The organism is Mesorhizobium sp. WSM4830 (genome assembly GCF_055811495.1).
On the sequence record NZ_JBVVQI010000011.1, the window covers coordinates 22914 to 80584 of the forward strand.

50 protein-coding genes and 1 pseudogene are annotated in these 57671 nt (G+C 62.8%); 22 read left to right on the top strand and 29 right to left on the bottom strand.

What is annotated here, in order from left to right; translation table 11 throughout:
- Nucleotides 1-1664 (bottom strand): ATP-dependent helicase HrpB (gene hrpB / locus AC0L2Y_RS15850; protein ID WP_473557568.1); only part of this gene is annotated, 1664 nt, incomplete at its 3' end.
- Nucleotides 1665-1740: 76 nt separating this feature from the next.
- Entirely contained in the window at nt 1741-2631 is an 891-nt protein-coding gene (locus AC0L2Y_RS15855; protein WP_352487988.1) for a DMT family transporter, read from the bottom strand.
- Nucleotides 2632-2658: 27 nt separating this feature from the next.
- On the opposite strand from AC0L2Y_RS15855, the gene AC0L2Y_RS15860 reads away from it, so the two are divergent.
- The 14 genes from AC0L2Y_RS15860 (at nt 2659) to dhaK (ending at nt 15368) form a co-directional block, all read left to right on the top strand.
- Nucleotides 2659-3348, top strand: a complete 690-nt coding sequence (locus AC0L2Y_RS15860) for a PIG-L deacetylase family protein (protein WP_473557570.1) — start codon at nt 2659-2661, stop codon at nt 3346-3348.
- Nucleotides 3349-3560: 212 nt separating this feature from the next.
- The gene (locus AC0L2Y_RS15865) at nt 3561-4892 is read left to right on the top strand and encodes an ABC transporter substrate-binding protein (protein ID WP_473557573.1); all 1332 of its coding nucleotides are present in this window, start codon (nt 3561-3563) and stop codon (nt 4890-4892) included.
- A 112-nt stretch (nt 4893-5004) separates the two neighbouring features.
- Complete coding sequence (locus AC0L2Y_RS15870; protein WP_473557839.1) at nt 5005-5952, top strand: carbohydrate ABC transporter permease; 948 nt, start codon at nt 5005-5007, stop codon at nt 5950-5952.
- Complete coding sequence (locus tag AC0L2Y_RS15875) at nt 5949-6899, top strand: carbohydrate ABC transporter permease (protein ID WP_023717959.1); 951 nt, start codon at nt 5949-5951, stop codon at nt 6897-6899. The genes AC0L2Y_RS15870 and AC0L2Y_RS15875 overlap by 4 nt, the downstream gene beginning before the upstream one ends.
- Nucleotides 6896-7096 (top strand): hypothetical protein, encoded by a 201-nt coding sequence (locus AC0L2Y_RS15880; RefSeq protein ID WP_352487984.1) that lies wholly within the window; start codon nt 6896-6898, stop codon nt 7094-7096. The genes AC0L2Y_RS15875 and AC0L2Y_RS15880 overlap by 4 nt, the downstream gene beginning before the upstream one ends.
- A 3-nt stretch (nt 7097-7099) precedes the next feature.
- Nucleotides 7100-8212, top strand: coding sequence for an ABC transporter ATP-binding protein (locus AC0L2Y_RS15885; protein ID WP_473557575.1), 1113 nt, complete (start codon nt 7100-7102; stop codon nt 8210-8212).
- Nucleotides 8205-9218, top strand: coding sequence for an ABC transporter ATP-binding protein (locus tag AC0L2Y_RS15890; protein ID WP_473557577.1), 1014 nt, complete (start codon nt 8205-8207; stop codon nt 9216-9218). Before AC0L2Y_RS15885 ends, AC0L2Y_RS15890 begins: the two co-directional genes overlap by 8 nt.
- A gap of 67 nt (nt 9219-9285) precedes the next feature.
- On the top strand, nt 9286-10929 hold the full coding sequence (locus tag AC0L2Y_RS15895; RefSeq protein ID WP_352487981.1) for a dihydroxyacetone kinase subunit DhaK: 1644 nt from the start codon (nt 9286-9288) through the stop codon (nt 10927-10929).
- An 81-nt stretch (nt 10930-11010) separates the two neighbouring features.
- Complete coding sequence (gene dhaL, locus AC0L2Y_RS15900; protein ID WP_352487980.1) at nt 11011-11613, top strand: dihydroxyacetone kinase subunit DhaL; 603 nt, start codon at nt 11011-11013, stop codon at nt 11611-11613.
- Nucleotides 11610-11999: a dihydroxyacetone kinase phosphoryl donor subunit DhaM gene (gene dhaM / locus AC0L2Y_RS15905; RefSeq protein ID WP_292659370.1), complete on the top strand. Its 390-nt coding sequence runs from the start codon at nt 11610-11612 to the stop codon at nt 11997-11999. The genes dhaL and dhaM overlap by 4 nt, the downstream gene beginning before the upstream one ends.
- Nucleotides 12000-12021: 22 nt before the next feature.
- A complete protein-coding gene (locus AC0L2Y_RS15910) occupies nt 12022-12324 on the top strand; it encodes an HPr family phosphocarrier protein (protein ID WP_473557580.1) in 303 nt (100 codons plus the stop codon).
- A complete protein-coding gene (gene ptsP, locus AC0L2Y_RS15915) occupies nt 12308-13924 on the top strand; it encodes a phosphoenolpyruvate--protein phosphotransferase (RefSeq protein WP_473557582.1) in 1617 nt (538 codons plus the stop codon). Before AC0L2Y_RS15910 ends, ptsP begins: the two co-directional genes overlap by 17 nt.
- Before the next feature lie 8 nt (nt 13925-13932).
- Complete coding sequence (locus AC0L2Y_RS15920) at nt 13933-14355, top strand: hypothetical protein (protein ID WP_473557585.1); 423 nt, start codon at nt 13933-13935, stop codon at nt 14353-14355.
- A 26-nt stretch (nt 14356-14381) separates the two neighbouring features.
- Nucleotides 14382-15368 (top strand): dihydroxyacetone kinase subunit DhaK, encoded by a 987-nt coding sequence (gene dhaK, locus AC0L2Y_RS15925; RefSeq protein WP_473557587.1) that lies wholly within the window; start codon nt 14382-14384, stop codon nt 15366-15368.
- Between the two features lie 276 nt (nt 15369-15644).
- Here the strand turns inward: dhaK and AC0L2Y_RS15930 are convergent, their stop codons facing one another.
- Nucleotides 15645-16442 carry a DUF2259 domain-containing protein gene (locus tag AC0L2Y_RS15930; protein WP_473557590.1) on the bottom strand — a complete coding sequence of 266 codons (798 nt, stop codon included), beginning with the start codon at nt 16440-16442 and terminating at the stop codon, nt 15645-15647.
- A gap of 171 nt (nt 16443-16613) precedes the next feature.
- Here AC0L2Y_RS15930 and AC0L2Y_RS15935 point away from each other — a divergent pair, with 171 nt between their 5' ends.
- The gene (locus AC0L2Y_RS15935; protein WP_473557592.1) at nt 16614-18521 is read left to right on the top strand and encodes a propionyl-CoA synthetase; all 1908 of its coding nucleotides are present in this window, start codon (nt 16614-16616) and stop codon (nt 18519-18521) included.
- Between the two features lie 191 nt (nt 18522-18712).
- Nucleotides 18713-19414: a metallophosphoesterase family protein gene (locus AC0L2Y_RS15940; RefSeq protein ID WP_473557594.1), complete on the top strand. Its 702-nt coding sequence runs from the start codon at nt 18713-18715 to the stop codon at nt 19412-19414.
- 15 nt (nt 19415-19429) lie between these two features.
- Here the strand turns inward: AC0L2Y_RS15940 and AC0L2Y_RS15945 are convergent, their stop codons facing one another.
- From AC0L2Y_RS15945 to AC0L2Y_RS15970, 6 genes are all read right to left on the bottom strand, one after another.
- Entirely contained in the window at nt 19430-21850 is a 2421-nt protein-coding gene (locus AC0L2Y_RS15945; protein WP_473557597.1) for a polysaccharide biosynthesis tyrosine autokinase, read from the bottom strand.
- A 149-nt stretch (nt 21851-21999) separates the two neighbouring features.
- Complete coding sequence (locus tag AC0L2Y_RS15950; protein WP_023676320.1) at nt 22000-22896, bottom strand: UTP--glucose-1-phosphate uridylyltransferase; 897 nt, start codon at nt 22894-22896, stop codon at nt 22000-22002.
- 79 nt (nt 22897-22975) lie between these two features.
- On the bottom strand, nt 22976-23926 hold the full coding sequence (locus AC0L2Y_RS15955; RefSeq protein ID WP_473557600.1) for a glycosyltransferase family 2 protein: 951 nt from the start codon (nt 23924-23926) through the stop codon (nt 22976-22978).
- Complete coding sequence (locus AC0L2Y_RS15960) at nt 23916-24866, bottom strand: glycosyltransferase family 2 protein (protein ID WP_473557603.1); 951 nt, start codon at nt 24864-24866, stop codon at nt 23916-23918. The genes AC0L2Y_RS15955 and AC0L2Y_RS15960 overlap by 11 nt, the downstream gene beginning before the upstream one ends.
- The gene (locus tag AC0L2Y_RS15965) at nt 24866-25858 is read right to left on the bottom strand and encodes a glycosyltransferase family 2 protein (RefSeq protein ID WP_473557605.1); all 993 of its coding nucleotides are present in this window, start codon (nt 25856-25858) and stop codon (nt 24866-24868) included. Before AC0L2Y_RS15965 ends, AC0L2Y_RS15960 begins: the two co-directional genes overlap by 1 nt.
- A gap of 11 nt (nt 25859-25869) precedes the next feature.
- Nucleotides 25870-27042 (bottom strand): glycosyltransferase family protein, encoded by a 1173-nt coding sequence (locus AC0L2Y_RS15970; RefSeq protein WP_473557608.1) that lies wholly within the window; start codon nt 27040-27042, stop codon nt 25870-25872.
- 303 nt (nt 27043-27345) lie between these two features.
- On the opposite strand from AC0L2Y_RS15970, the pseudogene AC0L2Y_RS15975 reads away from it, so the two are divergent.
- Nucleotides 27346-28395, top strand: a pseudogene (locus AC0L2Y_RS15975) (polysaccharide pyruvyl transferase family protein); the annotation flags it as partial.
- Nucleotides 28396-28617: 222 nt separating this feature from the next.
- Here AC0L2Y_RS15975 and AC0L2Y_RS15980 read toward each other — a convergent pair.
- From AC0L2Y_RS15980 to AC0L2Y_RS16010, 7 genes are all read right to left on the bottom strand, one after another.
- Nucleotides 28618-30081 (bottom strand): lipopolysaccharide biosynthesis protein, encoded by a 1464-nt coding sequence (locus AC0L2Y_RS15980; protein WP_473557610.1) that lies wholly within the window; start codon nt 30079-30081, stop codon nt 28618-28620.
- Nucleotides 30078-31316: a glycosyltransferase gene (locus AC0L2Y_RS15985; RefSeq protein ID WP_473557613.1), complete on the bottom strand. Its 1239-nt coding sequence runs from the start codon at nt 31314-31316 to the stop codon at nt 30078-30080. Before AC0L2Y_RS15985 ends, AC0L2Y_RS15980 begins: the two co-directional genes overlap by 4 nt.
- 112 nt (nt 31317-31428) lie before the next feature.
- A complete protein-coding gene (locus AC0L2Y_RS15990) occupies nt 31429-32508 on the bottom strand; it encodes a glycosyltransferase (protein WP_352487965.1) in 1080 nt (359 codons plus the stop codon).
- A gap of 31 nt (nt 32509-32539) precedes the next feature.
- Entirely contained in the window at nt 32540-33871 is a 1332-nt protein-coding gene (locus AC0L2Y_RS15995) for a UDP-glucose dehydrogenase family protein (RefSeq protein ID WP_473557615.1), read from the bottom strand.
- An 85-nt stretch (nt 33872-33956) separates the two neighbouring features.
- Nucleotides 33957-34823, bottom strand: a complete 867-nt coding sequence (gene exoK, locus AC0L2Y_RS16000; protein ID WP_473557617.1) for an endo-1,3-1,4-beta-glycanase ExoK — start codon at nt 34821-34823, stop codon at nt 33957-33959.
- A 132-nt stretch (nt 34824-34955) separates the two neighbouring features.
- A complete protein-coding gene (locus AC0L2Y_RS16005; RefSeq protein WP_473557620.1) occupies nt 34956-35357 on the bottom strand; it encodes a hypothetical protein in 402 nt (133 codons plus the stop codon).
- A 269-nt stretch (nt 35358-35626) separates the two neighbouring features.
- Nucleotides 35627-36649 (bottom strand): glycosyltransferase family 2 protein, encoded by a 1023-nt coding sequence (locus AC0L2Y_RS16010; RefSeq protein WP_473557622.1) that lies wholly within the window; start codon nt 36647-36649, stop codon nt 35627-35629.
- Between AC0L2Y_RS16010 and AC0L2Y_RS16015 the strand changes: the two genes are divergently transcribed.
- Entirely contained in the window at nt 36634-37131 is a 498-nt protein-coding gene (locus tag AC0L2Y_RS16015) for a hypothetical protein (RefSeq protein ID WP_473557624.1), read from the top strand. The two genes, AC0L2Y_RS16010 and AC0L2Y_RS16015, sit on opposite strands and share 16 nt — an antisense overlap.
- On the opposite strand, the gene AC0L2Y_RS16020 is transcribed toward AC0L2Y_RS16015, so the two are convergent.
- Nucleotides 37106-37435: an exopolysaccharide production repressor exox gene (locus tag AC0L2Y_RS16020; RefSeq protein ID WP_352565230.1), complete on the bottom strand. Its 330-nt coding sequence runs from the start codon at nt 37433-37435 to the stop codon at nt 37106-37108. The genes AC0L2Y_RS16015 and AC0L2Y_RS16020 overlap by 26 nt on opposite strands.
- A gap of 548 nt (nt 37436-37983) precedes the next feature.
- On the opposite strand from AC0L2Y_RS16020, the gene AC0L2Y_RS16025 reads away from it, so the two are divergent.
- Together AC0L2Y_RS16025 and AC0L2Y_RS16030 are read left to right on the top strand one after the other, a co-directional pair.
- Nucleotides 37984-38661: a sugar transferase gene (locus tag AC0L2Y_RS16025; protein ID WP_352487956.1), complete on the top strand. Its 678-nt coding sequence runs from the start codon at nt 37984-37986 to the stop codon at nt 38659-38661.
- Nucleotides 38662-38868: 207 nt separating this feature from the next.
- Nucleotides 38869-40080, top strand: coding sequence for a polysaccharide biosynthesis/export family protein (locus AC0L2Y_RS16030; protein ID WP_292659420.1), 1212 nt, complete (start codon nt 38869-38871; stop codon nt 40078-40080).
- 124 nt (nt 40081-40204) lie between these two features.
- Here the strand turns inward: AC0L2Y_RS16030 and AC0L2Y_RS16035 are convergent, their stop codons facing one another.
- Nucleotides 40205-41476, bottom strand: a complete 1272-nt coding sequence (locus AC0L2Y_RS16035) for an O-antigen ligase family protein (protein ID WP_473557627.1) — start codon at nt 41474-41476, stop codon at nt 40205-40207.
- Nucleotides 41477-41806: 330 nt separating this feature from the next.
- Here AC0L2Y_RS16035 and AC0L2Y_RS16040 point away from each other — a divergent pair, with 330 nt between their 5' ends.
- On the top strand, nt 41807-42559 hold the full coding sequence (locus AC0L2Y_RS16040; RefSeq protein ID WP_473557630.1) for an SDR family NAD(P)-dependent oxidoreductase: 753 nt from the start codon (nt 41807-41809) through the stop codon (nt 42557-42559).
- A 40-nt stretch (nt 42560-42599) separates the two neighbouring features.
- On the opposite strand, the gene AC0L2Y_RS16045 is transcribed toward AC0L2Y_RS16040, so the two are convergent.
- Complete coding sequence (locus AC0L2Y_RS16045) at nt 42600-43181, bottom strand: DUF1349 domain-containing protein (protein ID WP_473557632.1); 582 nt, start codon at nt 43179-43181, stop codon at nt 42600-42602.
- A gap of 38 nt (nt 43182-43219) precedes the next feature.
- Entirely contained in the window at nt 43220-44656 is a 1437-nt protein-coding gene (locus AC0L2Y_RS16050; protein WP_473557841.1) for an aldehyde dehydrogenase family protein, read from the bottom strand.
- 175 nt (nt 44657-44831) lie between these two features.
- Between AC0L2Y_RS16050 and AC0L2Y_RS16055 the strand changes: the two genes are divergently transcribed.
- Nucleotides 44832-45863, top strand: coding sequence for a hydroxyacid dehydrogenase (locus tag AC0L2Y_RS16055; RefSeq protein ID WP_473557633.1), 1032 nt, complete (start codon nt 44832-44834; stop codon nt 45861-45863).
- 26 nt (nt 45864-45889) lie between these two features.
- Here AC0L2Y_RS16055 and AC0L2Y_RS16060 read toward each other — a convergent pair whose 3' ends face one another.
- The 9 genes from AC0L2Y_RS16060 to AC0L2Y_RS16100 form a co-directional block, all read right to left on the bottom strand.
- Nucleotides 45890-46375 (bottom strand): hypothetical protein, encoded by a 486-nt coding sequence (locus AC0L2Y_RS16060; RefSeq protein WP_473557636.1) that lies wholly within the window; start codon nt 46373-46375, stop codon nt 45890-45892.
- Between the two features lie 103 nt (nt 46376-46478).
- Nucleotides 46479-49397 carry a nitrate reductase gene (locus AC0L2Y_RS16065; protein WP_473557638.1) on the bottom strand — a complete coding sequence of 973 codons (2919 nt, stop codon included), beginning with the start codon at nt 49395-49397 and terminating at the stop codon, nt 46479-46481.
- 3 nt (nt 49398-49400) lie between these two features.
- Entirely contained in the window at nt 49401-49730 is a 330-nt protein-coding gene (nirD, locus tag AC0L2Y_RS16070) for a nitrite reductase small subunit NirD (protein WP_473557641.1), read from the bottom strand.
- Between the two features lie 211 nt (nt 49731-49941).
- Nucleotides 49942-52392 carry a nitrite reductase large subunit NirB gene (nirB, locus tag AC0L2Y_RS16075; RefSeq protein WP_473557643.1) on the bottom strand — a complete coding sequence of 817 codons (2451 nt, stop codon included), beginning with the start codon at nt 52390-52392 and terminating at the stop codon, nt 49942-49944.
- Between the two features lie 19 nt (nt 52393-52411).
- On the bottom strand, nt 52412-53713 hold the full coding sequence (locus AC0L2Y_RS16080) for an MFS transporter (protein WP_352487943.1): 1302 nt from the start codon (nt 53711-53713) through the stop codon (nt 52412-52414).
- Between the two features lie 58 nt (nt 53714-53771).
- Nucleotides 53772-54008, bottom strand: a complete 237-nt coding sequence (locus tag AC0L2Y_RS16085; protein WP_473557646.1) for a hypothetical protein — start codon at nt 54006-54008, stop codon at nt 53772-53774.
- Between the two features lie 250 nt (nt 54009-54258).
- On the bottom strand, nt 54259-55056 hold the full coding sequence (locus tag AC0L2Y_RS16090; protein ID WP_352487941.1) for an ABC transporter ATP-binding protein: 798 nt from the start codon (nt 55054-55056) through the stop codon (nt 54259-54261).
- Between the two features lie 10 nt (nt 55057-55066).
- Nucleotides 55067-55963 (bottom strand): nitrate ABC transporter permease, encoded by an 897-nt coding sequence (gene ntrB / locus AC0L2Y_RS16095; RefSeq protein WP_473557649.1) that lies wholly within the window; start codon nt 55961-55963, stop codon nt 55067-55069.
- 77 nt (nt 55964-56040) lie between these two features.
- Complete coding sequence (locus tag AC0L2Y_RS16100; protein WP_473557652.1) at nt 56041-57354, bottom strand: CmpA/NrtA family ABC transporter substrate-binding protein; 1314 nt, start codon at nt 57352-57354, stop codon at nt 56041-56043.
- Between the last annotated feature and the right edge of the window lie 317 nt (nt 57355-57671).

The following is a 57671-nucleotide window of genomic DNA, read 5'->3' on the forward strand; positions in this document are numbered from 1 at the left end:
CATCTTCGTGGGGGGGGGGGGGGGGGGGGGGGGGGGGGGGTGGGGGGGGGGGGGGGGGGGGGGGGGGGGGGGGGGGCCCCCCCCCCCGCGGCGGGGGGGGGGGGGGGGGCCCCCCCCGGCGATGGCGTGCCCGACCCGACCCCACCCCGCTCCGCTTCGCGGATCGACCCTCCCCTCAAGGGGTAGGGTGAAGCCTGCTTTGCCAATCTCTCGGCCAGCTGCCGGGCAGCGGTGGCACGCGGCGATCTTTCGGCGTGAAAGCGCATCAGCCGCCGTTCGAGATCGGCGCCATCGCCGCCAAGGCCACGCTCAGTGAGCAGCACGGCGAGCATCGCCGCCTCGAGCGCCTGTCCGGTCCTTGCCGCCTCGGCGACCATATGGGCGAGCCGAACCGGTAGCGCCAGCCTGCGCATCGCGGCACCGGCTTCCGTCAGGCGGCCTGCCGCATCGACAGCATCGAGCGCGCGCAGCAGCGCCCTAGCCTCGGTGAGCGCCGGAGCCGGCGGGGAGTCGAGGAAGGACAGGCTGGTCGGATCGGCGACGCCGAACGCGGCGCAATCGAGCAACAGGCCGGAAAGATCGGCCTCGAGGATTTCCGGCGGCGTGAAGGGCGGCAGGGCCGCCGTCTGCTCGGCCCGCCATAACCGGATGGCGACGCCCGGCTGCGTGCGCCCGGCACGGCCGGCGCGCTGGTCGGCGGAAGCGCGGGAAGCACGTACCGTCTCCAGCCGCGTCAGGCCGCTCGCCGGCTCATAGCGCGGCAGCCGCGACAGGCCGGAATCGATGACGACGCGCACGCCGTCGATGGTGATGGAGGTTTCGGCGATCGACGTCGCCAGCACGACCTTGCGGCGGCCGGGCGGCGCCGGCTTGATCGCCGCGTCCTGCGCCTTGTTGTCGAGCATGCCGTAGAGCGGCACGATGTCGGTGTCGGCGCCGACCTTGCCCGCCAGCCGCTCGGTGGTGCGCTCGATCTCGCGTTGGCCGGGCAGGAAAGCGAGCACGCTGCCCTGCTCCCCGGCAAGCGCCGAGCGGATCACCCTGGCCATGGCATCCTCGATGGTGACGCCGGCCGGCCGCTCGTCATAGCGGACATCGACCGGAAAGGCGCGGCCTGCGCTCTCGATCACCGGCGCGCCGGACAGCAGTCTTGCGACACGCGCGCCGTCGAGCGTCGCCGACATCACCAGCAATCTGAGTTCGGGCCTCAGCGCACTTTGCACGTCGAGCGCCAGCGCCAGCCCGAAATCGCCGTCGAGCGAGCGTTCGTGGAACTCGTCGAACAACACCGCCGCGACACCGGGCAGTTCGGGATCGTCGAGGATCATGCGGGACAGCACGCCTTCGGTGACGACGAGAATCCTGGTCTTTGCGGAAGTGCGGTTTTCCATGCGCATGGCATAGCCGACGGTTTCGCCGGGCTCTTGGCCGAGCAATTCGGCCATGCGGCGGGCGGCAGCGCGGGCGGCTAGGCGGCGCGGCTCGAGCAGAATGATCTTTCCGGCGCCGAGCCATTCAGCGTCGAGCAGCGCCAATGGAACCAGCGTCGTCTTGCCGGCGCCGGGCGGCGCCACCAGCACGGCGCTATTGCCACGGCCGAGCGCTTCATTGAGCGCCGGCAAGACAGCGGAGACCGGCAGTTCCGGCAAGGGTTTTGTGGTCATTGTCCCAAGGATGTGCAGCCAGTTGGCGCCGATCGCATATCAGCGGTGGCGGTCGCGGCGCAACCTCGGCGCCGACTCAAAGCCTGATCCGCGAAAACGGGTTCCAGCGCACCGTGCCGAGCCGCACCTCCTCGCGCACCATCGTCAGCAGGCCGGAACCGCCGACCACAGCGAGCCCGACCAGCGATAGAAAATCAGGATATTCCCTGAAGAACAGCGCGCCTAGAACCACCGCCCAGACGATCTGCGAGTAATGCGTCGGCGCGATGCGGTTGGCCGGTGCGTATTTGACCGCCAGCAGATGCAGCAGCTGGCCGCCGGCGGTGAAGGCGCCGGCCAGTACCAGCCAGGCCCATTGCCTGCCATCCGGCAGCGAGAACGACGTAGCCGCCGCACCGACGCCGTTGAAGAGCAGGCCGTAGCCGATCAGCACGCCGAGCATCGTCGTGCGCTTTTCCTGCGCGGCGAGCGAACGCATCAGGATGACATTGGTGGCGGCCAGGAAGGCGATGATGAACGCCGCCAGATGGCCAAGCTGCAACTCGCGAAAACCAGGCCTGACGACCAGCATGACCCCGGCAAAGCCGGCGACGACCGCCAGCCACCGCCATGGGCCGACCTTCTCCTTGAGGACCAGCGTGGCCAGGATGGTGACGAACAGTGGCGCCAGGAAGATCAGCGCATAGACTTCTGCCAGCGGGATGGTGGTGAAGGCATAGACGCTGAGCACGCCCGAGGCTATGCCGGCCCAGGCGCGGGCCTGTACCGCCCACGGCCGGCTCGTGCGCCAGAAATCGCGCCAGCGCTCGCCTGCCGGCCTGGCAAAGAGCAGAAAGCAGCCGGCAAACAATGTCGAGAAGAAGCCGATCTCGAAGACGTTGAACTGCCCGCCCAGGCTTTTGACAACGGCGTCGCTGCACGAATAGCTTGCATAGGCGATGAGAGCGAGCAGAATTCCGTTGGGCACGTTTTTCCGTTTCCGGGAGAGATGAGAGTGAAGATACTGGCGCTTGGCGCGCATCCGGACGACATCGAAATCTTCGTGTTCGGTACGATGGCGGCCTATGCCGCGCAAGGCGCAGAACTCTTTTTTGCCATAGCCACCGATGGCGCCAGGGGCGGCTATGGCGATCCGGCCGCACTTATCCGCACGCGCCGCAAGGAGGCGATGGCGGCGGCCGGCTTGCTTGGCGTGACGCCGCGCTTTCTCGATTTTCCCGATGGCGCACTGGTCGCCGATGCCGCGCTGATCGGGGCGCTGAAAGCACTGATCGGCGAGATAGGGCCGGATCTGGCGATCACCCATGCGCCGAACGATTATCACGGCGACCATCGCGCGCTGTCGGACGGCGTGCGCATCGCAGCGTCATTCTCGGTGCCGGTGCTGCATGCCGACACGTTCGGCGGCACCGGGTTTTCGCCAACGCACTATGTCGATATCTCCAGGCATTTCGATCTCAAGGCGGACGCCATCCGGGCGCATCAGTCGCAGGATCCCGAGCGTTTCGTCGACGCGGCGCGCACGCAGAACGCCTTTCGCGCCGGCCAGTGCAACGGCCCAGCCGGATCGTTCGCCGAGGCCTTCCGCTTCGAGCCGGTCTTCCCCTTCGCCGACATCCGCGCCCTGCTGCCGCCGGCCCCAGTGATCCGTCCGGTGGCGGTCAGCAACAAGACGGTAACCTAGGCAGGCCGCCGCAACTTCTCACGTTGCTTCCTATCCAGCATGCTGCGATGCAGCAACGAATTCGCTTGCCTTGTTTAGTAAAAATTGCATCACTAAACAAATTACTAAACATCCGGTGCGTTGCCGCATCGTTGTGTTTGGGCCCCGGAGGAGGGGTTTAGCGGGCTCTTGAGACCGTCATCCGGACGCGTTTCGCAAATGGGAGGAAGGCAATGAAATCGACCTTGAAATTGGCGTTGGGACTGGCATCGACACTCTTTGCGTCGACAGCCGTTTCGAACGTCGCGCAGGCAGAAGATCTGACGCTTTGCTGGGCAGCCTGGGACCCGGCCAACGCGCTTGTGGAATTGTCCAAGGACTTCACCAAGGAAACCGGCATCGGCATGAAATTCGAATTCGTGCCGTGGACCAACTATGCCGATCGCTTTCTCAACGAGCTGAATTCGCACGGCAAGCTGTGCGACCTGATCATCGGCGACAGCCAGTGGATCGGCGGCGCCGCCGAGAACGGCCACTACGTCAAGCTGAACGACTTCTTCGACAAGGAGAAGATCAGCATGGACGATTTCGTGCCGGCGACCGTCGTCGGCTACTCGGAATGGCCGAAGAACTCGCCGAATTACTGGGCGCTGCCGGCCATGGGCGACGTCGTCGGCTGGACTTACCGCAAGGACTGGTTCTCCAAGCCGGAGCTGCAGAAGGAATTCAAGGAAAAGTACGGCTGGGATCTCGGCCCGCCGACGACCTTCGACCAGCTGAAGCAGATCGCCGAATTCTTCCAGAAGCGCGAGATCGACGGCAAGACCGTCTATGGCGCGTCGATCTACACCGAGCGCGGCTCGGAAGGCATCACCATGGGTGCCATGGACGTACTCTACAGCTTCGGCTTCCAGTACGAAAACCCGAAAAAGCCCTACGAAATGGAAGGGTTCGTCAACTCCGATAAATCGGTGAAGGGCCTGGAGTTCTACAAAGCCCTCTACGATTGCTGCACCCCTCCCGGCGCCTCGAACAGCTACATGGGCGAAGGCGTCGATGCCTTCAAATCCGGCCAGGTGGCGATGCATATGAACTTCGCCTTCACCTGGCCAGGCCTGCAGAAGGACGAGAATGTCGGCGGCGATAAGATCGGCTATTTCGTCAATCCCAAAGGTCCGGACGGCGACCAGTTCGCCCAGCTCGGCGGCCAGGGCATCTCGGTGGTCTCCTATTCCGACAAGCAGGAAGCCGCGCTCAAATACATCAAATGGTTCGCCAACAAGGACGTGCAGTCCAAATGGTGGTCGCTCGGCGGCTATTCCTGCCTCAACGCGGTCGTCAAGGACCCGGGCTTCCCGGCCAGCCAGCCCTATGCGCAGACCTTCCTCGACTCGATGGCAATCGTGAAGGACTTCTGGGCGGAGCCGAGCTACGCGCCGCTGCTGCAGGCATCGCAGAAGCGTTTCCACGACTATGTCGTTGCCGGGCAAGGCTCGGCCAAAGATGCGCTCGACGGCCTCGTCAAGGACTGGACCGAGGTCTTCCAGGACGACGGCAAGATGTAAACGGCTCCTCCCGAGCCCATGACCGAACCGTCCCGTGCCACCCTTGGCACGGGACACAGTTCAGATAAATTCCATTGTCGAGACGATCCAAGTGACCGAAGCAGGACTGACCATGCTCAATCGGACGGCGGACAGCGTTGCCCGGGCTACGCCTGAGCCGTTGGCCCGCAAGGTCCGGGGCATCAGCGACAAGGGCCTCGCCTGGCTGTTCATCTCGCCGACGATCCTGTTGCTTCTAGCCATCAACATCTTTCCGCTGTTCTGGGCAATCTATCTGTCCTTCACCAATTTTCGCGCCAATCGGCCCAACGAGGTTGTGAAAAACCTTGGGCTGGCGAACTACCAGCGCATCCTCGCTGACCAGGACATCTGGATCGCCATGCAGACGACGGCGCATTTCGTGTTCTGGACCATCCTGCTGCAGACGCTGATCGGCTTTACGCTGGCCTGGCTGATCGACCGCAAGTTTCGTGGCCACGCCTTCTGGACGACTATCATCCTGGTGCCGATGATGCTGTCGCCGGCGGTGGTCGGCAATTTCTGGCGCTTCCTCTACGAGCCGCAGATCGGGCTGTTCGCCTACGCCGTTTCGTTCGTCACCGGCATACCAGCAACCGAAATCAGCATGCTCTCCAACGTGTCACTGGCGCCATGGTCGATCATCATCGTCGACACCTGGATGTGGACGCCTTACGTGATGCTGATCTGCCTCGCCGGCCTGCGCTCGATCCCCGAATACATCTACGAGGCGGCCGAGGTCGACCGTGCCTCCAACTGGCGGCAGTTCTGGTCGATCACACTGCCGATGGCGCTGCCCTTCATCATGCTGGCGGTGCTGTTTCGCGGCATCGAGAACTTCAAGATGTTCGACATGGTCAATTTGCTCACCGGCGGCGGGCCGGGATCGACCACCGAAGTGGCCTCGATCACGCTGAAGCGGCAGGCCTTCGAAAGCTGGCGGACGGGCTATTCCTCGGCCTTCGCCATCATCCTGTTCGTCGCGGTGTTCGGGCTGGCCAACATCTACGTCAAGGCGCTCAACAAGGTGAAGCAGAGATGAGCCTGACGTCAGCCCACTCCGTTGTCGCACCGTCGGCCACGTCGAAGCGCGTCGCCGGCACGATCATCGTCGCCTACGCGCTGATCTCGATCGTGCCGCTGCTGTGGATCTTCGCCACCAGCTTCAAGACGCCGCCGGATTCTATCGCCTATCCGCCGAAGATCCTGTTTCAGCCGAGCGTTGAAGGCTACTGCAACCTGTTCACGACACGGACCAGGCAGACGCCGGAATACATCAACTCGCTTGGACCGGCGACGGGCCTGTGCGACGAGACGGTGCGCAAGCGCAACATGGTGATCGCCGGCCCGTCCAACTTCATGCCGCGCTTCGTCAATTCGCTGATCATCGCCTTCGGCTCGACGTTTTGCGCGGTGTTCCTCGGCACGCTGTCGGCCTATGGTTTTTCGCGCTTCAAGGTACCGCTCGCCGACGACCTTCTGTTCTTCATCCTGTCGACACGGATGATGCCACCGATCGCCGTCGCGATTCCCATCTACCTGATGTATCGCGAGCTTGGCCTGTCGGACACGGCGCTCGGCATGATCCTGCTTTATACGGCAGTCAACGTGTCCTTGGCGGTGTGGCTGCTGAAAGGCTTTATCGACGAGATCCCGCGCGAGTATGAAGAAGCGGCGATGATCGACGGCTATACGCGGCTGCAGGCGTTCTGGCGCACCGTACTGCCGCAGGCGACTACCGGCATTGCCGCAACAGCCATCTTCTGCCTGATCTTTGCCTGGAACGAATATGCCTTCGCCGCGCTGCTGACTTCGGGCACGGCGCAGACCGCGCCGCCCTTCATCCCAACCATCATCGGCGAAGGCGGCCAGGACTGGCCGGCGGTCGCTGCCGGCACGACGATCTTCCTGGTGCCGATCCTGGTCTTCACCATCCTGCTTCGCAAGCAGTTGCTGCGCGGCATCACCTTTGGCGCGGTGCGCAAATGAACCTGACAGCAAAACGCAAATCGCGCTGGCCCGTTTGGGCCAGGCGCGGGCTGATGGAAAACGTCGCCACCGCGATCATCGCGATCGGCTTCCTGATGCTGTTCCAGCCCTTCGCACTGGTGCTCTACACCTATTCCTTCATCACCATGCTTGCGGGCACGGCGATGTTCATCGTCGTCTCGAAATTTCCGGAGTAGACGATGGCCGAGATCAGGGTCGAACATCTGAGGAAGGCATTCGGCGATTTCGTCGCTGTGCAGGATTCCAACTTCGTCGTCGAGGACGGCGAATTCTTCGTCATGCTAGGGCCGTCGGGCTGCGGCAAGACGACGACGCTTCGTATGATCGCCGGGCTCGAACTGCCGACCGGCGGCAAGATCCTGCTTGGCGGCGAGGACGTCACCATGCGGCGTGCCCGCGAGCGCGACATTGCCTTCGTATTCCAGCTGTTCGCGCTCTATCCGCACATGAATGTGCGGAAGAACATCGGCTTTCCACTGCTGGCGCAAGGCATGCCAGGCGCTGAAATCCGGGCCAGGGTGGAAGAGACGGCGAAGCTTTTGCGGATCGACCATCTGCTCAACAAATCGGTCTCCGGGCTAGCCGGCGGCGATCGCCAGCGCGTGGCGCTCGGCCGCGCCATCGTACGGCGGCCAAAGTGTTTTCTGATGGACGAGCCGCTGGGGACCCTTGATACTGAATTCCGCGATTTGATGGTCCATGAGCTGCGCGAACTGCACAACCGCATCCACGCCACCACCGTCTATGTCACGCATGACCAGATGGAAGCGATGTCGATGGCCGACAAGATCGCGGTGATGAACCACGGCGTCATCGAGCAGTTCGGCACGCCGCGTGAGATCTACGATCGGCCGGCAACGATGTTCGTCGCCGACTTCATCGGCTCGCCGCCGATGAATTTCCTCGGCTTCGGCGGCGGGCTTTCAAAGGGCGTCAGGGAAATTGTTGTGCAAGGCGCGAAGGTGGCGGTGCCGGAGGTGCGCGAGGATGTCGCGCCGGCCGAGATGGCGCTTGGCATCCGACCGGAGCACATCCGTTTCGACGACGCTTCGAAGCTGCGCGGCGCCATTTATGGCACCGAATATCTCGGCACCACTCAGATCGTGGCGGTCGAGACGGCAGACGGCATCATCAAGGCCAGGGTGCCGGCCGAAATCCGGCTCAATCCGGGCGATCATGTCGGCCTGGCGCTGAGCAGCGCGCGGCTGTCGCTGTTCGCAAAAGGATCCGGCCGTGCGGTGCGCACCGAAATCCATGACTCGGCCTCCCAGGGGAGAGCGCATCATGGCTGACGTTCACATCAAAGGCGTGACCAAGGCTTTTGGCGAGCATGTCGCCGTCGACAATCTCGACCTGCATATCGCCGACGGGGAATTCGTCGTGCTACTCGGGCCGACCGGCGCCGGCAAGACGACGACGCTCAGGCTGATCGCCGGGCTGGAGCGGCCCGAAGCGGGCTCGATCCATATTGCCGGCCACGACACGACGACGCTGTCGCCGGCCGAGCGCGACACCGCTTTCGTCTTCCAGCAATATTCGCTCTATCCGCATCTGTCGGTTTACGACAACCTCGCCTTTCCGCTGCGCTCGCCGGCGCGGAAAATGCCGGAGGACCAGATCCGCCGCCGTGTCGAGGACGTGGCCAAGATGGTGCGCATCCACCACAAGCTGAATAATCGCTCGACCAAACTGTCGGGCGGCGAGATGCAGCGCGTCGCCATCGGCCGCGCTCTGGTGCGCAAGCCGTCGATCTACCTGATGGACGAGCCGCTGTCGTCGCTCGACGCCAAGCTGCGTGCCGATCTCAGGCTCGAGCTGAAGCGCATCCAGGCCGAACTCGGCGCCACAATGCTCTACGTCACACACGACCAGATCGAAGCGATGACCATGGCCGACCGCATCGGCATCCTCGCCGACGGCGTGCTGGTGCAGATCGGTTCCCCGCGCACGATCTATTCTGAGCCGGCAAACCTTCACGTCGCGGCAAGGCTCGGCCAACCGGCAATCAATTTGTTGCCGGTCGGCTTGCTGCCGGATGGCGGCGCGCCGACGGGGACCAGGACGATCGGAGCGCGCACCGAACATCTTTCGATCGAGAAGGCGGCGAACGGCCATGCCGACGGCGTCGTCGATTGGGTCGAGCATCTCGGCGACCAGAACCATCTGCACGTGACGGTGGGGACCAGGAAGCTGGTGACGCTGACCGACCCCGACACCGATCTGGCGCAGGGCGACAAGATCATGATCCGCTATCGCTCGCCGCTGTATTTCGGCGCCGATGGGCGACGGCTGATGTGAGTGCTGCGCGAGTGTTTTCCTGGCACCTTTCAACCGGCAATTTCGGGCACCGGACTGGACCAATTCGATGAAGCATTTTTTCAATCGCAGGGATACGATCGTAACTGAGGCCCTGGACGGCTTTCTCGGCACGACCGGCGCCGGCGATCTCGCTCGCCTCGACGGCTATCCCGAGATCAAGGTCATTCTCCGCGCGGACTGGGATAAGACCAAGGTCAGCATCATCTCCGGCGGCGGGGCCGGGCACGAACCCGCGCATGCCGGTTTCGTCGGCGTGGGCATGCTGACGGCGGCGGTTTCGGGCGAGATCTTTGCTTCGCCGAGCGTGGAAGCAGTATTGGCCGCCATCCGCGCGGTGACCGGTCCCGCCGGGTGCCTGCTGATCGTCAAGAACTATACCGGCGATCGCCTCAACTTCGGCTTGGCCGCCGAGAAGGCGCGCGCGGAAGGCTTTCGCGTCGAGATGGCGATCGTCGCCGACGACATTGCCCTGCCGGACATTGCCCAGCCGCGCGGCGTTGCCGGCACCTTGTTCGTGCACAAGATCGCAGGCTATCTGTCGGAAGCCGGCAACGATCTGGCGACGATTGCCGCTGCGGCGCGCGCCGCGGTGGCGGATATCGTTTCACTCGGCATATCGCTGTCGTCCTGCTCGATCCCCGGCCAGAGCCATGACGAAAGATTTGGCGCCGACGACGCTGAACTCGGCCTCGGCATCCATGGCGAACCGGGCGTTGAGCGGATTGCGGTACAAAGTGCCGAAAGACTGGTTGCGATCATGTCGGAGCGCCTTGCCGCGCGGCTCGATCCCGCCAGCGACTACGCCTTGCTGATCAACAATCTCGGTTCGGTGCCACCGCTGGAAATGTTGCTTGTCGCCAATGCGGTATTGGCATCACCGCTGGCACGAAAGGTGACGCTGACGATCGGGCCTGGGCAGCTTATGACGGCGCTCAACATGAACGGCTTTTCTCTGTCGCTGATCCGGCTCGATGCGCCGCGCGAAGCGGCGTTGCGGGCGCCGGTAGGTCCTCACGCCTGGCTGCCGGCAAGAGCGGTTGGCCCAATGAGCATCGTGCCGATGGCAAAAGCCGCCAGCCTTGGCAACGCGTCGAAAGCCAGCCAGGACGCGCGCACCGAGCGGCTGGTGGTCGCGGTCTGCGAACGGCTGATCTCGCTTGAAGGCGCGTTGAACAGACTGGACGCCAAGGCTGGAGACGGCGACACCGGATCGACTGTGGCGGCCGGTGCGCGCAGCGTGCTAGGCCGCATTGCGACACTGCCGCTCGCCGACCCTGCCGCAACGCTCGCCGCCGTCGGCGACATCCTGAGCGCCAGTATGGGCGGCTCTAGCGGCGTGCTGCTGTCGATCTTCTTCACCGCCGCCGCGCAGGCGCTGCAGTCTGGCGAAACGCTTCCCAAGGCGCTTCTCGCCGGCCTGGATCGGGTGTCCTTCTATGGTGGAGCGAGGATCGGCGATCGCACGATGATCGATGCCCTGGAACCCGCCTTGAGGGCGCTGGATAGGGGGAGTCTGGAAGATGCGGCGGTCGCGGCGCGAAGCGGAGCCGAGGCCACCGCTGCAATGCGCAAGGCCAAGGCCGGGCGGTCCGCCTATATTGGCAGCCAGCTCGACGGCGTGGTCGATCCGGGCGCCTTTGCCGTCGCCGAGGTCTTCACTGCCCTCGCTGCGTTGCTCGAACCCGCTTGACTGGGGAAAAGAATGCTTCAATTGCCGGATATGCAATTTTCTCGTACTGCCGGCAGCGCAGGGGCCAGGAGCATGGGTGACATGGCGGCAGCGGATCTCTCCAAGCTGATCGAGGCGACGGCAAACACCATCGCCGCCCATGCCGAAGAGCTGACCAGGCTCGACCAGGCGATCGGCGACGGCGACCATGGGCTCAACATGAAACGCGGCTTCGAGGCAGTGCGGGCCGAGGCCGGCGCGTTCGCGGCAAAGCCGTTGCCGGAGGCGCTGAAGGCGATCGGCACCAAGCTGGTGATGACCGTCGGCGGAGCCTCCGGTCCCTTGTTCGGCACGCTGTTCATGGCGCTCGGCAAGGAGATTCCCGCCGCGCCGGATCGCGCCGATCTGGCGGCGGCTTTCGGCAAGGCGATCGAAGCAGTGGCCGCCCGAGGCAAGTCGCAGGCCGGGCAAAAAACCATGCTCGACGTGCTGCAGCCGGTGCATGAGGCCCTGCTGGAGGGAAAGACGGCAGCGGACATCGTCGAGATCGCCGACAATGCGGCCGACGCGACCGTGCCGATGAAGGCGCTGCGTGGGCGCGCCTCCTTCCTTGGCGACCGTTCGATCGGTCATATGGATGCCGGCGCACGCTCGACCGCCCTTCTGGTGCGGGCCGTAGCCGAAGCAATCGAGAGGCGCGCATGAGCAATGTCGGCATCGTCATCGTATCGCATTCGCCGCTGGTCGCCGAAGGCACCGCCGACATGGTGCGGCAGATGGTCGGCAACGAAGTGCCGCTTGCATGGTGCGGCGGAAACGGCCATGGCGGGCTGGGAACCAATGTCGAGGCGATCATGGGCGCCATCGACAAGGCCTGGTCGGAGGCGGGTGTCGCGATCCTCGTCGATCTCGGCGGTGCCGAGACCAATAGCGAGATGGCGGTCGAGATGATCGGCGAACCACGCGCCCAGAAGATCATCGTCTGCAATGCGCCGATCGTCGAAGGCGCGGTGATGGCGGCGACCGAGGCTTCCGGCGGCGCCTCGCTCAAGGAAGTGGTGGCGACGGCGCACGAACTGTCGCCGTCGTGAATGAACGGGAATTTTGACAAGCATGTCCGCAGCAGCCGAAGCCAGCGTCCTGATCACCCATGAGGTGGGACTGCATGCGCGTCCTTCGGTGAAGTTCACCAAGCTTGCCAAGACGTTTTCGGCCGACGTCGAGATTGCACTCGCCGCCAACGGGCCGTGGCTCGACGCCAAGAGCATCGTCAAGGTAATGGCTGCGAAAGCGCCGAGAGGTACTGTCCTGCATATCAGAGCCAGAGGGGACGGCGCCGGTGAGGCGGTCGGCGCGCTGGTCGAGCTGGTGCGGCGCGATTTCGACGAAGGCAAGGACCATGCCCGAACCGCTTAGTCTGCAGGGCATTTCGGCATCGGCCGGCTATGCCGAGGGGCCGCTGTTCGATCTGGACCAGGCTGCTGTGCGTTATGTCCGCAAGGCGACTGCCGCGGACGAGAAGGCGGCGCTTGAAGCCGCCATCTCCATTGCCGCAGGCCGGCTCGCGACATTGATCGAAACCAGCGACAGCGAGGCGGCCGGGATCCTCGAATTCCAGCTCGCCATGCTGGAGGACAACGCGCTGACCGGTCCGGCCTTTGCGCACATCGTCGAGGGCATGGCTGCTGATGTGGCTTGGCCAACAGCGCTCGACGCCGAGATCGCCGGCTACGAAACATCCGACCAGGACTATTTCCGGGCGCGCGCGGCCGACATGCGCGATATACGCGACCAGGTGCTACGCGCGCTGACCGGGGGCGGCGACATTGCCGCACCGGCGGGTGCGATCTTCTACGGCGAGGATATCGCACCGACGCGCTTCCTCGAGACCGACTGGAGTGCCGGCGGCGGCATAGCACTTACGGCCGGAAGTGCTGCAAGTCATGTCGCAATGCTGGCACGCTCACGCGGCGTGCCAATGGTGGTGGGGCTTGGGCTCGTGGCGCGTGGGGTGGCCGGGCCCGGTGCTTCGCCGGCTCACCTTGCCGGAATGGCTCTGCTCGATGCCGAACATGGCGGCATCGTGTTGGCGCCTTCGAAAGCGGAGATCGATGCATTCCGACGATCGTCGTTGGCTTTCGCAGCGCATCGCGGCAAAGCGGCAGCCTATCTGACAAGGCCGGCAGCAACGAAGACCGGCATAGCGGTCCGCGTGCAGGTGAATATTGCCGATCCATCCGATGTCGACAGCATCGATGCTGCGGCGTGCGACGGTGTCGGGCTGATGCGGACCGAATTCCTGTTCGGCAAGACGCTGCCGGACGAGGAGACCCAATATCGCGCCTACCGCAAAGTGTTGGAATGGGCAGGCGACAAGCCGGTGACGATCCGTACCGTCGATGCGGGCGGCGATAAGCCTGTGCCGGGCCTGACCGTCGAGGAAGGTAATCCATTCCTTGGCCTGCGCGGGATCAGGCTGTCGCTGGTGCGCCCAGAGGTCTTTCGCGTGCAGATCCGCGCCTTGCTACGCGCCGCCATGCACGGCAATCTGAAGGTGATGTTCCCGATGATCGCCGTTCCGGAAGAGTATGAACACGCCACCGCGCTGTTCGCGGAAGAGCAGGCTGACCTTTTGGCGCGCGGCATCGCGCAAAAAATGCCGCCGCTTGGCATCATGGTCGAGGTGCCATCGGTGGCGATTGCGCCGGAGGCATTCGCCAAGGCCGCCTTCTTCTCGATCGGTTCGAATGATTTGACCCAATACGTGATGGCCGCCGCTCGCGACAATGCGTCGGTCGCACATCTGAATTCGGTCAGGCATCCGGCCGTACTCCGGCTGATCGCCTCGGTTGCCGCCTTCGGCCGCGAGCATAATGTCCCGGTCAGCCTGTGTGGCGACGCCGGCGGCGACCCCGCCTCGATCCCGGCGCTGCTTGAAACTGGCCTGCGTGACCTCTCCGTCGCTCCCGCCCAACTCGCGATGGCCAAGGCGGCCATCGCGGACGTTTCGATCTAGGCCCCGGCATGTCAGACAAAGCGTCGCAATCCGGCCCCGAAGAGGCGATCCGCGCCTACAAGACGATCCTGTCGCAGGTGATCGACCAGCGCCCGTCCGGCATGCGCCAGCGCCTCGCCGATGCGCTGGGCAAGCATCGCAGCTTCGTCACGCAGATTTCCAGCCCCGCCTATTCGACGCCCATCCCGTCGAAGCATTTGCCGGCTATCTTCTCCGTCTGCCATTTCAGCCCGGCCGAACGCGATCATTTCCTTGACGCCTACCATCGGGCGCATCCGGGAAAGATGTCGCTGGCTGCAGGCATGCGCAAGACACGGCATGTCTCGCTGATCGTTCCCGATTTCGGCGACGATAAGCAGAATGCAGCGCTCGACCGGGCGGTCAATGATTTCATCCAGAAGATCACCAGCATCGCCGGCAAGGGCAGCTGACGCTGGGCTATTTCGGAAGGACAGCCATGAAGAAATTTCTGAATTCGGTCGATACGGTGCTGACCGAGAGCCTCGACGGCTTCGTTGCCGCGCATGCCGATATCCTGGCGCTCGGCGAGGAGCACAAATTTGTCCGCCGCAAGGTGCTCAAGCCGGGCAAGGTGGCGCTGATCTCCGGCGGCGGCTCGGGTCACGAGCCGCTGCATGGCGGGTTCGTCGGGCACGGCATGCTGGATGCCGCCTGCCCCGGCCAGGTATTCACCTCGCCGACGCCTGACCAGATGATGGGGGCCGCCGATGCCGTCAATACGGGCGCCGGCTGCCTGTTCATCGTCAAGAACTACGAGGGCGACGTGATGAATTTCGACATGGCCGCTGAAATGACGGAAGGCGTGATGCAAATTGTGACCAATGACGACGTCGCGGTCGAAAACTCGTCCTACACCACCGGCCGGCGCGGCGTCGCCGGTACGCTGGTGGTCGAGAAAATCGTCGGCGCGGCGGCCGAACAAGGCATGCCACTGGAGTCTTTGAAGGCGCTGGGCGAGCGCATCAACGGCGCGACGCGCTCGATGGGCGTGGCACTGACCAGTTGCACCGTGCCGGCGGCGGGCAAGCCGACCTTCGACATCGGCGACGGCGAGATGGAGTTCGGGGTCGGCATCCATGGCGAGCCGGGAAGGCGGCGTGACACATTGAAGAGCGCCGATGCCATCACCGAGGAGATCTGTACCGCAATCCTGGGTGACCTGGGCGACGGTGCCAGAGGCCAGGCGCTACTCTTCGTCAATGGCTTTGGCGGCACACCGTTGATGGAGCTTTATCTGATGTATAACAGCGCCCGCAAAATCTTCGAGAAGCACGGCGTGACGGTGGCCCGGTCGCTGGTCGGGTCCTATGTGACCTCGCTCGACATGGCCGGCTGTTCGATCACGCTGAGCATGCTCGACGACGAGGCGGCTGTTTGGTGGGATGCCCCGGTACATACGGCCGCGCTGCGCTGGGGCATGTAGCGGCGGAGAATGCCCCAGAAATAGTCGGTGATAAAACCGACATCGGCAACGCCGCACATCACCAGACAGTTGCCCTCCTCACCCAGCGTAAGATAAAGAATCTGCGGGTTTGGGGAGTTCGAGCATGCGTTACAATTGGGATCGGGCGCCGACGGGTTTCGAGCGTCATGGAAAGGTGCTGGCAGCCGCCTTGCTGATCGTCGGCGGGGTCGGCCTTATGCTCGCTGCGCTGCCGCTTTAGGGACAACAACTCGGGTAGCTTCTGAGCGCGTTGCCTCAGTGCACCTGGCCAGTCACGGCGAGGAAACGGCGGTCACGTCCCTCAAATCCCTGGCTGAAGCGCTGCACGAGCACGACAAGCACGCCCGGTTTCCCATCCGGGGTGAATGCGTAAGATTCCGACAGGCTGTAGGAAGTCGGGCAATTCCTCAAACCGGGCACCGCCTTGTCCTCATGCAGCAGCTTGATCGGCTTGCCGTCCTGACCCTGCAGCGTCAGGCGAAAGCCGAGCGCCTTGCCGGTCGTTTCGCCTTGCTGCGTCCCGTCGAAACTCGATGAACAATCCGCCGTGCTGTCGGCAAGGATCTGCTCGAGCTGGATGGTCGAGATGCCAAGCTCGTCATAGGCCGGCGAAAGCCATTTCTGCGAAACCTGCTCGAGGCGCGCAATGTCGTTGTAGGCGACCAGGTCGTCGGGAAAGGTGAATTTGTCTAAGCCCGTCCGCTCGCCGCGCGGCGCTATGGCATATTTGGCCAGCAAGGGCGCCGCCTGCGCCGCGGCACGCTCCCGCGCCTGCGCAAGCGTCAGTGTCGCATCCTCCGTCTCGTCGACGATGACGATCGGCTTGCCGCCGGCGAACTCATCGGTGCGCGTGTCGATGATGTCGATCTCCGACCAGCCCGAATCCGAAGCACCGGCATCGAGCGTGCCGTACTGTTCGAAGGCGAAGTAGTTACCGTCTGGCGAAAAGCCGATGATGCGCCGTGCCGCCGCATCGCCGGCCTGAGCAGCTGAAGCGAGCACCGCCGCCAGGGTCGCAACGGCGGCAAATTCAAGCCCGTATCGCAGTTTCATCGCGCCCTGCCCCCATGTCGAAAATTCGGCCGATATCAGCCCCGCAGATCACGACGACCCTGCATTTGCGGCCGAATTAGAACGACGGCAAACGTAAAGCACAAATACATGGTTACAGAAAGCAGCATACGCTATTTCAAGGACTGCAAACATTCCTGGGGAGGAAGCTGGATGGCGTCACGCTACCATGAGGTCTATGACGACTGGAAACGCGACCCGGAAAAATTCTGGGCCGATGCGGCGAGTGCAATCGACTGGTTCTCGCCCTTCGAGGCCGTGTTCGACGCCAATGCCGGCGTCTATGGCCGATGGTTCAACGGCGCCTCGTGCAACACCTGCTTCAATGCCGTCGATCGTCATGTGGCGGGCGGCCGTGCCGACCAGATCGCGTTGATCCATGACAGCGCGATTTCGGGCACAATCAGGAAATTCACGTATGCCGAGTTGAAGCGCGAGGTGGTCGCGCTGACCTCGGTGCTCAAGAATCGTGGCATCCAAAAAGGCGATCGCGTCATCATCTACATGCCGATGGTGCCGGAAGCAGCTTTCGCCATGCTTGCCTGCGCGCGGATCGGCGCCGTGCATTCGGTGGTCTTCGGCGGCTTTGCCTCGCATGAGCTCGCCGCCCGCATCGACGACGCCAAGCCGAAGCTGATCATCTCCGCTTCCTGCGGCCTGGAACCAGGGCGCGTCGTCGCCTATAAGCCGCTGCTCGACAAGGCGATCGAGATGTCGCGGCACAAGCCGGAAAGCTGCCTCATCCTGCAGCGCGACCAATTGCGCTGCGAGCTCAGGGCAAACTACGACATCGACTATGCCGACGCCGTGGCGCGTGAGCGGGCCGCCGGCGCCAATGTCGACTGCGTTCCGGTGCTTGCCACCGATCCGCTCTACATCATTTACACGTCGGGGACGACCGGCCAGCCGAAGGGAATCGTGCGCGACAATGGCGGCCATATGGTCGCGCTGAAATGGTCGATGGAAAACGAGTTCGGCGTCAAGCCGGGCGAAGTGTTCTGGGCGGCTTCCGATGTCGGCTGGGTGGTCGGCCATTCCTACATCGTCTACGGCCCGCTGCTGCATGGCTGCACGACCGTGCTGTTTGAAGGCAAGCCGGTCGGCACGCCCGACGCCGGCACCTATTGGCGTGTGATCGCCGAGCATGGCGTGGTCGCAATTTTCACCGCACCAACCGCCTTTCGCGCCATCAAAGGACAGGACCCGAAAGGCGAATTCGTCCCGAAATACGACCTGTCCAAATTCCGCACGCTGTTCCTCGCCGGCGAGCGCGCCGATCCGGAAACCATCAAATGGGCGGAGCAGAAATTGAACGTGCCGGTGGTCGACCATTGGTGGCAGACGGAAACAGGCTCGCCGATGACGATCAACCCCGCCGGACTGGGCCTGTTGCCGGTCAAATACGGCTCGCCCGGCGTGCCGATGCCCGGCTACGACATCCGCGTGCTGGACGATGCCGGGCATGAGGTCAAGCGCGGCACGCTTGGCAATGTCGTGGTGAGATTGCCGTTGCCCCCCGGCTGCCTGCCGACGCTGTGGAATGCCGACGAGCGGTTTCGCCAAGCCTATCTCGAGGAGTTCCCCGGCTTCTACAAAACCGCGGATGCCGGCATGATGGACGATGACGGCTATCTCTATGTCATGGCCCGCACCGACGACATCATCAATGTCGCCGGCCACCGGCTGTCGACCGGTGCCATGGAGGAGGTGCTGGCCGCGCATCCCGACGTTGCCGAATGCGCCGTCGTCGGTATTGCCGATGCTATGAAAGGCCAGGTTCCACTCGGCTTCGTCGTGCTGAATGCCGGCGTCGACCGCGACGCCGGCATCATCGAAAACGAGGTGGTCACGCTGGTGCGCGACCGGATCGGCCCGGTCGCTGCCTTCAAGACGGTGGTGACGATCAAGCGCCTGCCTAAGACGCGCTCCGGCAAGATCCTGCGCGGCACCATGCAGAAGATCGCCGACAAGGAGGAATGGGCCATGCCGGCAACGATCGACGACCCGGCCATCCTCGACGAGATCACCGCCGCGCTGAACCGCCGCGGCATCGGCCTGTAAGAGGCCGAAGCCGAGTTGCGTCCGAAGCTCCGGTATGGAACGACCGGCGCCAGACATGGTATCCACGCGGTGTGTCGTCATGTTGCTTCGGAATCGAGACGCACACACAGCCATGCGAGATGCCATACGTGACCCTGTTCCAGCGATCGAGAAAGCCCCAGGCCGCGGCACGCCGGCGGCTGGAGATCGATATGCGGGGCACAATCGTCTACGCGATCGGCGACGTGCATGGCTGCTACAAGGAACTCCGCGCCCTGGAGCAGAAGATCCTGCTCGATTCGGTGCCCTTCGAAGGAAGAAAGCTGATCATCATGCTCGGCGACTACGTCGATCGTGGGCCTCAGTCGGCGCGTGTGCTCGATCATCTGCTGGCGCCGCCGCTCCATGATTTCCAGCGCATCTGCCTTGCCGGCAACCACGAAGTCGTGATGCTGAACTATCTCGACGGGATCATTTCGAGAGAGTCGTGGCTGGCGATAGGCGGCCTGCAAACGCTGTTTTCCTACGGCGTCGACCCGTCGCGCATGGCCGATCTCTATGGGTCAAGCGACGAGGTTGACCGGCGCATTCGGGAGATCATCCCCGCCGGCCATGTCGGCTTCATGCGCGCGCTGCCGGTCATGGTCTATTCGGCGAAATTCGTGTTCGTTCATGCCGGCATCAGGCCCGGCATCGAACTGGCCGCGCAGGACGAGGAAGACCTGCTCAACATCCGCTCGGAGTTTTTCGACGCCGCGCATCTTCTCGACCGCTATGTCGTGCACGGACATACGCCGGTCGAGGTTCCGAAGCTCGAGGGACGCCGGCTCGGCATAGATACCGGCGCCTTCCAAACCGGCCGGCTGACCGCCCTCAGGATCGTCGACAACCGCGCCAAGTTCATATTTTCCTAAGCGCGATATCGTCGCTCAGGCGGCTGCCTTGGTGCGTGCTTCCGATTTTTCCAGATAGTAGCTCGAATATTTGTCGAAGAATTTTTCCGAGCCGCCGATCGCGCCATACTTGGGCAGTTTCTTCAGTTCGACCTTGTTCAGCACCGCGCCAATGATCTTCTTGGCGATGTAGGGCTCCGAGCTGAGCACGGATTGCACCATCGCACGCGGCGTGCGTCCCCACTCGGTGACCAGCACGAAGCCGTCGACAAGCGGAGCGAAGGCCTTGGCGTCGACGACAGGCCCGAGTGGCGGCAGATCGACGATGATGTATTCGAAGGTTTCCTTGGCGTTGTCGATGAAGCGGCGCATGCCGGCTGAAGACAGAAGCTCGCTTGTATGCGAAAACTGGCCACGTAGGACGGCCGGGATGATCGCCAGCTTGGTCTGCCGATCGATCTTGCCGACCGATTGCCAGGTCTGCCCGCTCACCACCGCTTCCATCAGGCCCTGCTCGGCCTCCATGCCAAGGCTGCGGCTGAGGCCGGGATTGCGCAGGTCGCCGTCGATCAGCAGCGTTTTCGATCCGTTGGCGGCAAGCAGTCCGGCAAGATTGGCCGCCACCGTCGACTTGCCTTCGCCGGGAAGCACCGAGACCACACCGATGACCCGGCTGCCCTGGCCTTCAATCACGACGTCGAAGGCAATCTTTGCGTTGCGCAGCGTCTCGGAGAACATCGATGCCGGCGCATCGACGGTTACTCGCATGCGCGCACGTTTTTCGGCTGCCGACAATGTTTTGGAGGGCTGGGATTTGGAGGACTTGGCGGTCCTGGATTCGACGACCTTGACGTCGGGCTGACCTCCGTCGCGCTGGTCGTCCTTGCCAGCCTTGCCGATGACCGGCAGGTAGCCGAGGAATTTGAGGCCGACGCGGTCGCGCACATCCTCGCCGGTCCTGAAGAAGCGTTCCCTGAATTCATTCAGGCCACCAACCCCTGCTCCCATCATTATGCCAAGCGCCAGCGAAAGCCCCAGCACGATAGCCGTGCGCGGGGTTGCGGCCGACTGCGGCATCGTCGCGTCCGAGATGACCCGGATCTTGCCGACTGGGAAGGATTGCTGCTGGGCGGCCTCCTCATAGCGGTTCAGGAACGTCTGGTAGAGCGTCGACAGCGCCGTCGCCTTCTGGTCCAGCTCACGCAGCTTGACCTGCGACTGGTTGTCGATGGAGCTCTTGCCAGCCGCCAAGGCGACATTTGCGCGGAGCGCGGTTTCGCGCGCCAGAGCGACCTCGTATTCGTTGCGGTAGCTTTCGGTCAGTTGCTTCAGCTCGCCGAAAATCTGCGCGGATATGTCGGCCTTCTCCTTGGCGAGCGCGACGGCCTGCGGATGTTGCGGGCCGAAATTGGCTTCGACGTCCTGCTGCCGCTTGGCGACGGTGAGATAGCGGTTCTTCAGCGTCGTGATGACCGAGCTGCTCGGCTGGTCATTCGATATCGCAGCGTCCTTGAACGCATTGTCCGAGCCGCTTTCGACGATCGACTTGTACTGCTGATAGCGGGCGCCGGCACGTGCGGTATCGGCCTGCGCGACGATCAGCTGGGTGTTGAGATCGGACAATTGCTTGTCGCTGATCAACTGGCCGTCATTGACAGCCAGTCCATGTTCGGCCCTGAACTTTTCGACCGCCAATGCGGCCGCCTGGGAGCTCTCGCGGAGCTCGGTCAGCCGGCCTTGCAGCCAGACCGCCGCCCGTTCGGTCGCGTCGAAGCTGGCATCGAGCTGATCGGCGAGATAGGCATCGGCATAGGCCTTGGTGATGGCGGTCGCAAGCGCCGGATCCGTCGCCTGGAAGGAGATGCTGATGACAAAGCTTCGGCCGATCCGCTCGGCGTCGAGTTGGTTCTGCAGCTTGAAGATTGCGTAGTCGCGGGGCGACGACGATGCGGTGATCGCGTCACGCGTCGCAGGATCAAGCTGAGTGACATCGGTTGTGCTAGCGGCGCGCTTGGGGCGGACCGACTGGATGATACCGCGCACAAAGCTTGCGACCTTCGAAATGGCCGATGTCGGAGGGTTCATGAAAGCGTCGTTCTGATCGAGCTTCAGCTTGTCGACGACCACCCCCGCCAGCCTGGCCGACTGCAAAATTTCGATCTGGCTTAGAACGGCGGAGTCGGTCTGCATGCTGACCGACGCCGCCGAAATGTCGTCGACGACCTTGTTCAATCCTTCGTCGATCAGCACGCTGCTCGTCGCCACATAGGTAGGAGGCGTCGTCTGCAAATAGAGCACGCCGAGAAAGAGACCGATGACGGCGCAGGCGGCAACCACTTTCGCCTGCCGCGCGGCCATGCCAAGCAGGCGCTCGATGTCGATGAAGTCTTCGGCGTTTGCCGCATTTGAAGCCGGCAACGGCGTCCTCTTGTCGACAGGAAAATTGGCATAGTTCATCTTCGGTCCAATTCTAGTTTGCAGGCGCTACCGCCTCGAAGGTCGGGACATAGGGTGCAAACCTTGCGCCGGACAGTGCGCGTTACGCGCGGCGCAACGGCCTGTCCTGCGTCATCAGCCGCACACACAATGCCTCAAAAAAATGGACATTATGCGGCTTCTTCCCGACGCTGATGCGACCGGACGAATTCCTGCAGCATCTCGAAGATCGGGCCCTTCATATCCTCCCGCGCCAGCGCGAAAGCCACGTTGGCCTGGATGAAGCCCTCCTTCGAGCCGCAGTCGAACATGCGGCCGTCGAAAGGCTGGGCGAAGAAGGCCTGGGTCTGTGCGAGACGCACCATTGCGTCGGTCAGCTGGATCTCGTTGCCGGCGCCCCGTTGCTGGCTGGCCAACAGCGAGAATATCTCGGGCTGCAGGATGTAGCGGCCGTTGATGTAGAAGTTCGACGGCGCATTGGCAGGAGCCGGCTTTTCGACCATGGCCGTCACCTCGAAGCCCGTACCGACATCCGCGCCGCGCCCGACAATGCCGTATTTGCTGGTCTCGGTCGGATCGCACCGCTCGACGGCGATAACGTTTGCGCCAGTCTGCGCATAAAGATCGGCGACCTCGGCGAGACACCCGCGCCCGCCGAAGGACACCATGTCCGGCAAAAGCAATGCGAAGGGTTCGTCACCGATGACTTCGCGCGCGCACCAGACGGCATGGCCGAGGCCTTGCGGCGACTGCTGGCGGATGAAGCTCGTCGCGCCGGCGACGGGAAGCAGGCTTTCAAGCGATTCGAGTTGCGCCTTCTTGCCGCTCTGCTCCAGGGTTCCGATCAGTTCAGGATGCAGGTCGAAATAGTCTTCGATCACCGCCTTGTTGCGGCCGGTGACGAAAACGATGTGCTCGATGCCGGCCTCAAACGCCTCGTCAACCGCATATTGCACGACAGGCCTGTCGACCACCGGCAGCATTTCCTTCGGCATGGACTTGGTCGCCGGCAGGAACCGCGTTCCAAGCCCCGCCACCGGTATGACTGCCTTCCTGACTTTTTTCATTGCATGTTCCTTCTGAGGAGATCGATTTCAACCTGTCGCAGGCGGCGAAAACTGTCTTCATCCATTCGCCTGCAGCCCTTCACCTCCCCGCCACCACGGCAAACTGTGCCGCTACCCTTCGCAGCCGGACGGCGATCGGCATGCCCATATGCCGAACCGCCGCCGGATCGCTGAGCGCCGTCCATATCGCCTTGAGCGGCGATCGCGCCTTGATGTGCTGAACCAGCGACAGGAATGATGCCGCCCGGCGCAGGCTGCGAGCGCGCCTGGCGAACGCCACCTCGGCCGCAGCATCCATGGAATGGGTCGCGGCGAAGGTGGCATCGGCCCTGCGCATCGCCTCGACGTGATGAAGTTCGAGCACCCGGGAGATGGAACCCGTGCGAATGTGGTAGATATAGCCCGTCGTCGGCTCGACCACGCATTTGCCGCCTTTGGCCAGAGCACTGGCCAGGAGGATATAGTCTTCGCCAATGATCAGGCTTTCATCGTAGCGAAGCCCGTTCTCGTTCAGGAACCGGCGCTGGAAGATCGGCTTGAGATAGCCGAGATTGAACCTCGATTCGAAGAGGACGTTGCCGCCGATGAAATCCGCCAGCGAGATTTCACCGAGCCCTTCCAGATAGTCGGCCGGGAACATCGTCTCTTCGGCAACGCCATCCTCGCGAACGACCTGCAGATTATCGACCGCGATCTCGGCGCCCGCTTTCTCCGCGCGTTCGATCATGGTGCAGATTCGCCCGGGATAGACCGCGTCGTCCGAATCTAGGACCGCGACCCACCTGCCGCGAGCAAGCTCAAGGCCGGCATTCCTGGCGCCACCGGGGCCACTGTTTTGCTCAAGCGCGACAACGCGTACGATGTCTTCGGGATAGGATCTCGCCAGGTCGAGCGTCCGGTCGCGCGACTTGTCGTCGACGACGATGACCTCGACGCTGACATTGCGCTGGGCGACGGCGCTGGCAATCGCCCGATCGATGGTCGCCTCGGCATTGTAGGCGGCAATCACGAAGCTCACGTCAGGCTGCACGCTTGCCCCCTTGCTGCGGCGAAGACAGGCCGTATTGGCGGATTTCACGAACCCCGACGAGGCCGCTGACGACGCCGACATGCATAATGCCGCGAAGCAGGCTGCGGTTCCGGCGTACGGGGTCGATGGCGACCGGAATTGCCGACAGGAAACTGTAGCCGGCCTTTGCCGCGGCAATTCCGACTTGCTTGAGCCGGGCAAGGCCGTGTGCGTTGCGCCCCAGAAGATGACCGTGCGTCTGCCCGACGCGGAACCGGCGGCGGCCGAGCCAGTCGAATGCCGCCCTGGCAGGTGGCACCGCTTCGTCGACCCGAGCCTCCGGCGAAAAGGCGATGCGGCCGCCGGCCTTGACCATCTGGTCGAAGAATTCCGTGTCTTCGCCGCCGGTCTGGCCACGTGCCAGGCTGAAGCGCCGGCCGCGCAGGCTCTCAGCACCAATCCTGAGCAGGACGTTGCAGGTGTAGCCGGTGCGGATCTCGCCGCTCAACCAGACCGGCAAGGTCGAGTGGAAATCACCTTTGCGCATCCAGGCGGGCGCATCCGGCAGGTAACGGGCTTGCACCGGCCCAAGCACCGTCGCAGCACCAGTTGCTTCCGCCGTCGCAACCAGTTCGGCAAGCCAGCCAGCGGTAGCTATCTCGTCGTCATCGATAAAGGCGACGAAATCCGCCGCACTGGCATCGAGGCAGGCGTTGCGCGCGATCGAGATGTTGCGGGCCGGAGCGTGCCGGTAGGTCACCGGCAGCTTCAACTCCCCCGCCAGCTTGGCGACCAGCGTTTCAGCCGTCGGCGTATCGTCGTTGTCCGCGATGATGACACCGACGTCGAACCCCGTGGGCATATCCATGGCCGCTATGGAGCTAAGCGTGTCGGCAAGCTCCGGCCGGCGAAATGTGCAGACGCAGATATCGATGCTTCGATTTTTCCTGACCGGGTCCATCACGCTACCCCGCGCTGCGGTCGCGGTGCGAGCAGTTGCAGCCAGAAACCGACCGACCAGCCGAAATGCATGACCATTGCCGAGACCCCGGCAAGCGCAATGTCGGCTTTGCGCTGGCTGACGGCGGTCCAAAAGCCGTAGCCGAGGCAGACCGACGCCCATAGCAAAAACGGCACGGCCGCCAGCCAGTGGACGAAGGAAAAGGCGGCGAGAAGAACCACGGGGAACACCAGAAGCGGCACCATCTGCCGGATCTTCGGGATCATGCGGTGCTTGAGAACGTTCCTCGCCCGGCCACGGCCATAGCCGAGATACTGAAAATAGAGGCCCTTCAGCGAGGAGCGCGGGTAGTAGATCATTTGCGTCTTGCCGGTCATCCAGATGCGGTAGCCGGCCTGGCGGAGCCGATAGTCGAGTTCGGCATCCTCATTGTGGCTGAACGTCTCGTCATAGCCGCCGACCGCGGTGAAGGCCGATATCCGCATCAGCGCATGGTGGCCATGATCGACCCATTCCCCCGCCGAAAGGTGCCGGTGCTTGGAGCCGCCGGTGCCGAGCCTGGAGTTCTGCGCCGCCGCCGCTGCTTTCTGCACCATGCCGCTGCCACTGGTCAGCATCGAGACGACGACCGAATCCGCGCCGGTGGCCTGCGCTTCTTCGACCAGCCGGTCGCAATAATCCGCGGGATAGCCGCCATGCGCGTCGATGCGAATGAGATAGTCGACGCCGTTCCCGAGTCTGGCGACGGCGAGATTGATCGCCGCGCTCTGCAAGCGCTTTTCATTGTGCAGCAGGATCACCCGCTGATCTTTTGCGGCGATGTCCGCGACGATCGTCCTGGTGCCGTCCGTGCTGCCGCCATCGGCAACGATGATCACGGCGCCCAGCCTCTCGGCCACAGGGCGGAGCTCTCGAAGCAACGTGCCGATATGGGCCGCTTCGTTCAGGCACGGAACCACGATCATGCAGGATGGAATGTCGGTTTGCGTCATCGGCAGTCCTTCTATGCCAATGCTTCGGCAGCATATGGACCGGGAGCCGCAGTCAGCCCGCGGAGCTTTTCGACGAGCGCCCGGCAATCGGCGCGGTCGTAGCTCCAGGTGCGCGGATTGCGGGCGAGAACACGCGCCTTCAATGTCTCGAACCGATGCTGCTCAATCGTGCCGACGGCGGCTTCGAGCGCCTCGGGCGTGGCTTCTGGCAAAAGAACCCCAATGCCTTGCCGGTCGAGGAATCGGCCGGTTTCGGTGGCTCCCATCGAAATCGGCACGGCTCCGAAGCGGCAGCCCTCATAAAGCCGGTTGGGCAATAGCCATTCGGAGTTCAGGCCCTGCTCAAAAAAGTCGATGGCCCAGGAAAAGTGAACCTCGCGGTAGATCGCCGCCATATCCTCGGGATTGCGGTAGGGACCGCCAAACGAGAGCCAGGGCTCCGATTCGACGAAACCGTGGAAATCGGGAAATTCGGACAGCGCCGGCCGGCCCCTGAGGACGATTTCAAAGCGGCCGTCGAGGCGGCGCGAGAAGTCGGCCAGAAGCTCCAGGGAACGGCGGCAGCGGAGCGCCCCGAACCAGCCGATCCGCCAAGGCGGCGCAACGGGGTTCTCCGGCGCCGCCCGGTCATCCAGCGGGGGCGCGGCCGGCTCGAAATACTTGTTTTCGAGCAGTTCGACCGGGGCGGCAATCTGTCCGAACGGCTTGAAATAGTTGGCGATGAAGGCCGGAGAGCTGGTCACCAGAAGCTTCACATCCCTGGCCAGGAAGCGTTCTGCGCCGCGCATCGCCCAGCCCAGCGGATCGTCGCGAAGCAGCAGGCGATGAATGTCCAGGCACTCGTAGACGATCGGCACCGTTGCCTGGAAGGCCGACCTCGCGCGGCGGGCAAGCGCCAGCATTTCCAGATTGCGCGCGATAATGAGGTCGGGCCGTGGCATTGAGCCCAGCTTCGAGCCGGTCGAGACCACCGCCTTCATGATCGCGGCCAGACGTTGGGCGAATCGGCCATCACGAGTCGGGCCGAGATCGATCGGCTGCAAGCCCTCGACATCAGCAACTGCGCTTGCCGTACGACGAAAGCCGGCCAGCGTAACCTGGGCGCCGCCTGCCTTGAGCATTATGATCCGCCGGCGCACTGCCGGGTCGGAGACGTCGTGTACCAAGTACAAGACATGCAGCATGAAAACTCGACCGCTGTTGGCCCGCCCGCTACGATGCTAGTACAGCTCTTGCTGCATCGCAACATTTTTGGTTGCAGCGTAGCAAAGATCCACATTTTTTGTTGCACTGCAAAATCGATGGGTTAATCTCGCTCTGCTTGGGCCGCATGGACCGCGCGTTGGCCTGCCATCGGGCTGCGCGCCAATAATCACGACGCGAGGACCATCGTTGGCGTGCAGCATTTTCGGCCAACCCGCCTGCAATCCGCCCCCTTCGCACCCGTCGATGGAAGCACGGGACTACTCACGAAATGAGGTCATTCCATGAAGATCGCGGTTGAAAACACCGTCTGCCTGAATACCGGGGATGCAGCGATCCTCCTGGCGATCCGCCATGTTTTCAAGACGATCGTGCAAGAAGATATCCAGTTCTACGTCTTCGACAGCCAGCCGGAGGTGGCGGCGAGGCTCTACACGAAGAAGGACTATCCGGATCTCGCATTCCACAAGCTGCTGTCGGAATCGCTGTTCCGCTACAAATACGGCAGCGGACTGAAGAACCTGTTCAAGCCGCTCTACAATCGGCTCGTGCTCACTGCCCTGCGGCGGTTCGGCACCGGCGTTCTCGGGCGTTTTTTCAGCCCAAGCAATCGCCGTGGTCTCGACATCTACAGAGACGCCGACCTCGTGGTCACGACAGGCGGAACCTATCTCGTCGAGACCTACAATCTGGAGCGGCGGCTCAATCAATTCCGGATTGATGCGATTCTGGGCAAGGACCCCGTCTTCTTCACGCAATCGCTCGGCCCGTTCAACAAAAGTTACAATCGCCAGGAGTTGAGCCCGATCTTCGACCGGAGCCCGCTCATCCTGCTGCGCGACGAACGTTCGAGAGGCCACATTGTGGACATGGTGAAAGACCCCGGCAAATGCCACGTCGTGGCCGACGCCGTCTTTGCCCTGGCCGACACCGACAGGATCGGAAAAATTCTGGCCTCCGGCCAGTCGACAACCGTCACCGGCCGCGTCGCCATTTCCGTCCGTCACTGGAACTATGTCAGCGACGGCGAGGGTGGCATGCGCCGCTACATCGACTCGATCCGCGAGATCGCGACCATCCTGGTCAGGGACCACGCCAAGGAGGTCACCTTCGTCTCCACCTGCCAGGGCGTGCCGGAATACGCCCATGATGATTCCAAGACGGCGCGGACGATTGTTGCCGAACTCGATCCGGAGATCGCCAAGCATGTCAGCGTGGACGCTTCGTTCCACACGCCGGAGCAACTGATGGCACTGGTGAAGGGCTTCGACTTCGTCGTCGCAACGCGCATGCACATGATGATCATGTCGCTCTGCGTCGGCACGCCGGTGCTGCCGATTGCCTATGAATTCAAGACCAAGGAACTTGCCAAGCGGATCGGCGTCGCCGACCTGCTGCTCGACATCGACACGGTGACGCCCGAGGAAGCGAGCGAGAAGCTCGGCAGACTTACCGCCAATCTCGACCTCTATCGCAGGACGAGCCTTCAGGCAGTACTTGAGGAGCATACGTCGGCGATGTCGGCGGGTGCGCTGTTGAGGCCGGTGATTGCCGGCCTAGCGGGCGTTGCGCATGGCGCTGGAAAGCGTGCTGAACAGGGCGCTGCGCGACTGGCGAAGGGCAAGCATGAGGACCAGTCCGATCGAATAATTGAGGGCAACCGCCAGGACCACCGCGAGCAGGTCTGACTGGCCGGTCAGCGATGCCGGCAACTCGCGGTAGACGGACCAGGCAAGCAGCGACGAGGCTATGAAAAGCCCCTGCATGACCAGGAAGTCGGCTGCGGTCACCGGGCCGACCCGGTGGACAAGAACGGCAAGTACCGGGACGCGCAGCACATAGCCGCTGATCGCGTAGGCCGCCGCGACACCGACGGCGCCCCAGTGCAATCCGATGATGAAGGCGGCGACCGTCGTCAGCGACGAGTAGATGCCCCAGTGGAACATGGTCTTGGTCTTGCCCTGGCAGATGAAGATCCATCCGGTGGTGCTCGAGACGGACTGGATCAGGCTGGCAATGCCCAGCCAGGCGAAGATCGGCGCCACCGCCGTCCAGCGCTCGCCGAAGAGAAGCCCGACGACCTGGTCCGACGTCAACGTCAGCGCCGCGATGCCGGGCATGGTGATGGCCGCCAGCATCCAGTTGGTTCGCACATAGATATCGCGAAACCGTGCCTTGTCCTCATGGATGCGGCTCAGCAGCGGCACCATCACGCGTGTCAGCGGCTGGTTGATGTTCTGCAGCGGAAACAGCAGGAGCTTGTAGGCGCGGTCATAGTAGCCGAGTTCGATCGCGCCCGAATATTTTCCGATCAGGATGTTGTCGAGATTGCGCGAGAAGAAGTTGGCCAGATTGAAGCCGGTCAGATTGGCGCCGAACGATAATATGTCGGTATCGACCTTCAGGTCCGGCCGTGACGGCGTCCAGCGCGCCACCTGCCATGCCGCGGCGAGCGCGACAACAGCCGAAACCGCCGGGCCGATGACCAGCGACCAATAGCCCAGCCCCGCATAGGCGGCCACTGCGGTAGTCGCAAGTCCGGCAGCGGCGGTAATCACATCGTTCAATGCGAGCTGGCCAAAGCGCAAATGGCGGTTCATCAGCGCCAGCGGCACCGCGGCGAGACTGCCAAGAAGCAGCGGCAAGGCAGAGCCGATGGTGATCCCGACCATGCGTTGATCGCCATAGAAGGCAGCGATGGCGGGCGCGAGGCATGCAACCACCACGGCACTGCCCAGCCCCACCAACGCACTGATCCAGAATACCTGGTTGAGCTGCTCGGTGCTGATGTCCTTGCGCTGGACCACGGCCTGCTGCAGGCCAAGGTTTTGAAGCAGTCCGACAAAGGCCACGATCGGCCCGACGGAAGCCACCAAGCCGAAATCCTCGGGCACGAGCAGACGCGCAAGCACGATGACCGAGAGAAACTGGATCGCCATCTTGAAGCCTTGCGCGCCGATCGTCACCACGCCGCCGCGCAGGGCGACGCGACCGAACTGGGGGGGCGGGTTGGCATTCATGCCGGGTGCCTGGCTTCGGCCAGCTGGGCAACGATCTGCGCAAAACGTTCGTTGAGCACGTCCGCGTTGAAATCCTGCTCGATCTTACGGCGCGCCGCACGTGCGATGCGTTCGCATTTGTCCGGGTTCTCGGCCACCCAGACAAGCTTGCGGGCCAACGCCGCAACGTCTCGCTCCGGTGCGAGGAAACCTGTCTCCTGATCCTCGATCAGCTCGGGGATGCCCGAGTGATAGGTGCTGACCACGATCAGTCCGGCGGCCATGGCCTCCATCAGCGCCACCGGAATACCCTCTAGATCGCCGTCTCGCGCGGCAACGCTGGGCAGCAGGAATACGTGGGCATCTCGCAGGCGGTGCTTGACCTCGGCGTGCGGACGCGGCCCGAGGAAAGTCACCCGGTCGGCAATGCCGAGATTTGCGGCGAGCTTCTTCAACTCTTCCAGCAATTCGCCACCGCCAATTACCGAATAGACCCAGTCACGCCGCGGCAGGCTGGCCAGCGCCCGAAGGGCGAATTCGATGCCCTTCTTTTCGGTCAGCCGGCAGACCGAGATGAAGGACAGTGTGTCCCGTTCCCAGGAACGCCAATGGTAGCCGATCTCACCGGGCCGCACGCCCATATGGTGAACCATGACCTGCGCGGGGGGTGCGCCGACGCCGATCAGGGCGTCGCGAAAAAACGCGTTCACCGGCAGCTGGAGAACGCCCTTTTCGAAGACGACCTTGTAGCGCGTGAGCGTGTTGTCATGCAGCGGTTCGCCGACATCGCGGCCGTGGAATATGGTCACCAGCGGAGCGGAAATCCGGCCTCGTTTCATGGCGCGGGCGACGCGCATGCCGTTATTGCCGAAATGCGCGACGATCACATCGGCGTTCTGCAATTTGCGCGCAAAAGCGATGTCGACAGCGGTCGAGAGCTTATCCCAGAACCTGCCCGACCATCTCCTGAGCGTCGGGCGAAAGCGCCCTAGCCCGCCCCACCAGCAGACGACCTTGCCAGGGAGAGCCTGCCAGCGGCGATCGTCGATGTTGCTGTCCTTGCCGAAGGATGTCTCGTTGCAGACGACGCCGACTTGCATGCCGCGCTCGAGGCACCCTTCTATCTGGTCGAGGACGAAGGTCTCCGACAAAGAGGGGAACTTATCAACTACGAAGCAAATCTTCATCGAATGGACGATCTTTCGAGGCCGGTCGATCGGCTCGCGCGGATGAGGGCTGATGCCCGTCGCCGCCATGCGAGGCGCTTCAAGCGTCTGGTGTTGTGCGTGATGTTGTCCCAAGCCATCCCCTCGGGTCAGGCGCGAACGCTGGCTTTTACGCGACATGCATGGTTTTGGACGAAATGCATCAGGCGGCACGCTCCAGCGCGCCTTGCCTGGCGCGGTCGAGAACGCCGAGAAAAGTCGCGAACTGGCTGTCGGGGTTCATTTGCGGCCGCTCCGAAAACAGCTGCGCCGCCGCCGATAGGCGGTCGTACTCGGCCTTGTCGCTCCATAGCCGCCTGACCGCGGCGACCCAGTCGTCGAGCGGTGCGTCGTAGTCGAGCACCACGCCGCCGGCGCCAATCGCTTCCGGCAGGCCACCGCGACGGGACCCGACGACTGGAATGCCGCTGCAATGGGCCTCGGATGCCACCCGCCCCCAGGCCTCTTCCCATTTGCTGGGCGCCAGCAGGATCTTGGTGCGGCCGTAGACGGTCTTCATGTCGCTGGTGCGGCTTTCCAGCCTGACGTTGCGCAGCGGCGCGATGATCTGTTCGATCTGCGCCCGGTGGTCGTCGTCGAGCTTCCAGCTTTCGACGAACAGGAACGGGATTTCGGGGCATTGGCCGGCGATGCGCACGGCGAGTTCGAACCCTTTTTCATTGTAAGGATTGATCAGCGTGACGAATTCGCCGGTGGTCGGCGTGCTATAGAGCCCGGGATTGATGGTCGGTGGAATCACGGTCGAATCGATGCCGAACTTTTCCTTATAGGTGCGCGCGGTGAATTCGGAGTTGGCGATATAAAGCGCCGAATGCAATTCGCGCAGGTCGCCGGCCAATTCGTGGAATTCGACGTTCCGCAGGTAGACCACTAGTGGCACGCCGAGCGCCTGCAGCGCCTTTCCGATCGGCACCGATTTGTGGCACTGCACGACGGCGACATCGGGATCGAGCCGTTCGACCGCGAAGCGCGCCGCCTCCCAGGGAAACCATGCCCGCACGACCGGATAGCCGGGATAGCTGTCGATGACCGCACGCTGGCGAAGCAGTTTCATCTTGGCGCGCGCCTTGAAACCGAACATGCCGTCACCGAACAGCGCCGCCAGAACCGAGGCGTCATGACCGTGCTCGCGCAGCTGCTCGACCAGATGGTGCGTGCTCGACTGAACGCCACCGCTGAACTGCGGGGTGTAGCCGTTGCCGCCTGCAAACAGAACTTTCATGGACCTGGCTCCTTGCTGGACCGCCCTGGCGTCACGCCGCCATTCTGCCGATGCTGTGGTATTCGATGCCGTGGCGGGCGATGACCTTGGGGTCGTAGAGGTTGCGTCCGTCGAAGATGACGGGCGTGGTTAGCGCGTTCTTCAGGGCATCGAAGGACGGTGCGCTGAAGCTCTTCCACTCGGTCACGATCAAGAGCGCGTCGGCGCCTCGCAGCGCGGCCTCCTTGGTGCCACACAGTTGCAGGTCGTCGCGCAGCCCGTAGATCGCCTGGCATTCCTGCATCGCCTCCGGATCATAGGCCTGGACATTGGCACCGGCGGCCCAGAGCGCTTCCATCAGCGTGCGGGCCGGGGCCTCGCGCATGTCGTCGGTATTGGGTTTGAAGGCCAAGCCCCACAGAGCAAATGTCTTGCCCTTGAGATTGCCCTTGAAATAGCGGTCCACCTTCTCGAACAGGACCGACTTCTGCTGGTTGTTGCGCTCCTCGACGGCACGCAGCAGCTTGGCGTCGAACTTGACGGCCTCGGCGGTCTTGATCAGGGCACGCACATCCTTCGGGAAGCACGAGCCGCCATAGCCGAGGCCCGGATAGATGAAGTGGTAGCCGATCCGCGGGTCGCTGCCGATGCCCTTGCGGACCTCCTCGATGTCGGCGCCCAGTTGCTCGGCCAGGTTGGCCATTTCATTCATGAAGCTGATCTTGGTCGCCAGCATGCAATTGGCCGCGTATTTGGTGAACTCGGCACTGCGCACGTCCATCACGATCATCTTTTCGTGGTTGCGGTTGAACGGCGCGTAGAGCTCGCGCATCACCGCCTCGGTGTCCTCGTTGCTGGTGCCGACTATGATGCGGTCGGGCTTCATGCAGTCGCTTACAGCGGACCCTTCCTTGAGGAATTCCGGATTGGAGGCGACGTCGAAAGCCAGATCCTCGCGCCCGCGCGCCTTCAGCGTTGCAGCGATCCTGGCCTTTATCCTTTCGCAGGTGCCGACGGGCACGGTCGACTTGCCGACGACGATCTTGGGCTCCTCCATCTCACGACCGATGGCCTCGGCGACGGCCAGCACATATTTGAGGTCGGCCGAACCATCCTCGCCCGGCGGCGTGCCGACGGCGATCATCTGGATCTGGCCATGCCTGATCGCCGCGGCGGCGTCGGTGGTGAACTTGATGCGGCCGGCGGCATGGTTCTCCTTGACCATGTTTTCGAGCCCCGGCTCGAAGATCGGGACATGACCCTGGTTGAGCCGCTCGACCTTTTTTGCATCGATGTCGACACAGACCACCTGATGGCCGACTTCGGCAAGCACCGCTGCCTGTACAAGACCGACATAGCCGATTCCAAAGACAGTCAAATTCATTCGGTTTCATTCCTGTTCAAGGCTTCGGGCCTGTTCGAGCTTCGGGCTTCGGACCATCTTCGGCCCGGCCGGTTCAGATGCGCTTCTAGTTTGTGTTGCATGCCAGCGATTCCGGGAATTGGCAGGGCTGGCCAAGTGCGGTGAATGCAACGCGATCCACCTGCATCGTGAGCTTGCGGCCGGGATCCGAGAACGGCCCCATCCAGCCCTTCATCGTATCGCTGCCCCACAGGCTGAAATAGATCCTTTGCGAATGGGTGGGCAATTTCGCCGGATCGGTGATCTCGTGGACAAGCTTGCCGTTGATGTACCAGCGCAGCCGGTCCTTTTCCCAGACGAAGGCGTAGTCGTTGAAGGCCTTGTCGGTGCCGCCGGCGACGTCGACCAGTTTCTCGTTCTTGCCTTTGCCGGCTATGTAGGCGTTGACCTGGACCTTGGACGTGTCCTTGGTCAGCACCTCGAAATCGATTTCATCATGCGGCTGCTTGTCGGCATCGCCGACGAAGCTGAAGAATGCCGCGTTGACGCCGGAGCCCGTGTCGGTCTTCATCCGCGCCTCGTAGGTGCCGTAGCCGAAGCGCTGCTTGGTCTGGATCTCGGCGCAGGCGAATTCGCGATCCTTCAGCTTTCGCTTCTCGAAACCGAGCGTCAGCATGCCGTCGGAAAGCCCGATCAGGCTTTTGGACCAGGTGCAGTTTTGATGCTTGCCGTTAGTCCAGCCGTCGGAAATGTACCAGCGCGCGCGACTGAGGCTGGTGAAATCATCGACAAAGGACGGCGCGGTTGGGAGATCCTGGGCGCGGACGGGCACCAGGCCCGCAACCAGGCTGACGAGAACGACCAGCAGAAACGCGCCGTCTGGACGGAGCCGCCGCAGCTTGCCTGGGATCGGGCGCGCGAACGGGGTGCCGCGGGTTGCCGGGGCGGACGTGCTTTTAGGATCTGCATTCATGTCAAACTCACCTTGTGCTGTGCGCCCCCAAAGCGATCGTTCGAACCGTGACGAAACAACCTGATCTTGACCTCTGTCGCTCCCAAGCTCCGTGTTGTGCCTAAAACCATTACGCCGACCCGGGGTGTTCGCTCAGCCCGTACCGGAATCGGCAGGCTTCACAAAATCGCTCCTTATGTCGGGGTCGTTCTGCCGCCTCCGTTCGAAGATTTCATCCAGCGAATGACGGAGATCCTTCATCATCTGCATCTGGCGCGACAACGCTGCGATGCGCCGCTCGCAATTCAGGATCGACCTGGTCAGTTCGCCGACTTCTGAAGACCTGCGAGAGGAGACCGCTCCGTTCTCCATGGCCTCGACCAGAAAGGCGGCATTGGTGGCCGTTGTCCTGTAGCGGTTCTCAAGTCCGCTCTTCTCCGCCTCGACTTCGGCCGCGATCTGGTCCAGCAGCCTTGCCAACCGATCGAGGCGCGAGGTGTCGGTCTGCGTGTCGCGCGCCGGATCTCTCGATCGGAAGCGAAAGATCGAGGCCATGCAGTCAGCGCCCCATCATCGTCGAGCTGGTGAACGGCCTTGGTGCCCGTCCACATTCGAAAGACATTTCTTGCATCGTCCAGCTCCTCCGACAGGGGATGTCTCGGGCCAGTTCGGTTGGCCGTCCAAAATTGCTGCACCGCAACATAGATTGCCATTCCCTGCGCGGATAGGCAACCACCTAGATCGTAAACTCATGAATCTCGTTGAAACGGTGCGAGCCGACAGAAGGGTAAGGGAGTAGCTACCGCCGTCGCACGTTGACGGGCCTAGCTTTCGCCAGCCGTGCTGGTTCCGGCCATGAGGAAGCGCAGCGGCGGCACATGCTGACGTTTCGCGGTGAGGCCAGCGCGGCGAAACAGCGCATCCAGCTTGTCGGAGGCGACGCCGCGGACGACGGCTGTGAGGTTGGACGGGCCGGCCAAGGCGTAGGCCGCGGCCGGCGCCAGCCCGCGCTCAGCCTTGACGTCTAAAAACTTCCGCAACCGGTATTTGTCGCGGATGTGCCGCTCGTGCCTTCTCAGCGCAGCCTTCGATGCCTCCGGCAAACTGTCGATCGCCAGCAGTGCCAGGTCGGCATCGGCCAGATGCTTGAGGTCCTGGGTCTTGTGCCGTCCGCTCAGCGAATCGGCGCGCACGATCGCGCCGTAGCCACAGGATTTGATGACCTTGAAGCGCGCACCATGGGCAACCGCGCGCGCATAGAGTTCATAGTCTTCACCCAAGCGCAGCTTCTCGTCGTAGCGCAGCCCATACCGATCGAGGAAGGCGCGGCTGATCAGTGGCTTGAGGAAGCCCAGTTCCCCTCGTTGCACACGGCGCCTGGAGATGTTGGCGTCGATGAAACCCTCGAAATCGAGGAATTCCGGTTCGGGCGAGAACGGTGGAGCGACGATTTTCGAAACATCAGTTGCCGCGTCGTCCCTGACAAGCATGATGTTGTCTGCAGCGAAATCCCAATCGGTGCTGGCGAACAGTCTGTGAAACCTGCCTTCGAAAAAGAAATCATCAGCGTCCAGAATGCTGATGAACGGCGACCTGGAACCGGCTATCGCGGCGTTGCGTGCAAAGGATGGGCCGCGATTGACGTCGAAGCGGATGACGGAAAGGCGGCCCGTGCCGTCGCCGGCCGCGTGGGCGACTTTCGCGGTATCGTCGGTGGACGCGTCGTCGACGACGACAACTTCCGCAACCTCAGGCTCGCGTAATGCCGATGCAATGGCAGCCGGGATTGTGCGCGCCGCATTGCGGGCGGCGATGATCACGCAGACCTGGGATGATGTCATGGACATGCCTCTCGATTGCAGAAGTCGTTGCGGATTTCCTCGCCTCGTCCGCTCAATGCCCCATCGCCCATCTGAAATGCATCGGCCGAAATGCCTATGCTGCAATTGCGAAGCAAGCATCGCCAAAATCATCGACGCCGTCCAGTTTTTCATTTTGCTGGGTGTCATGGCCCGGTTGGGCAGGCGGCGAGCCTCAATCGGGATGGCTCCAGAAATGCGCCGCTTGGCAGAGCCGTTCCTACACGCTCCATCAGAGCGCTCGACTGGCAGAAAACCAGTTGCTGATCCTCGCCGACCGGACGGCGGTGGGGCGGAGCGAGAGCGTCGAGGCCCGCAGTGTCAAGGATTTGAAAGAACAGGAATGCCGACTGCCGGTGTTGTTGAGGCGAGCAATTCGTCAGAGGACCGGCGAGCTTGACCCACAGGTCACAGGGACATCGCAGACCACGGCCAGGCCCGAAATCAGTGAAGGCCTCTCCTGGCGCTGAGTTTCTCGCCCTCGGCCGCTTCGTTCGAACTCAGCTTTCGTTCTGTGTCGCGAATTTTGTCGGCCGGGGTCGGGGCATTTCTGGCGACCATGGCAAAGACCAGCAGAAAATAACCGAGTTGGATGACTATGGCACAGCCGATGACGCGAAAAAGCGTCGTACCGAGCGAGGCGCCGCCCAAATAGGACCAGACGATCACGATCGCCAGCGCAAAACACATTCCGATAATGAACTTTGGCAGTGACATACCCGATAGCCCATCAACCGGCTCGGGAAAAAATGTCGACAAGCCCACCCCGAGCACCTCCCTTAAACTCTGCGAGCTTATTTAGGTTGCCCGCTTCTGGCCGGTTGCTTCCGGCCTAGCCCAATCTGTCCATAGTCCGACAGAAACAATTTGCAACTCTATTGAGCCGCGCAATAGGCGGCAAGGGCAGCTGCGGAATAATTTTAAACGAATCCTCGGGATCGACTCTGCCATGGTGCAATGCACACGTCGGCATCACCACTGATTGCCGGATATCGACTCGCTCTAGTAAGAGTTATAATATCGACTAGTATTTTATCATGAGATCAGTCGATATTTTGAAATTCTAAATGACGGCAAAGCTCCGTAGCAGCGTATAAAGAGCGAATCGCCTAAAATCAGCCCCAAAATTGGACTAGCTTTTCCAAAATTGCCCATAATCTGTCTCTTTTGCGACATAAAGGCGAAATTTTGTGCAGGACGAGTTTATTATTTAGTCAGTTCATGACGCGACTATTACAGCCGGCTGGGAAATTGTGTGTTGCGCTGCAACATTTTTTTGGTATCGTGCGCCAAACCATCCGTTCAACGTATGGAGTTTACGCATGAGGGACGTAGCCAAGCCGGCCGATGCGGATTTTTCGCAGGCCGGCCTCGATTTTCCGCCACCGATCGGCGGCCTGCTCAAACGCAGCTTCGATATTGCCGGTTCGCTGATCGGCCTGGTCGCTCTCAGCCCGCTGTTCGTGATGATAGCGCTGCTTGTCAGGTTTTCCGATGGCGGGCCGATTTTCTATGGTCACAGCCGAATCGGCCGCGGAGGACGGATTTTTCCGTGCCTCAAGTTCCGCACCATGGTTCCAGACGGCGAGCGGGTGCTTGCTGCCTATCTCGCCGCGAATCCGGAGGCCAACGCCGAATGGATGGCGACCCGCAAGTTGAAGAACGACCCGCGGATCACGCGCGTCGGAGCGGTGCTGAGGAAGCTCAGCCTCGATGAGTTGCCGCAGATCATCAACATCCTGCAGGGCGATATGAGCCTGGTCGGGCCTCGTCCCGTGGTGCGCGATGAGCTGGAGATCTATGGCAATTCGGCCGTCTATTACCTGAAATCGCGCCCCGGCCTGACCGGGCTCTGGCAGGTCAGCGGACGCAACGATGTTTCCTACGACAGCCGCGTCGCGTTCGACAGGCACTATGTCGAGAACTGGTCGATGTTCGAAGACATTCGCATCATCATCAAGACCGTACCTGCGGTCTGGATGTCGCGAGGCTGCTACTGACGGCCGCTTGCTGGCCGTGCATCGAGGAGCGACTGTCCAGAATTCGGGCCCGGAACTCAGGCCCCTGACTCAGGCATCGGCAGCTCATCGGGCGGGGCAAACCAGATCGGAAACGCTCAGTTGAAAGCAGATATAATCGATATCTTTTGCACCGGCATTCTCTCCAGACACATGCGGCGAGTACGGCTTTTGACGACTTGCCTCACAATGGCGACCGGCTTGACGCTGTCGCTAGCCCTGCCACAGTTCGCCTTCGCCGACGACTATCGGCTTGGAGCACAGGACAAGCTGACCATCCGCGTGGCGGAATGGCAGACCGTCGAAGGCACGTTCCGTGACTGGTCGGCCATCAATGGAGAATACACGGTCGGCCCCGCTGGAACCTTGTCGGTTCCCTTCGTCGGCGAGATGCCCGCATCCGGCAAGACGACTTCGGAGATCGCGGCATCGCTCGGCGAGGCACTGCAGCGCAAGCTCGCTCTGGCCGACAAGCCGGAGGCTTCCGTCGAAATGGCGCAGTACCGGCCATTCTACATCTCTGGCGAGGTGCAATCGCCCGGCCAGTACCCTTGTGTGCCTGGGTTGTCCGTGCTGAAAGCGATGAGCATTGCCGGCGGAGCCCGGCGGAACCCGGAGAGCGGGCAGCGCTTCGACCGCGACCTGATCAATGCCAAGGGCAATTTCGACGTACTACAAGACCAATTGGTCAGGCTGACCGTCAAGCGCGCCCGCGTCGAAGCGGAACTGGCGGACAAGCCGACATTCGCGGTGCCGAAAGAGGTAGCCGACGATCCGAAACTGCCCAGCATCGTTGCCGATGAAACGGCGATCCTGGCGGCCGACCAGAAGAAACTCAAGCTGCGCTTGCAGGCGCTCGACGATTTGAAGGCGCTGCTGCAGAGCGAGATCGATTCGCTGCAGAAAAAGATCGTCAACCAGCAGAAGCAGGTCGATCTGGCGAAGGAGCAGCTCAACGGCATCGGCTCGCTGGCGCAAAAGGGCCTGGTCGTCAACACGCGGGTTTTGAACTCGCAGCAAACCATCGCCGACCTTGAAGGCCAGATCCTGGATTACGAAACGGCAATTCTCACGGCCAAGCAGTCGATCAGCAAGGCCACCCAGGACGCCATCGATCTCGAGAACACCCAGAACTCCAGCCTCGCGACCGACCGGCAACAGACGGAAGCCGATCTCAACGAGGTGACGCTGAAGCTGAATATGGAAAAGGCCTTGATGTCCGAGGCCTTGTCGGGCAGCCCCATGCCGCAATTCTACGGCAATAACGAACCAGCGGCCTTGTCATTTTCCCTGGTGCGGGTGGTCGACGGCAAGACCAGCGAAATCACCGCCGATGAAGACACACCGGTGCTGCCAGGGGACGTGATCAAGGTCAAACCGGCGCCCTTGGCCATCCAGTAGCTTCTTTCCACCGGAGCGAAGCACCAACCCCGCAGGCAGCGGTCTGCGGGGTTTTTGCGTTTGGTATCTTATAGATCAGAAAACAAGGCGGCCTTCGGGCAGGAACCGCCTGGATCCGCCCGCTCTAGCCTCGCACGGCGTCCGGTTCCTTTAGGTGGTTCACGGCGCTCCACCGGGAAGGAGCGACGGCCGGCACCCTCACCAGCTTGAAGTAGCTGTAGTACAGCAGAAACGATCCCATGATGTAGGGGTTAAGGGTCTCGACCTCGACGAAGGAGCGGATGAACAGAAGCACCATGACGCCGGCAAGAATCACGGAGTCGGCTTGCCATGTCCTGAATATCAGCGCCGAGACGTGACCCCAGAGCGTGCGCAGGATGATCAGCGAAAGCAGTGTCGCGCCGACGAAGCCGAGTTCCACCAAGGTCTCGATGTAGGTGTTGTGGAAGTGGAAGCCGCTTCGCGCGGCGATGTAGAATTCGTTCCACAGCCGCTCGGCCTCGGAGAAGCCCTGCACCCAATAGGCCGCGTAGCCGACGCCGAGGATGGGCGATTGCTGCGCGGCATTCCAGCCCTGTTGCCAGAGGTAGGTTCGTCCGGTGAGCGTCGAATCCTTGCCGAAAAGGCCAAGGACAAAGTCCATCAGCCCGAGATTCAGCGCAATCACGGTGCAGGCGACCAGCCCGCCCGCACCGATCATGAAAATCACCCGGCGATGGCGGAGCGAAAGCAGCTTGCCGATGGAAAGCAGGGCGACCAGAGCGAGAACCGCCGGGGTCGATGCCATCGAAGTTGCCGAATGCGACACCACCAGCAGATAGCCCGATAGAAGGACAATCGGTACGATCAGCAAAAAGCTTATCCGGCCGCGCCTGAGAAAGGCGAGGTAGACAACGCAGAAATAGATGCCAAGCGATGCGACAAAGCCGATCTGGTTCTTGGAGCTGAACGCGCCGACGAAATTATACGTCCCATCGAGAACGTCGTAGGAATAACTCGCGACCTTGAGCGAGTAGAGCAGGACGACGAAAATCCCGATCAGGGCGCCTATGGTCAAAGTCCGGACGCTGACGGTGCGCGCGGCAATGTAGGCGCAGGCGATATGGGAGCAATATTGGACGGCCGTCCTTGCCGTGGTGCCGGGAGACGCCGACCAGAACACCGAGAAGCAGACATAGGTTGCAAAGGCCAGCGGAAGCCAGGCGCTGGAAGCGTGCCTTAATATCTTCCGATAGTCGACCAGGATGAGCGGCAGCCAGACTGCATAGTAGGCCAGGATCATGGCCTGGCCGAAAATGGTCGAGTAGGAGAACGCCCAGATCGAGACGGCAACGGCAAAGCTGCCATAGACCGTGTTCTTGTCCGGATCAATCAACAGAGATTTTGGAATCTTCATCTCGGTAGCGGTTTTCCGTCCTTGCAGCTCAATGCCGATTTCATGGACCGCTCATGGGCCGATTCGTCGGATCGATGGGAGCCTCGCCTGCAGGCGCTCGCATTGTGCAGTGCAATATAACCCATCCAGCGCCGCCTGTCACCCGGATGCCAGCCGGCCAAGTCGTTCCAGCCGTTCTCCGCAATACCGGACGAGACGATTTTGGCCAGGAGGCGGTGCCGTCCAATTGCCTGGTGCTGGCCCATCACAAGCTGTTCTGACGCTGCAAGTCCGCGCTTGAACTTGTCCGCCGTTGACTGCACATTCGCCGCCGATTGGGAGGAAGACCACATGCCGATGAGTTTCGCAGGACGATTTGCCGGACGATCTGCTGTTATCACCGGCGGCGCCTCAGGCATCGGCCTGGCCGTCGCGCAAAGGATCACCGGCGAAGGCGGACGTGTTTCGGTCTGGGATCGCGATGCGGCTCAGATCGAGCAGGCCAAGGCCATTCTTCCAGGCCTGCACAGCGTCACCTTAGACGTCGCCGACCCCATAGCGGTCGAAGCCGCCGCCGGAGAGACGATCGAAGCGCTTGGCGCAGTCGATGTCCTTGTCACCAGCGCTGCCATCACCGGACCGAACATGACGACCTGGGAGTATTCGGTGGAGGATTGGCGCCGGGTCATCGACATCAACATCAACGGCGTCTTCTTCTGCAACAAGGCGCTGGTCCCGCATATGCTCGAACGCAATTACGGCAGGATCGTCAACATCGCCTCGATTGCCGGCAAGGAAGGTAACCCGAACGCCTCGGCTTACAGCACCTCCAAGGCGGCGGTGATCGGCATGACCAAATCGCTCGGCAAGGAACTGGCCAAGACCAAGGTGACGGTGAACTGCGTCACGCCCGCGGCCGTGCGCACCGCGATCTTCCAGCAGATGAGCCAGCAGCACATCGACTTCATGCTGTCCAAAATACCGATGGCACGGTTCGGCGAGGTCGAGGAGGTGGCGGCGCTGATTTGCTGGATCGCGTCCGAGGAATGCTCGTTCACGACGGCTGCCGTCTTCGACGTCTCCGGCGGCCGGGCGACCTACTGAGGCCGGCCCGACGCAAACCGCCCGACCGCATCGCGGCGCCTCAGTCGTGAAGCTCTCGCGAGATCGGCGGGCCGATCGAAAAATCGCTGAACGTCACCTCGAAGCCCTCGCGCTGCGGCGAACAGCACATCATGCCGACATCGACCGTTTTCGACGGCGGGAAATAAGCAAGCCGCACCGGTTTCCAGTGCTTGTCGGACGCGTCCAGATACTGGACGCGGATCGTCTCGGCATGGCGGGTCAGGCGGATTCTGACCCCGTCGGGGTCGGCGGGAATGCTACCCAGCGACCAGTCGGAGGCATCGTTGGTGACGACGACGGAAAAATACATCAGCCCGTCGGTGTATTCGATGCCGGCCTTGATCCAGTGCGTCTCGCTCAGGCGGACCATAAGGCCGGCTTGGTCGTAAAGCACCTCATACTGCCCCTTGACCGTGACTTCGGCGCTGAAATCGCCCTCGACCTCACGATAGAGGAAATGGCCATTGTCACGCCAGAAGCCGTAGAACGTCTCGCGCCAGAAGTCGGTCTCCTTGCCGGTCCGCACTTGCACCGTATCGTTGCCGAAGGCGTGGTGCGGCGGCGGATTGAGCCAGGTCAGGTCGGTATTCTCAGATGTCATCGATTTGCTCGCCTGCCTGGCTGGTCTGCCGCCTTTTCTTAGCCGGCAAACGTGTAAGCGGTCTTCACCGTGGTGTAGAACTCTGCGGCATAGCGGCCCTGCTCGCGCGGGCCGTAGCTCGATCCCTTGCGCCCGCCGAAAGGCACGTGGAAGTCGACGCCCGCCGTCGGCAGGTTGACCATGACCATGCCGGCTTCCGAATTGCGCTTGAAGTGCGTGGCATGCTTGAGGCTCGAGGTGCAAATGCCGGAGGTCAGGCCGAACGGCGTGTCATTGGCCACCGTCAGCGCCTCGTCATAATCCTTGACGCGGATGACGTTGGCGACCGGTCCGAAAATCTCCTCGCGCGAGATGCGCATGGCGTTGGTGGTTTCGGTGAACAGCGCCGGCTGCAAATAGAAGCCGCGGGTTTCGCGATCGAGCCGCTCACCGCCGAAAGCGAGGTCGGCACCTTCCTGACGTCCGATGGCGATATAGTCTTCGTCCTGTTTGAGCTGGCTCTGGTCGACAACCGGTCCGATCTGGGTCTTCGCATCGAGAGCGTCGCCGACGACCAGCTTGGCCATGCGGTCCTTGAGCGCCTCGACAAAGCGGTCATGGATGCCGTCCGTCACCACCAGGCGGGACGAGGCCGTGCAGCGCTGGCCGGTCGAGAAGTAGGCACCGTTGATGGCGCAATCGACGGCGACGGCAAGGTCGGCATCGTCGAGCACGACAAGCGGGTTCTTGCCGCCCATTTCGAGCTGGAACTTGCGCATGTGCTCGACGCTGGCGGCGGCGACGCGCTTGCCGGTGCCGACCGAGCCGGTGAAGGTGATGGCGTTGAGGTCAGGACTGTCGAGCATGGCCTGGCCGACGACCGAACCCTTGCCCATCACCAGGTTGAGCACGCCCTTGGGCAGCCCGGCGCGGTGCAGGATGTCGACAATGGTCCAGGCGCTCTCCGGAACGAGTTCCGCCGGCTTGAAGACGATGGTGTTGCCGTAGGCCAGCGCCGGAGCGATTTTCCAGGCCGGAATGGCGATCGGGAAATTCCACGGCGTGATGATGCCGACGACGCCGACCGCCTCCCGGGTGATCTCGACGCCGACGCCGGGCCGTACGCTCGGCACCAGCTCGCCCGACAGACGCAGCGTCTCGCCGGCGAAGAAGTCGAATATCTGTGCAGCCCGCACAGTCTCGCCGATGCCCTCGACCAGCGTCTTGCCTTCCTCGCGCGCCAACGCCCGGCCGATTTCATCTTTCCGCGCGGTGATCTCGTCCGACGCCTTCCTCAGCACAGCATGGCGTGCCAGCAGGCCCGATCGGGACCATGCCGGAAATGCTGCTTTCGCCGCCGCGATGGCCTGCCGGGCCTGCTCGGCGTCCCCCGACGCATATTCGCCGACCACGTCGTCGAGATTGGACGGGTTGATGTTGCGGGAGCCGGCATCGCCTACCCACTCGCCATCGATGAGGTTCTTTCGAAACGGGATCATGTCACTGTCTTCCTTGTCGTCCTTCGATCGCCGTCTATCTGGACCACCGACCGCCACACCGCAAGGCCGAAGAAGGCAAACTTCTCCTCCTCGACCGGCATGTGATAGGTGTCGGGGGCGGGAAAAGACGATTCTAGTGTGGTGCGACGCGGATCGCACGGGAGGAAGTATCATGTCCGACAGCGCCTTGCCGCTGGTGATCAGCGCACCCGAACCGCGGACACTCGACCTGATCTTCACGCCGGCTGCGCTGGCGAAATTTCGATCGAAATACCGCATTGTCGAAACGTCGCCCGATGGGGTGGCGGCGCTGCCGGCGGATATCCTTGCCGAGACCCGCTACATCGTCGGCCAGCCACCGATCGCGCCGGAGACGCTGGAAAAAATGAAGGCGCTGCGCTGCATCTTCAATGTCGAGAGCAACCTCATCAACAACATGCCCTACGAGACGCTGTTTTCGCGCGGCATCCATGTCGTCACCACCGGCCTGGTGTTTGCCGAACCGGTGGCCGAGCTCGGCCTCGCCATGGCGCTCAACCTCGCCCGCGGCATCGTCGACGCCGATCTTGCATTTCGTCAGGGCAAGGAGCTGTGGGGCGGCGACGGCAACCAGACGGCGCGGCTTCTTTCCGGTGCGGATGTCGGCATTATCGGCTTCGGCGATCTTGGCCGTGCGCTCAACCGGCTGCTGTCGGGCTTTCGCACGTGGACAAAAGTCTTCGACCCGTGGCTGCCGCCGTCGATCCTGATCGAAAACGGCGTCGAGCCGGCCTCTCTCGACGACGTTCTGTCGAACAGCGATTTCGTCTTCGTCGTCGCTTCGGTGACCAGCGAAAACCAGGGTTTCCTCGGTGCGGAGGCATTTGCCAGGATGCGCAAGGGAGCCGCTTTCATCCTGCTCAGCCGAGCCGGCGTGGTAGATTTCCCGGCACTGATGGATGCTGTCCGCAGCGGCCATATCGTCGCCGCCAGCGATGTTTTTCCTGAGGAGCCGCTGGCCCAGGATCACCCGGTCCGCACATTGCCGGGGTTCCTGCGCTCCGCCCATAGGGCCGGTGCGCTCGACGTCGCCTTCAAGCGGATGGGCGACATGGTGCTGGAAGACATGGACTTGGTCGACCGCGGCCTGCCACCGATGCGTTCGAAGCGGGCCGAGCGTGAGACCGTTTCGCGAATGCGCTCAAAGCCGGTCGACAAGAATTAAGCCGTCCGCCCGACGGTCGCACATACTCAGACGCTGAAGGACCAAAACAGGCAGGCCAGTGTCGCCGCAGCGAAGACGACGAAGAACAGGCTTCTCAACAGGATGTTGCGGCGCAGCTCGTTGATGAAGAGATGGCATCCGACGACGGCTGCGACAAACAGGAGCCGCCAGTTCAGCAGTGTCGAGAGCACATCGCGCTGACCGAAAGCAAATCTCGCGGCGAGACATCCAACGATGACCGCAAACAACACGATGACCGTCCAGAAGATCGCATCGGCGGCATGTGTCAGGACGATGCCAGCGAGCCTGATCGGCAGAACCATCATCAGCAGTGCGCTGAAAAAATACACCGCCGCGAGCGGAATGAACGCCGCCGCATCGGCGACGTCGCTCAGGCGCTTGGCGCCGATCGCGCCATAGGGATAGCCATGCCTGGCCACCGCCAGGCTGAGCGCCATCAGCAAGGCCGTCAGCACGGCGGCAAGTGCGAATGAGGTCAGGGCTTTGCTCATAGGGCTCCCGTTCCGAACGAATCGAAGTCAGAACGTTGGTAGCCCATGGTTTGTAAATTGCTAGTAAGCATCATGCGGAGGCGCGGCAGAGTTCCTCGGCGCATCACTCCGCAGCTTGCAGACGCCGCCCGTCGATAATGGTCTTGATCTCGGCGCGGCAGGAGCCGCAATTGGTGCCGGCGTGAAGGGCGGCGCCGATTGCCGCAACGCTGGTGCAGCCGCCGCGCACCGCTTCCGCGATCTGGTTGGCACCGACCCCGAAACAGGCGCAGACGATGGCGCCGCGATCGACGCTCTTGCCACCAGGCCTGCCGGCGACAATCGCCAACCGCGCCTGCCGATCGGCATGGTCGGCATCCAGTTGTTCGACCGCCCAGCCGCGCGACACCGCTACCGGAGTAGGCGCAAGATAGAGCGCGCCGACCAGCCGACTGCCCGCGAAACGGGCGAAGCGATGGTGCCCGCCGGCGATGTCGTGATAGGCGAGCGTCTCGCCTTCCATGCCTAACAGGGAGGCGGCAAACGCGGTCCAGTCGCGGCTGTCCTGCAGCGCAATTTCAAGCCGCCAGCCGGCGGGGCAGCGGGCGAGGCCCCAGTAATCGGCGTCGATGGATGCGGGCCGTTCGGCAAGCACGGCGAAGCCGAAGGCAGTGGCGGCGAACCGCTCGATGCGGGCGGCAACATTCTTCGAGGCCGGCTGGCCTGAACTCGCGTCGGTCGTCGGCGCGACCAATGCATCGACGCGCGCGCGGGCGGAGAACTGATCGGTCCAGTGCATCGGTACGAACACAGAGCCTTGGCGTTGGCGCACCGTCACCAACGCGCGGACCAGCACCTCGCCATACGCGGTTGAGACGCGCACGATATCGGCATCGCCGATGCCGTAGTGCTGCGCATCCGCCGGATGGATTTCGACGAACGGTTCGGCCATGTGCTGCGACAAGCGCGGGCTTTTTCCCGTGCGCGTCATGGTGTGCCAGTGATCGCGCACGCGCCCGGTGTTGAGTATCAGCGGATAGTCCGGGTTGGTGCGGGTTTCGACGGTTGGGCGGATGGCAATGAAGCGTGCCTTGCCGTCGGGCGTGTAGAAGTTGCCGTTGGCGAAGAAGCGGGTACTTTTGTCCTCCGGCTGGCGCCAAACACCCCCCTCTGGCCTGCCGGCCATCTCCCCCTCAACGGGGGAGATTGGCAGTTTTGCCGCTGGAACGCTGGAAATTGGTGAAGGCCGTGGTGGCGGCGGATCTCCCCCCTCGAGGGGGAGATGGCCGGCAGGCCAGAGGGGGTCGGCACGACCGGGCTCCACCTCGTAGGCTTCACCGACCCCACCCCGTCCCGCTTGTTTCGCTTCGCTCAACGCGCGTGCCGACCCTCCCCTCAAGGGGGAGGGTGAGGCCGGCGCTGGCCATTGGAATGGCGCCAACTTCTCATAGGTCCCTGCATCAATCCCGGCATACGCGCCTATATTAAAATCGCGCGCGCCGTCATTCTCGAAACCCGACAACGCGGCATGCTCGGCGAAGATGTCGGCCGGCGACACATGCGAAAACGCCTCGCCAAACCCCATCCGCTTGGCGACCTCAGCGATGATCCACCAATCTGGCCTTGCCTCGCCGGGCGTGGCCAAGAAAGCCCGCTGGCGCGAGATGCGGCGCTCCGAATTGGTGACGGTGCCATCCTTTTCGCCCCATGCGGTGGCCGGCAGCCGGACATGGGCGTGGCGGACCGTGTCGGTCTCGCGCAGCACGTCCGACACCACGACAAACGGGCAGGCCTTGATCGCCGCTTCGACGGCATCGGCATCCGGCATCGAATCGACCGGATTGGTGGCCATGATCCACAGCGCCTTGATGCGTCCGTCGGCCACCGCTTGGAACATCTCGACCGCTTTCAGGCCGGGTTTTTCGGCGACCGTTGGGGCATTCCAGAAGCGCTGCACGCGATTACGGTGCTCGGGGTTTTCGATCTCCATGTGGGCAGCCAGCATGTTGGCCATGCCGCCGACCTCGCGGCCGCCCATGGCGTTGGGCTGACCGGTCACCGAAAACGGCCCGGCGCCGGGCTTGCCGATGCGGCCGGTGGCCAGATGGCAGTTGATGATGGCGTTGACCTTGTCGGTGCCCGAAGACGACTGGTTCACGCCCTGGCTGTAGACGGTCACCGTCTTCGCCGTCGCGGCAAACAGGCTGTAGAAGCGGGCCAGTTCGTCCTCACTGAGACCCGTGGCCGCCGCGATGCCGGCAGGGTCGAGCGCCGAGGCAGCGAAAAGCGCTTGCCCGAAGCCGGTCGTGTGCGCCGTGATATAGGTGCGGTCCAGCGCGTTGTGCTGGCCGAGATAGGCGAGCAGGCCGGTGAACAAAGCGACGTCGCCATCGGGCGCGATCGCCAGATGCATGTCCGCGATATCCGATGTCATAGTGCGGCGTGGGTCGATCAGCACCACCTTCAACTCGGGCCGCTTTTCCCGGGCGGCGGCAATGCGCTGGTAGAGCACCGGATGGCACCAGGCGAGATTGGAGCCGACCAGCACGATCAGGTCGGCAAGTTCCAGATCCTCGTAATTTCCCGGAACGGTGTCCGAGCCAAAGGCGCGACGGTGGCCGGCGACCGACGAGGCCATGCACAGGCGCGAATTGGTGTCGATATTGGCCGAGCCGATGAAGCCCTTCATCAGCTTGTTGGCGACGTAATAGTCCTCGGTCAGCAACTGGCCGGAAACATAAAAGGCGACCGAACCGGGGCCGTGCTCGGCTATGGTTTGCGAGAAGGTCGAAGCGACAAGATCGAGCGCTTCGTCCCAGTCGGCGCGGCGACCGTGGATCTCCGGATGAAGCAGCCTGCCGTCGAGGTTGATGGTCTCGGCCAGCGCCGAGCCTTTGGAGCAGAGCCGGCCGAAATTCGCCGGGTGGTCCGGGTCGCCACGAACGGTTATTTCACCGTCCGCGGCGACCTTCGCCAGCACGCCGCAACCCACCCCGCAATAGGGGCAGGTGGTCCTCACCTCGCGCGCTTCATCAATCCGCATGGTTCACGCCGCGCGGCTGGCCAGCGCGTCCAGCGCAATGAACAGCCGCTCGCCCTCGACCTTCACCGGAATCGTGCGCACGCTACCTTCGTCGGTGCCGAGCGCCTTGCCGGTTTCCAGCGAGATCACCCAATTGTGCAAGGGACAGGTCACCGCAGCGTCATGGACGATACCCTGGCTGAGCGGCCCACCCTTGTGCGGGCAATGGTCATCGATGGCATAGACCTGGTCGTCCGCCGTGCGGAAGACGGCGATTTTTCCCTGAGGGGTGTCGACGCAGCGCGCACCACGGCGGGGGATGTCGGAGAGCGTGCCGATAGCGATCCAGTTCATTGGGCTGCCTTTGCTTGATAGGAACGCGCCAAGGCACCCCCCTCTGTCCTGCCGGACATCTCCCCCTCAAGGGGGGAGATTGGCAGTTTCGCGGGCACCGCCCAGTCTGCAACGTTGGAGAGTGGCGAAAGCATTTGCGACAGCAAATCTCCCCACTTGAGGGGGAGATGGCCGGCAGGCCAGAGGGGGGCGCCTCGCGCAGACATCTCCATCACTCCGCCGCCTCGGCAAATCCCACCGAAGCCATCGGCCGGAATTCATGCTTGTCCTTGCCGGAGACGCGCTCCGACCAGGGGTCGACCTGCGCGAATTTCTGGCTGAAGAGGAAGCGCTCGAAATAGGCCTTGCGCTTCTCGCCATCGTCCATGATCTGGCGCTTGATCTCGGCGATGCCGACGCGCTTGGCCCATTTGTAGATACGCTCGAGATAGCGGCCCTGCTCGCGATACATCTGCGTCAGCGCGACGATATGCTCCAGCGCCTCGTCCTCGGTCTTGACCAGGCCGAGCACTTCGGTCCCCTTGATGTCGAGGCCAGCGGCGCCGGCGAAGTGGATCTCGTAGCCACTGTCGACGCAGATCACGCCGACATCCTTGCAGGTCGCCTCGGCGCAGTTCCTCGGGCAGCCCGAGACCGCCATCTTGACCTTGGCCGGGGTCCACGAGCCCCACATGAATTTTTCGATGCGGATGCCCAAGCCGGTCGAATCCTGCGTGCCGAAGCGGCACCAGTCCGAGCCGACGCAGGTCTTCACCGTGCGCAGTCCCTTGGCATAGGCGTGGCCGGAGACGAAGCCAGCCTGGCCGAGATCGGCCCATACCGCCGGCAGGTCTTCCTTGCGGATGCCGAGCATGTCGATGCGCTGGCCGCCGGTGACCTTGACCATCGGGATCTCGAACTTGTCGACGACGTCGGCGATGGCGCGTAATTCGGCGGCGTTGGTGACGCCCCCCCACATGCGCGGCACCACCGAGTAGGTGCCGTCCTTCTGGATGTTGGCGTGGACGCGCTCGTTGATGAAGCGCGACTGGTAATCGTCGGCGTATTCGTCGGGCCAGTCGCAGACGAGATAATAGTTGAGCGCCGGCCGGCATTTGGCGCAGCCGCAGGAGGTTTTCCACTCCAGCTCCTGCATAACGGCGGGAATGGTCTTCAGGCCCTTGGCCTTGATCAGCCGGCGGACCTCATCATGGCCGAGCGTGGTGCAGCTGCACATCGGCTGGACCGCCGCGGGGTTGTATTTGTCGCCGATGGTCAGCACCATCAGCTTTTCGACCAACCCGGTGCAGGAGCCGCAGGACGCGGACGCCTTGGTGTGGGCGCGCACGTCGTCGAGCGAGGTAAGGCCCTTGGCCGTGATCGCGCCGGTGATCTTTCCCTTGCATACGCCGTTGCAACCGCAGATTTCCGCATCATCCGGCAAGGCTGCAACGGCCGCCATAGGGTCCAGGGGGGCGCCTCCCTGGTAGGACTGGCCGAAGATGAGCGTGTCACGCATCTCGGATATGTCGGTCTGCTTCTTCTTGAGGTCGTTGAACCAGGCGCCGTCCGCTGTCTCGCCATAGAGCACGGTGCCGATGATGCGGTCGTCCTTGAGCACCAGGCGCTTGTAAACGCCGGCTGCGGCATCGCGCAGCACGATCTCCTGGCGATCCTCGCCCTCGGCGAAGTCGCCGAGCGAGAACAGCTCGATGCCGGTGACCTTGAGCTTGGTCGGCGTGTCCATGTGGACGAAAGCCGCCGCCTCATTGCCGGCCAGATGGCTGGCGGCGACGCGCGCCATCTCGTAGAGCGGCGCGACTAGCCCGTAGACCTGGCCGTTGACCTCGGCGCATTCGCCGATTGCATAGATGTCGGGATCGTTGCTGCGCATGCCGGCGTCGACGACGATGCCGCGATTGACCGCAATGCCGGCTTCCTTGGCCAGCGCCGCATTCGGCCTGATGCCTACCGCCATGACGACAAGCGTCGCCGGGATGATGGTGCCGTCGGCAAGCTCCACCCGCTCGACCTTGCCGTTGCCGGTGATCGCCTGGGTGTTGGCTTTGGTGATGACCTTGATGCCGCGCTGCTCGACTGCGCGCTGCAGGAGATAGCCGGCGGCCGGATCGAGCTGACGCTCCATCAGCGTCGGCATGACGTGCAGCACGGTGACGTCCATACCTTGCGCGTTCAAGCCCGCTGCTGCCTCGAGCCCGAGCAGGCCACCGCCGATGACCACGGCCTTGGCCCGTGACTGGGCGGCAACCATCATCGCCCGGACGTCGTCCAGATCGCGATAAGTGAGCACGCCCGGCAGGTCATGGCCGGGCACCGGAATGATAAACGGCACCGAGCCGGTGGCGATGACGAGCTTGTCGTAGGGCTCGGTCACGCCATGATCGGAGGTGACGGTCTTTGCCTGCCGGTCGATGGCGACGATCTTGTGGCCCTTGTAGAGGGTGATGCCGTGCTTGATGTACCAGCCGTCGCCATGGATGATGATCTCCTCATAGGCCTTTTCGCCCGACAGAACCGGCGACAGCATGATGCGGTCGTAGTTCACGCGCGGCTCGGCGTTGAAGATGGTGACCTGGTAGCGCCCAGGCGCCTTTTCCAGGAGGTGCTCCAGCATGCGCCCGGGGGCCATGCCGTTGCCGATGATAACGAGTTTCTCGGTCATGTCCTGATCCACTCCGGTCTCACTCAGCCGCGTAGGAAAGGCCTGACGCTTCGTCAGACGCCGTGCGCTCCATCCGCCGGATGGAAAAATGCATCCAGGCAAAGCAGGTGGCGACGATGACGAAGAGCAGCATGAAGCAGCTCGACCAGACGCCGGTGAGGTCGTTGAGCGCGCCGAAGACGATTGGCAGGATAAAGCCGCCGAGCCCGCCAATCATGCCGACAACGCCGCCGACCGCGCCGACACTCTGCGGATAGTAAGCCGGGATGTGCTTGTAGACGGCAGCCTTGCCAAGGCTCATGAAGAAGCCGAGCACACATGCAACGGCTATGAAGGCGAGCGGGCCGACCTCGAAATGGAAGGCGATCGGCCCGCTGACACCGCGCACGACGTAGTCTGCCGAGGGGAGAGACAGAACGAGAGTCGCGGCGGCACTGACAGCGAAGGTCCAGTAGAGCACGGTGCGGGCGCCGATCCGGTCGGAAAGCACGCCGCCATAGGCGCGGAAAATACTTGCCGGAATTGAATAGGCCGCTCCGATCATGCCGGCGGTCGCAAGCCCGAAGCCGTAGACGCCGATCAGGTAGCGGGGCAGCCACAGCGAGAGCGCCACGAATGCACCGAAGGCGAAGAAATAATAAAAGGCGAAGCGCCAGACCTGCAGGTTCTTGAGCGGCGCGAATTCCTGCCAGAAGCTTCTCGCGGGCGCTGCCTTGCCGGCGCGGCGCTCGCGGATGACCGGATCGTCGCCGGTCGTGAACCAGAAGACGGCGGCCATGACGACGAGTGCTGCCGCCCAGATCAGCGCGACCGACTGCCAGCCCCAGGAGAGAAGCACGAACGGTGCCAGGAACTTGGTGACCGCGGCGCCGACATTGCCGACACCGAAAATGCCAAGCGCCGTGCCCTGCTTGCCGGCCGGGAAGAAGCGCGAGACATAGGCGACACCGACGGCGAAGGAACCGCCGGCGAGCCCAACGCCTAGCGCAGCGACCAGCATCTGCCCGTAGGTGTGCGCAAAAGCGAGCAGAAAGGTCGCGACCGCCGCCGCAAGCATAGTCGCGGTGTATACCAGCCGTCCGCCAAAACGGTCGGTCCAGACACCGAGCACCATACGCACGAGCGAGCCGGTGAGGATCGGCGTGCCGACGAGCAGGCCGAACTCCGTCTCGTTCAGGCCCAGCTCCTGCTTGATGCGCACGCCGATGATTGAAAAGATCGTCCACACCGCGAAGCAGACGGTGAAGGCGATGGTGGACATGGCAAGCGCCTGCCGGGGAGCACTGTCCTGGCTGGGCGCTGCTGGGAGATTTGCGGTCATTTTCTGGCTCCGGTTTGCGGCGTGGGAGGCACCGCCCTTGTCTGTTCGTTCGCGACTGTCAGCGGCGCGGCATCGCGGTCAGCGCGCTGACGGCCAGAAAATCGCGGCGTGTGAAGTCCGCGAGGGACGCGCCAGTTCCGATCCGTTTCATCATCGTCGTCTCCGGTTGGGCGCCGCTTGGGACCAGCGCCGTCGATTGCGTCAAAACAAAAAAGCCGCCGGCCAGGTCTTCGCGTCCGGGGTTCCGGGAGCGCGTGTGGACCTGAGCGGCAGCTTTGCCTGTGGCGCCCGCCATTGGACGCCGTGTCACTTGGCCCTTGCGGACCTACATTTTGGAAAGCAGGAAGCGTGCCAATTCGACAGCGCTCTGAATTATCGAATGAAATCAATGTGAACTGCAGCCGCGCGACTTTTGAGCAAGCTCGGCAGCGGATCAAAGATTAGTCAGAATGCCTTGCACAGCAGCATAATATTTGTGCAATGCGGTAGATTGCCCATTGCCGATGCAGATTGCCAATGATGATGACGAGTTTTCCGTTATCGCCTTACTCCGCGGCCTCGACGAAGCGGTGGCGTTCGTAAAGGAATTTCAGCACCGCCTCGCGGCAGCGCAGGAAGGTGCGGTCGGAGGAAAGCTCGATGCGCCGGCGCGGCCGGGCCAGCGGCACGGGAAGAACCTCACCAATGGTGGCCGCCGGGCCGTTGGTCATCATCACGATGCGGTCGGACAACAGCACCGCCTCGTCGACATCATGGGTGATCATGATCGTCGTCGAGCCGAGCCTGGAATGGATATCCATCACCGCGTCCTGAAGATGGGCGCGCGTCAGCGCGTCGAGCGCGCCGAAGGGCTCGTCGAGCAGCAGGATCTTCGGCTCCATTGCCAGCGCCCGGGCGATGCCGACGCGCTGCTTCATGCCGCCCGATATCTCGGCCGGACGTTTGTCCTTGGCATGCGCCATCTGCACGAGATCGAGATTGCGCATGATCCAGTCATGCCGCTCGGCCCGGCTCTTGCTCCGGCCAAAGACCTTCGTGACTGCCAAATTGATGTTTTCGTAGACGGTCAGCCATGGCAGCAGCGAGTGATTCTGGAAGACCACGGCGCGTTCGGGACCGGGGCTGTCGACCTCCTTGTCCTCGAGCAGCACGGCGCCGGCCGAGACCTTGGTCAGGCCGGCGATCAGGTTGAGCAAGGTCGACTTGCCGCAGCCTGAATGGCCGATGATGGAGACGAATTCGCCCTTGTCGATGGTCAGCCGGATGTCCTTCAGGACGTCGCTGACCTGGCTGCCGCGGGCGAAGGATTTGTCGATATGGTCGAGCTTCAGATAGGCCGTCATGGCGCTCTCCTCACTTTGCCGTTGTGCCGCGGGTGACGAAGACGCCGACCGCCGCGACCAGGCGGTCGAGGCAAAAGCCGGTGACGCCGATATAGGCGAGTGCGACGATGATGTCGGGCAGCCGCGACGAGTTCCACGCGTCCCAGATGAAGAAGCCGATGCCGACGCCGCCGGTCAGCACTTCGGCGGCGACGATGGCCAGCCACGACAGGCCGATGCCGATCCGCAATCCGGTGAAGATGTAAGGCGCGGCCGCCGGCACCATGATCTTCACGAAGAACTCGAACTGGTTGAGCCGGAGGATACGGGCGACGTTGCGGTAGTCCTCGGGGATGTTGCGGACACCGACCGCGGTGTTGATGATGATGGGCCAGATCGAGGTGATGAAGATGACGAAGATCGCCGACGGGCTGGAATCGCGGAACGCCGCCAGCGACAGCGGCAGCCAGGCGAGCGGTGGCACCGTGCGCAGGATCTGGAAGACCGGATCGAGGCCGCGCATCGCCCAGATCGACTGGCCGACGAGGGCGCCGAGCGCGACGCCGACGATTGCCGCCAAGCCGAAGCCCATGGCGACGCGCTGCAGCGACATCAGCACCCGCCAGGCGAGCCCGATGTCCTGCGGGCCATTGTCGAAGAACGGGTGGGCGATCAGGTCATAGGCCTCGTTCCACACCTGGCTTGGCGGTGGCAGGCTGGCTGTGGGCGACGAACAGGCGACCTGCCAGACGACGAGCATGATGGTGATGACAATGACCGGCGGCACCAGCGTGCTTGCCAGCTTGCCGGCGATCGCGGCCGGGTCGAAGCGGCGCCGCGCCCTGGCTGTGAACGCGATGACCTCGGCGGGCTTGGCCGGCGCTGGGAACGGCTTGACCTTGCTGTCCTCGATGGCTTGCATAGACATTTTTTCGAAAAACTCCATGGCGGCACGTGCAAGGCAGCCGGCGTTGCCACCGCCTGCCCCGCGCGTCTATGTCAGGGTCAGGCCGACACCTTGATCTTCAGGCTGTCGAGATAGGCGGACGGGTTCTCCGGATCGAAGATCTTGCCGTCGAAGAAGGTTTCGGGGCCGCGCGACGAAGACGCCGGAATATCGGCCGCGGCGACACCAAGATCCTTGGCCGCCTCGCGCCACAGATCCTCGCGATTGACCTGCGCAACCAACGCCTTGATGTCGGTGGTCGGCGCGAACTTGCCCCAGCGGATGTTTTCGGCGAGGAACCAGCTGTCGTGGCTCTTGAAGGGATAGGACACGCCGCCCTGCCAGAACTTCATATAGAGGTCGGTTCCGTTGGCGACGCGGCCATTGCCGTAATTGATGTCGCCTTTGAGGCGGCCGCTGATGTCGGCTGTCGGCACGTTCATCCACTGCCGCTTGCCGATGATGGCGGCCATTTCGTCCTTGTTTTCCTTGGCCTCGCACCATTGCTGGGCTTCCATGACGGCCATCAGGATCGCGTTGGTGGCGTTCGGGTATTTGTCGATGAAGGCGGCGCGCAGACCGAGCGCCTTTTCCGGATGGCCCTTCCACAGTTCGCCCGTGGTGGCGGCGGTGAAGCCGACGCCCTGATGGACGAGCTGCTCGTTCCACGGCTCGCCGACGCAGAACACGTCCATGTTGCCGACCTTCATGTTGGCAACCATCTGCGGTGGCGGCACGACGATCGTCGAGACGTCCTTGTCGGGATCGATGCCGCCGGCGGCCAGCCAGTAGCGCAGCCAGAGGTCGTGCGTTCCGCCCGGGAAGGTCATGGCGGCCTTGACCTCCTTGCCCGCGGCCTTCTTGGCGGCGAAGGCCTCCTTCAGCTTGGAGGCGTCGAGGCCGACGCCGGTGGCGGCATATTCCTGGGCGACGGAAATGCCCTGGCAGTCGTAGTTGAGCCGCGCCACGATCGCCATCGGCAGCGGCTGGTTGTTCTGCGTCACCTTGCCGGTGTGCATCAGATAAGGCATCGGCGTCAGGATATGGGCACCGTCAATGCCGTTGGCTTCGCCGCCGAGCACCAGATTATCGCGTGTCGCCCCCCAGGAGGCCTGCTTGAGCACCTCGACATCGGGCATGCCGAATTTCTCGAACAGGCCTTTCTCCTTGGCAATCATCAGCGGCGCCGCGTCGGTCAGCGCAATGAAGCCGAGCTTGGCGCCGGTGACTTCCGGCGCGGCGGGTGCCGCATAGGCGCCGGAGGGAAGCAGCGCACGCGCCGCGGCCAGCGTCGCCGCGGTGGCCGCACTGATCCTCAGGAAATCGCGACGGCTGATGGTCTGCGCGGAATGGCTCTTGATGCGTTTCGTCATCGTCATCTCCGGTTGGGCGCGGCTTGGGATCGGCGCCGTCGATTGCGTGAAAACAAAAAAGCCGCCGGCCAGGCCTCGCGCGTCCGTCCATCCGGGATCGCGTGTTGACCTGAGCGGCAGCTTTGCCTGTAGCGCCCGCCATTGGACGCGCATTCCGTGACTCCGAGAAGAGTCTGCCTATTACAAAGCAGGAACCGTGCCAGTTTCGGAATGGATGACAAACATCAATGAGATCAATGACATGCCACAATCTTCGGCGCGCCGGCCCGCTGGGCGCGCAAGCTAAGGATTGTTCATTAGCGCAGTTGCACGCACAT

Bases quoted from the DNA above. Each gene is read 5' to 3' on its own strand.
- AC0L2Y_RS15865 (WP_473557573.1), top strand. From the start codon at position 3,561: ATGAAATCGACCTTGAAATTGGCGTTGGGACTGGCATCGACACTCTTT.
- AC0L2Y_RS15870 (WP_473557839.1), top strand. From the start codon at position 5,005: ATGCTCAATCGGACGGCGGACAGCGTTGCCCGGGCTACGCCTGAGCCG.
- AC0L2Y_RS15875 (WP_023717959.1), top strand. From the start codon at position 5,949: ATGAGCCTGACGTCAGCCCACTCCGTTGTCGCACCGTCGGCCACGTCG.
- AC0L2Y_RS15880 (WP_352487984.1), top strand. From the start codon at position 6,896: ATGAACCTGACAGCAAAACGCAAATCGCGCTGGCCCGTTTGGGCCAGG.
- AC0L2Y_RS15885 (WP_473557575.1), top strand. From the start codon at position 7,100: ATGGCCGAGATCAGGGTCGAACATCTGAGGAAGGCATTCGGCGATTTC.
- AC0L2Y_RS15890 (WP_473557577.1), top strand. From the start codon at position 8,205: ATGGCTGACGTTCACATCAAAGGCGTGACCAAGGCTTTTGGCGAGCAT.
- AC0L2Y_RS15895 (WP_352487981.1), top strand. From the start codon at position 9,286: ATGAAGCATTTTTTCAATCGCAGGGATACGATCGTAACTGAGGCCCTG.
- dhaL (WP_352487980.1), top strand. From the start codon at position 11,011: ATGGCGGCAGCGGATCTCTCCAAGCTGATCGAGGCGACGGCAAACACC.
- dhaM (WP_292659370.1), top strand. From the start codon at position 11,610: ATGAGCAATGTCGGCATCGTCATCGTATCGCATTCGCCGCTGGTCGCC.
- AC0L2Y_RS15910 (WP_473557580.1), top strand. From the start codon at position 12,022: ATGTCCGCAGCAGCCGAAGCCAGCGTCCTGATCACCCATGAGGTGGGA.
- ptsP (WP_473557582.1), top strand. From the start codon at position 12,308: ATGCCCGAACCGCTTAGTCTGCAGGGCATTTCGGCATCGGCCGGCTAT.
- AC0L2Y_RS15920 (WP_473557585.1), top strand. From the start codon at position 13,933: ATGTCAGACAAAGCGTCGCAATCCGGCCCCGAAGAGGCGATCCGCGCC.
- dhaK (WP_473557587.1), top strand. From the start codon at position 14,382: ATGAAGAAATTTCTGAATTCGGTCGATACGGTGCTGACCGAGAGCCTC.
- AC0L2Y_RS15930 (WP_473557590.1), bottom strand. From the start codon at position 16,442: ATGAAACTGCGATACGGGCTTGAATTTGCCGCCGTTGCGACCCTGGCG.
- AC0L2Y_RS15935 (WP_473557592.1), top strand. From the start codon at position 16,614: ATGGCGTCACGCTACCATGAGGTCTATGACGACTGGAAACGCGACCCG.
- AC0L2Y_RS15940 (WP_473557594.1), top strand. From the start codon at position 18,713: ATGCGGGGCACAATCGTCTACGCGATCGGCGACGTGCATGGCTGCTAC.
- AC0L2Y_RS15945 (WP_473557597.1), bottom strand. From the start codon at position 21,850: ATGAACTATGCCAATTTTCCTGTCGACAAGAGGACGCCGTTGCCGGCT.
- AC0L2Y_RS15950 (WP_023676320.1), bottom strand. From the start codon at position 22,896: ATGAAAAAAGTCAGGAAGGCAGTCATACCGGTGGCGGGGCTTGGAACG.
- AC0L2Y_RS15960 (WP_473557603.1), bottom strand. From the start codon at position 24,866: ATGGACCCGGTCAGGAAAAATCGAAGCATCGATATCTGCGTCTGCACA.
- AC0L2Y_RS15965 (WP_473557605.1), bottom strand. From the start codon at position 25,858: ATGACGCAAACCGACATTCCATCCTGCATGATCGTGGTTCCGTGCCTG.
- AC0L2Y_RS15970 (WP_473557608.1), bottom strand. From the start codon at position 27,042: ATGCTGCATGTCTTGTACTTGGTACACGACGTCTCCGACCCGGCAGTG.
- AC0L2Y_RS15980 (WP_473557610.1), bottom strand. From the start codon at position 30,081: ATGAATGCCAACCCGCCCCCCCAGTTCGGTCGCGTCGCCCTGCGCGGC.
- AC0L2Y_RS15985 (WP_473557613.1), bottom strand. From the start codon at position 31,316: ATGGCGGCGACGGGCATCAGCCCTCATCCGCGCGAGCCGATCGACCGG.
- AC0L2Y_RS15990 (WP_352487965.1), bottom strand. From the start codon at position 32,508: ATGAAAGTTCTGTTTGCAGGCGGCAACGGCTACACCCCGCAGTTCAGC.
- AC0L2Y_RS15995 (WP_473557615.1), bottom strand. From the start codon at position 33,871: ATGAATTTGACTGTCTTTGGAATCGGCTATGTCGGTCTTGTACAGGCA.
- exoK (WP_473557617.1), bottom strand. From the start codon at position 34,823: ATGAATGCAGATCCTAAAAGCACGTCCGCCCCGGCAACCCGCGGCACC.
- AC0L2Y_RS16005 (WP_473557620.1), bottom strand. From the start codon at position 35,357: ATGGCCTCGATCTTTCGCTTCCGATCGAGAGATCCGGCGCGCGACACG.
- AC0L2Y_RS16015 (WP_473557624.1), top strand. From the start codon at position 36,634: ATGATGTCATGGACATGCCTCTCGATTGCAGAAGTCGTTGCGGATTTC.
- AC0L2Y_RS16010 (WP_473557622.1), bottom strand. From the start codon at position 36,649: ATGTCCATGACATCATCCCAGGTCTGCGTGATCATCGCCGCCCGCAAT.
- AC0L2Y_RS16025 (WP_352487956.1), top strand. From the start codon at position 37,984: ATGAGGGACGTAGCCAAGCCGGCCGATGCGGATTTTTCGCAGGCCGGC.
- AC0L2Y_RS16030 (WP_292659420.1), top strand. From the start codon at position 38,869: ATGGCGACCGGCTTGACGCTGTCGCTAGCCCTGCCACAGTTCGCCTTC.
- AC0L2Y_RS16035 (WP_473557627.1), bottom strand. From the start codon at position 41,476: ATGAAGATTCCAAAATCTCTGTTGATTGATCCGGACAAGAACACGGTC.
- AC0L2Y_RS16040 (WP_473557630.1), top strand. From the start codon at position 41,807: ATGCCGATGAGTTTCGCAGGACGATTTGCCGGACGATCTGCTGTTATC.
- AC0L2Y_RS16045 (WP_473557632.1), bottom strand. From the start codon at position 43,181: ATGACATCTGAGAATACCGACCTGACCTGGCTCAATCCGCCGCCGCAC.
- AC0L2Y_RS16055 (WP_473557633.1), top strand. From the start codon at position 44,832: ATGTCCGACAGCGCCTTGCCGCTGGTGATCAGCGCACCCGAACCGCGG.
- AC0L2Y_RS16060 (WP_473557636.1), bottom strand. From the start codon at position 46,375: ATGAGCAAAGCCCTGACCTCATTCGCACTTGCCGCCGTGCTGACGGCC.
- AC0L2Y_RS16065 (WP_473557638.1), bottom strand. From the start codon at position 49,397: ATGCGGATTGATGAAGCGCGCGAGGTGAGGACCACCTGCCCCTATTGC.
- nirD (WP_473557641.1), bottom strand. From the start codon at position 49,730: ATGAACTGGATCGCTATCGGCACGCTCTCCGACATCCCCCGCCGTGGT.
- nirB (WP_473557643.1), bottom strand. From the start codon at position 52,392: ATGACCGAGAAACTCGTTATCATCGGCAACGGCATGGCCCCCGGGCGC.
- AC0L2Y_RS16080 (WP_352487943.1), bottom strand. From the start codon at position 53,713: ATGACCGCAAATCTCCCAGCAGCGCCCAGCCAGGACAGTGCTCCCCGG.
- AC0L2Y_RS16085 (WP_473557646.1), bottom strand. From the start codon at position 54,008: ATGGCGGGCGCCACAGGCAAAGCTGCCGCTCAGGTCCACACGCGCTCC.
- AC0L2Y_RS16090 (WP_352487941.1), bottom strand. From the start codon at position 55,056: ATGACGGCCTATCTGAAGCTCGACCATATCGACAAATCCTTCGCCCGC.
- ntrB (WP_473557649.1), bottom strand. From the start codon at position 55,963: ATGTCTATGCAAGCCATCGAGGACAGCAAGGTCAAGCCGTTCCCAGCG.
- AC0L2Y_RS16100 (WP_473557652.1), bottom strand. From the start codon at position 57,354: ATGACGAAACGCATCAAGAGCCATTCCGCGCAGACCATCAGCCGTCGC.